The sequence below is a fragment of the Alloalcanivorax dieselolei B5 genome (assembly GCF_000300005.1).
In the GTDB taxonomy this organism is placed as follows: Bacteria; Pseudomonadota; Gammaproteobacteria; order Pseudomonadales; family Alcanivoracaceae; genus Alloalcanivorax; species Alloalcanivorax dieselolei.
This window is the reverse complement of sequence record NC_018691.1, coordinates 4,464,163-4,521,833: the sequence shown is the minus strand read 5'-3', so window position 1 is coordinate 4,521,833 and position 57,671 is coordinate 4,464,163. Positions and strand designations below refer to the sequence as shown.

48 protein-coding genes (2 of these 48 only partly in view) are annotated in these 57,671 nt (G+C 62.8%); 22 read left to right on the top strand and 26 right to left on the bottom strand.

The window, feature by feature from the left end; all coding sequences use genetic code 11:
- The 5 genes from B5T_RS20230 to cfa form a co-directional block, all read right to left on the bottom strand.
- Window positions 1–725, bottom strand: partial view of a lipid A deacylase LpxR family protein gene (locus B5T_RS20230; RefSeq protein ID WP_014996386.1) — the 5' portion only. Its footprint begins 427 nt before the window's first position; the window shows 725 of its 1,152 coding nt (coding positions 1–725); its start codon is at window positions 723–725; its stop codon lies off the left edge, out of view.
- 271 nt (window positions 726–996) lie between these two features.
- Window positions 997–3,324 (bottom strand): TonB-dependent siderophore receptor, encoded by a 2,328-nt coding sequence (locus B5T_RS20225; protein ID WP_014996385.1) that lies wholly within the window; start codon window positions 3,322–3,324, stop codon window positions 997–999.
- Window positions 3,325–3,663: 339 nt separating this feature from the next.
- Window positions 3,664–4,596: a FecR family protein gene (locus B5T_RS20220; RefSeq protein ID WP_014996384.1), complete on the bottom strand. Its 933-nt coding sequence runs from the start codon at window positions 4,594–4,596 to the stop codon at window positions 3,664–3,666.
- Window positions 4,597–4,601: 5 nt separating this feature from the next.
- Complete coding sequence (locus B5T_RS20215; RefSeq protein ID WP_014996383.1) at window positions 4,602–5,111, bottom strand: RNA polymerase sigma factor; 510 nt, start codon at window positions 5,109–5,111, stop codon at window positions 4,602–4,604.
- Between the two features lie 119 nt (window positions 5,112–5,230).
- Complete coding sequence (gene cfa / locus B5T_RS20210; protein ID WP_014996382.1) at window positions 5,231–6,391, bottom strand: cyclopropane fatty acyl phospholipid synthase; 1,161 nt, start codon at window positions 6,389–6,391, stop codon at window positions 5,231–5,233.
- 423 nt (window positions 6,392–6,814) lie between these two features.
- On the opposite strand from cfa, the gene B5T_RS20205 reads away from it, so the two are divergent.
- The gene (locus B5T_RS20205) at window positions 6,815–7,858 is read left to right on the top strand and encodes a metal-dependent hydrolase (RefSeq protein WP_014996381.1); all 1,044 of its coding nucleotides are present in this window, start codon (window positions 6,815–6,817) and stop codon (window positions 7,856–7,858) included.
- Here B5T_RS20205 and B5T_RS20200 read toward each other — a convergent pair.
- Complete coding sequence (locus tag B5T_RS20200) at window positions 7,853–8,920, bottom strand: AraC family transcriptional regulator (protein ID WP_014996380.1); 1,068 nt, start codon at window positions 8,918–8,920, stop codon at window positions 7,853–7,855. The genes B5T_RS20205 and B5T_RS20200 overlap by 6 nt on opposite strands.
- A 2-nt stretch (window positions 8,921–8,922) precedes the next feature.
- Window positions 8,923–9,825, bottom strand: a complete 903-nt coding sequence (locus tag B5T_RS20195; RefSeq protein WP_014996379.1) for a GGDEF domain-containing protein — start codon at window positions 9,823–9,825, stop codon at window positions 8,923–8,925.
- A gap of 330 nt (window positions 9,826–10,155) precedes the next feature.
- Here B5T_RS20195 and B5T_RS20190 point away from each other — a divergent pair, with 330 nt between their 5' ends.
- The 3 genes from B5T_RS20190 to B5T_RS20180 are packed head-to-tail and all read left to right on the top strand — an operon-like array spanning window position 10,156 to window position 16,459.
- A complete protein-coding gene (locus B5T_RS20190; RefSeq protein ID WP_014996378.1) occupies window positions 10,156–12,645 on the top strand; it encodes a TonB-dependent receptor in 2,490 nt (829 codons plus the stop codon).
- 11 nt (window positions 12,646–12,656) lie between these two features.
- A complete protein-coding gene (locus B5T_RS20185; RefSeq protein WP_014996377.1) occupies window positions 12,657–14,519 on the top strand; it encodes a phytase in 1,863 nt (620 codons plus the stop codon).
- Window positions 14,516–16,459, top strand: coding sequence for a PhoX family protein (locus tag B5T_RS20180; RefSeq protein WP_014996376.1), 1,944 nt, complete (start codon window positions 14,516–14,518; stop codon window positions 16,457–16,459). Before B5T_RS20185 ends, B5T_RS20180 begins: the two co-directional genes overlap by 4 nt.
- A gap of 7 nt (window positions 16,460–16,466) precedes the next feature.
- On the opposite strand, the gene B5T_RS20175 is transcribed toward B5T_RS20180, so the two are convergent.
- Window positions 16,467–17,201, bottom strand: a complete 735-nt coding sequence (locus B5T_RS20175) for a PaaX-like family protein (RefSeq protein ID WP_014996375.1) — start codon at window positions 17,199–17,201, stop codon at window positions 16,467–16,469.
- Between the two features lie 287 nt (window positions 17,202–17,488).
- Between B5T_RS20175 and B5T_RS20170 the strand changes: the two genes are divergently transcribed.
- Window positions 17,489–19,288, top strand: a complete 1,800-nt coding sequence (locus B5T_RS20170) for an AMP-binding protein (RefSeq protein WP_014996374.1) — start codon at window positions 17,489–17,491, stop codon at window positions 19,286–19,288.
- Here B5T_RS20170 and B5T_RS20165 read toward each other — a convergent pair.
- Window positions 19,285–20,301, bottom strand: coding sequence for a zinc-binding alcohol dehydrogenase family protein (locus tag B5T_RS20165; RefSeq protein WP_237740374.1), 1,017 nt, complete (start codon window positions 20,299–20,301; stop codon window positions 19,285–19,287). The two genes, B5T_RS20170 and B5T_RS20165, sit on opposite strands and share 4 nt — an antisense overlap.
- A gap of 138 nt (window positions 20,302–20,439) precedes the next feature.
- Here B5T_RS20165 and B5T_RS20160 point away from each other — a divergent pair, with 138 nt between their 5' ends.
- Complete coding sequence (locus tag B5T_RS20160; RefSeq protein WP_014996372.1) at window positions 20,440–21,927, top strand: amidase; 1,488 nt, start codon at window positions 20,440–20,442, stop codon at window positions 21,925–21,927.
- A 400-nt stretch (window positions 21,928–22,327) separates the two neighbouring features.
- Here B5T_RS20160 and B5T_RS20155 read toward each other — a convergent pair whose 3' ends face one another.
- Entirely contained in the window at window positions 22,328–23,938 is a 1,611-nt protein-coding gene (locus tag B5T_RS20155) for an amidohydrolase family protein (RefSeq protein WP_014996371.1), read from the bottom strand.
- Window positions 23,939–24,196: 258 nt separating this feature from the next.
- Between B5T_RS20155 and B5T_RS20150 the strand changes: the two genes are divergently transcribed.
- The 4 genes from B5T_RS20150 to B5T_RS20135 are packed head-to-tail and all read left to right on the top strand — an operon-like array spanning window position 24,197 to window position 27,963.
- Complete coding sequence (locus B5T_RS20150) at window positions 24,197–25,201, top strand: TRAP transporter substrate-binding protein (RefSeq protein WP_014996370.1); 1,005 nt, start codon at window positions 24,197–24,199, stop codon at window positions 25,199–25,201.
- 58 nt (window positions 25,202–25,259) lie between these two features.
- Window positions 25,260–25,760: a TRAP transporter small permease gene (locus B5T_RS20145; RefSeq protein ID WP_014996369.1), complete on the top strand. Its 501-nt coding sequence runs from the start codon at window positions 25,260–25,262 to the stop codon at window positions 25,758–25,760.
- Window positions 25,753–27,033, top strand: coding sequence for a TRAP transporter large permease (locus B5T_RS20140; protein ID WP_014996368.1), 1,281 nt, complete (start codon window positions 25,753–25,755; stop codon window positions 27,031–27,033). The genes B5T_RS20145 and B5T_RS20140 overlap by 8 nt, the downstream gene beginning before the upstream one ends.
- Before the next feature lie 15 nt (window positions 27,034–27,048).
- Window positions 27,049–27,963 carry an amidohydrolase family protein gene (locus B5T_RS20135; protein ID WP_051015555.1) on the top strand — a complete coding sequence of 305 codons (915 nt, stop codon included), beginning with the start codon at window positions 27,049–27,051 and terminating at the stop codon, window positions 27,961–27,963.
- Window positions 27,964–28,020: 57 nt separating this feature from the next.
- On the opposite strand, the gene B5T_RS20130 is transcribed toward B5T_RS20135, so the two are convergent.
- Window positions 28,021–29,196, bottom strand: a complete 1,176-nt coding sequence (locus B5T_RS20130; RefSeq protein ID WP_014996366.1) for a saccharopine dehydrogenase family protein — start codon at window positions 29,194–29,196, stop codon at window positions 28,021–28,023.
- Between the two features lie 126 nt (window positions 29,197–29,322).
- Between B5T_RS20130 and creB the strand changes: the two genes are divergently transcribed.
- The 4 genes from creB to B5T_RS23315 all read left to right on the top strand — a co-directional run bounded on the left by creB (window position 29,323) and on the right by B5T_RS23315 (window position 33,280).
- Window positions 29,323–29,997, top strand: a complete 675-nt coding sequence (gene creB, locus B5T_RS20125) for a two-component system response regulator CreB (RefSeq protein ID WP_041717156.1) — start codon at window positions 29,323–29,325, stop codon at window positions 29,995–29,997.
- The gene (creC, locus tag B5T_RS20120) at window positions 29,994–31,409 is read left to right on the top strand and encodes a two-component system sensor histidine kinase CreC (protein ID WP_014996364.1); all 1,416 of its coding nucleotides are present in this window, start codon (window positions 29,994–29,996) and stop codon (window positions 31,407–31,409) included. Before creB ends, creC begins: the two co-directional genes overlap by 4 nt.
- Before the next feature lie 78 nt (window positions 31,410–31,487).
- Window positions 31,488–32,837: a cell envelope integrity protein CreD gene (gene creD, locus B5T_RS20115; RefSeq protein WP_014996363.1), complete on the top strand. Its 1,350-nt coding sequence runs from the start codon at window positions 31,488–31,490 to the stop codon at window positions 32,835–32,837.
- The gene (locus tag B5T_RS23315) at window positions 32,834–33,280 is read left to right on the top strand and encodes a tetratricopeptide repeat protein (protein ID WP_148279309.1); all 447 of its coding nucleotides are present in this window, start codon (window positions 32,834–32,836) and stop codon (window positions 33,278–33,280) included. Before creD ends, B5T_RS23315 begins: the two co-directional genes overlap by 4 nt.
- Here the strand turns inward: B5T_RS23315 and B5T_RS20105 are convergent.
- From B5T_RS20105 to ubiD, 4 genes are all read right to left on the bottom strand, one after another.
- A complete protein-coding gene (locus B5T_RS20105; RefSeq protein ID WP_014996362.1) occupies window positions 33,180–34,493 on the bottom strand; it encodes an alanine racemase in 1,314 nt (437 codons plus the stop codon). The two genes, B5T_RS23315 and B5T_RS20105, sit on opposite strands and share 101 nt — an antisense overlap.
- Window positions 34,490–35,863 carry a D-arabinono-1,4-lactone oxidase gene (locus B5T_RS20100; protein WP_014996361.1) on the bottom strand — a complete coding sequence of 458 codons (1,374 nt, stop codon included), beginning with the start codon at window positions 35,861–35,863 and terminating at the stop codon, window positions 34,490–34,492. Before B5T_RS20100 ends, B5T_RS20105 begins: the two co-directional genes overlap by 4 nt.
- 86 nt (window positions 35,864–35,949) lie before the next feature.
- Window positions 35,950–36,876 carry an oxidoreductase gene (locus B5T_RS20095; RefSeq protein ID WP_014996360.1) on the bottom strand — a complete coding sequence of 309 codons (927 nt, stop codon included), beginning with the start codon at window positions 36,874–36,876 and terminating at the stop codon, window positions 35,950–35,952.
- Between the two features lie 44 nt (window positions 36,877–36,920).
- Window positions 36,921–38,387: a 4-hydroxy-3-polyprenylbenzoate decarboxylase gene (gene ubiD / locus B5T_RS20090; RefSeq protein WP_014996359.1), complete on the bottom strand. Its 1,467-nt coding sequence runs from the start codon at window positions 38,385–38,387 to the stop codon at window positions 36,921–36,923.
- A 108-nt stretch (window positions 38,388–38,495) separates the two neighbouring features.
- Between ubiD and B5T_RS20085 the strand changes: the two genes are divergently transcribed.
- The gene (locus B5T_RS20085; protein ID WP_148279308.1) at window positions 38,496–39,413 is read left to right on the top strand and encodes an aspartyl/asparaginyl beta-hydroxylase domain-containing protein; all 918 of its coding nucleotides are present in this window, start codon (window positions 38,496–38,498) and stop codon (window positions 39,411–39,413) included.
- Between the two features lie 50 nt (window positions 39,414–39,463).
- On the opposite strand, the gene B5T_RS20080 is transcribed toward B5T_RS20085, so the two are convergent.
- Window positions 39,464–40,369 (bottom strand): LysR family transcriptional regulator, encoded by a 906-nt coding sequence (locus B5T_RS20080; protein ID WP_014996357.1) that lies wholly within the window; start codon window positions 40,367–40,369, stop codon window positions 39,464–39,466.
- A gap of 183 nt (window positions 40,370–40,552) precedes the next feature.
- On the opposite strand from B5T_RS20080, the gene ycaC reads away from it, so the two are divergent.
- On the top strand, window positions 40,553–41,179 hold the full coding sequence (gene ycaC / locus B5T_RS20075) for an isochorismate family cysteine hydrolase YcaC (RefSeq protein WP_014996356.1): 627 nt from the start codon (window positions 40,553–40,555) through the stop codon (window positions 41,177–41,179).
- 78 nt (window positions 41,180–41,257) lie between these two features.
- Here ycaC and rho read toward each other — a convergent pair whose 3' ends face one another.
- Both rho and trxA read right to left on the bottom strand, forming a co-directional pair.
- Window positions 41,258–42,517, bottom strand: coding sequence for a transcription termination factor Rho (rho, locus tag B5T_RS20070; RefSeq protein ID WP_014996355.1), 1,260 nt, complete (start codon window positions 42,515–42,517; stop codon window positions 41,258–41,260).
- 450 nt (window positions 42,518–42,967) lie between these two features.
- On the bottom strand, window positions 42,968–43,294 hold the full coding sequence (gene trxA, locus B5T_RS20065; protein ID WP_014996354.1) for a thioredoxin TrxA: 327 nt from the start codon (window positions 43,292–43,294) through the stop codon (window positions 42,968–42,970).
- A 208-nt stretch (window positions 43,295–43,502) separates the two neighbouring features.
- On the opposite strand from trxA, the gene ppx reads away from it, so the two are divergent.
- The gene (ppx, locus tag B5T_RS20060; RefSeq protein WP_014996353.1) at window positions 43,503–44,993 is read left to right on the top strand and encodes an exopolyphosphatase; all 1,491 of its coding nucleotides are present in this window, start codon (window positions 43,503–43,505) and stop codon (window positions 44,991–44,993) included.
- A 205-nt stretch (window positions 44,994–45,198) separates the two neighbouring features.
- Here ppx and ppk1 read toward each other — a convergent pair whose 3' ends face one another.
- Window positions 45,199–47,283 (bottom strand): polyphosphate kinase 1, encoded by a 2,085-nt coding sequence (gene ppk1, locus B5T_RS20055; RefSeq protein ID WP_014996352.1) that lies wholly within the window; start codon window positions 47,281–47,283, stop codon window positions 45,199–45,201.
- Between the two features lie 430 nt (window positions 47,284–47,713).
- Window positions 47,714–48,727: a porphobilinogen synthase gene (hemB, locus tag B5T_RS20050; protein WP_014996351.1), complete on the bottom strand. Its 1,014-nt coding sequence runs from the start codon at window positions 48,725–48,727 to the stop codon at window positions 47,714–47,716.
- A 208-nt stretch (window positions 48,728–48,935) separates the two neighbouring features.
- On the opposite strand from hemB, the gene greB reads away from it, so the two are divergent.
- From greB to elbB, 3 genes are read left to right on the top strand one after another with little or no spacing between them, the layout of a single operon-like run.
- On the top strand, window positions 48,936–49,451 hold the full coding sequence (greB, locus tag B5T_RS20045) for a transcription elongation factor GreB (protein WP_041717154.1): 516 nt from the start codon (window positions 48,936–48,938) through the stop codon (window positions 49,449–49,451).
- Window positions 49,448–50,101 (top strand): DUF502 domain-containing protein, encoded by a 654-nt coding sequence (locus B5T_RS20040; protein WP_014996349.1) that lies wholly within the window; start codon window positions 49,448–49,450, stop codon window positions 50,099–50,101. Before greB ends, B5T_RS20040 begins: the two co-directional genes overlap by 4 nt.
- Entirely contained in the window at window positions 50,098–50,748 is a 651-nt protein-coding gene (elbB, locus tag B5T_RS20035) for an isoprenoid biosynthesis glyoxalase ElbB (RefSeq protein ID WP_014996348.1), read from the top strand. The genes B5T_RS20040 and elbB overlap by 4 nt, the downstream gene beginning before the upstream one ends.
- 186 nt (window positions 50,749–50,934) lie before the next feature.
- Here elbB and B5T_RS20030 read toward each other — a convergent pair whose 3' ends face one another.
- The 6 genes from B5T_RS20030 to B5T_RS20005 all read right to left on the bottom strand — a co-directional run bounded on the left by B5T_RS20030 (window position 50,935) and on the right by B5T_RS20005 (window position 55,234).
- On the bottom strand, window positions 50,935–51,258 hold the full coding sequence (locus B5T_RS20030; RefSeq protein WP_014996347.1) for a YqcC family protein: 324 nt from the start codon (window positions 51,256–51,258) through the stop codon (window positions 50,935–50,937).
- Window positions 51,251–51,958, bottom strand: coding sequence for an HAD family hydrolase (locus B5T_RS20025; RefSeq protein ID WP_014996346.1), 708 nt, complete (start codon window positions 51,956–51,958; stop codon window positions 51,251–51,253). Before B5T_RS20025 ends, B5T_RS20030 begins: the two co-directional genes overlap by 8 nt.
- A 69-nt stretch (window positions 51,959–52,027) precedes the next feature.
- Window positions 52,028–52,936, bottom strand: a complete 909-nt coding sequence (gene xerC / locus B5T_RS20020) for a tyrosine recombinase XerC (RefSeq protein ID WP_014996345.1) — start codon at window positions 52,934–52,936, stop codon at window positions 52,028–52,030.
- Window positions 52,937–52,940: 4 nt separating this feature from the next.
- Window positions 52,941–53,654, bottom strand: a complete 714-nt coding sequence (locus B5T_RS20015) for a DUF484 family protein (RefSeq protein ID WP_014996344.1) — start codon at window positions 53,652–53,654, stop codon at window positions 52,941–52,943.
- Between the two features lie 22 nt (window positions 53,655–53,676).
- The gene (gene dapF, locus B5T_RS20010) at window positions 53,677–54,555 is read right to left on the bottom strand and encodes a diaminopimelate epimerase (protein WP_014996343.1); all 879 of its coding nucleotides are present in this window, start codon (window positions 54,553–54,555) and stop codon (window positions 53,677–53,679) included.
- Between the two features lie 70 nt (window positions 54,556–54,625).
- On the bottom strand, window positions 54,626–55,234 hold the full coding sequence (locus B5T_RS20005; protein ID WP_041717153.1) for a TetR/AcrR family transcriptional regulator: 609 nt from the start codon (window positions 55,232–55,234) through the stop codon (window positions 54,626–54,628).
- Window positions 55,235–55,370: 136 nt separating this feature from the next.
- On the opposite strand from B5T_RS20005, the gene B5T_RS20000 reads away from it, so the two are divergent.
- Window positions 55,371–56,690, top strand: a complete 1,320-nt coding sequence (locus B5T_RS20000; RefSeq protein ID WP_014996341.1) for a flavin-containing monooxygenase — start codon at window positions 55,371–55,373, stop codon at window positions 56,688–56,690.
- 47 nt (window positions 56,691–56,737) lie between these two features.
- Window positions 56,738–57,671 carry the 5' portion of an alpha/beta fold hydrolase gene (locus B5T_RS19995; RefSeq protein ID WP_014996340.1) on the top strand. Its footprint extends 26 nt past the window's final position, so 934 of the gene's 960 nt are visible here — the first part of the coding sequence; the start codon lies at window positions 56,738–56,740; its stop codon lies off the right edge, out of view.

Below are 57,671 nucleotides of genomic sequence, written 5' to 3'. Positions count from 1 at the left end.
TCCAGATTGGGGTGGCCGGGTGTCAGGTACTTTTGCCGGGCCACGGTGTAGCGGGCGGTGGGTTCGCCGCCGTCGCTGATCTGATGGTTCCAGCCCCGGGCCCGGTTGCTGCCGGTGATCCGGTGCACGGTGTTCTGCGCCTCGCCCACCAGCGGCAGGCCGAGGGCGCCGACGGTGAAACTGGTGTGCCAGGCCAGGTCGCGGGTACGGTCGATCTGCTCCCGGTGGGAAGACAAATACACCAGGCTGGCGTAGGGGCGATCACCGGGCAGCAAATCCTTTATCTCGACCTCTTCCGGAGTGAACGCCTGCATGCCGAACTCAATACTGTGGCCGTCGATGCCTTCCGGTGATTGGTCGTCCACGCCCACCAGCCGGTCCAGCCACCCCAGTGGCCGGTCCAGGGAGAACCAGGCATCGGCGGCCCGGGCACCGGTGTAGGAAAAGCTGAGCCCATAGGTGTAGTCCTGATCCCGGGAGCCGGGCACCAGAATGTCGTTGTCCAGTGCCACCGACCAGGAAGCGGCCGGGCGCTCCTGTTCGGGTTGCGGGCGCGGGCGGCGTGGACGTTGTTCTTCGCCAGGCAGCATGGCCAGGCGAAGTTCGCTATCAAGACCGGGCACGGACACGGCGGGTTGGGCGTGGGCGGCGGCGGTCAGCAGGGCAAGACTGGACGCGGCGATAAGCAATAGAGGACCTCGCCGCGTTGAGGGCAACACGGTCATGGCGTCGTTTCTCCAGGGTTCATGGCCGGACGATGCCGGCGCTGCGCACTATAGGCGCTGGCCTGATGCGGGCGGTAGAACGGATCCGGAAGATCATTGCCCGATTCTGCGCGCGCTACTTGTCCTGGCAACAAGGGCTGCCGGGATGGCTATACGATGGGGGCGGACAAGGATAAGAAAAATAGAAAAAACCCGACCGGTATGATCGGGTTTCTTAATCGATGCGCGCCCTCTTGAGGAGAAACTGGAAGAAGGGTGCGTCGAACAGAGGTTAACGCAGGCGATAAGTGAGTGTGGCCATGACGCTGCGCTCGGCGCCCATGTAGCAGTAATCGAGGGAATAGCAGGACGCCACGTATTCCTTGTCCGTCAGATTGTTGACGTTGACGCGCAGATCCATGCCGTGCAGGCCGATACGGCTCAGATCGTAGCCCAGGGAAGCGTCGAACAAAGTGTAGGAAGGCACCGTTCGAGTATTGGCGCGATCCGCCACGATATCGGTGACGACCCGGGCGCCCAGCCCCACATCAAGACTGTCCAGAGCGCCGTCGTTGAACCGGTATTGTCCCCACAGGGCGGCCTGGTGACGCGGCGCCTGATTGACCCGGTTGCCCTCGATGTCCTGTTCCGCGTCCTGGTAGCGGATATCCGTATAGGTGTAGCTGGCCTGCAGCGCCAACTGGTCGGTGACCATGGTCTGCGCTTCCAGCTCCACGCCACGGGAACGGATCTGGCCGATGGGCAGATAGATCGCCGCCTGCGGCTCGCGAATGGCGACGTTTTCCTGGTCGATGTGGAACAGCGATAAGGTGTAGATCCCGCGACCGTCACGCGGTTGGTATTTCACCCCGGTTTCGTACTGGGTGCCCTCGGTGGGTTTGAGCGGATTGCCGTCTTCGTCGGTGTAGACGCTGGGATTGAACGACTCCGAATAACTGACGTAGGGGGCCAGACCGTTATCGAACAGGTAGAGCACGCCGGCACGGCCACTGAAGCGGCTGCGGTTCTGGCTGGAGCGGGCACCGCTGGCGACATCCACATTGGCGGTCCGCACCCAGTCCTGACGGCCACCCAGTGAGAAGCGCCAGTTGTCGAGACTCATGGTGTCCTGCAAGTAAATACCGGTCTGGATCAGCTTGCGGTCGTTGTCGGATGGGACGAAGTCCGCCATCGGCCCCGCGCCATAGACCGGATCGAAGGCGTCGATGGGCGGGAAAGCGCCGCTCAGCCAGAGCGCGTCCACGTCACGGTGCTGGTAGTCGAAACCCAGCAGCACGGTATGGCGCAGCCCCAATTTATCGAAGTCCGCCTGCAACTGTGTATCCACGGCATGGGCACTGAGGTGCTCGTCGGCGCCGGAGAAATAGCGGTTCAACTCATTGCTGTCGCCGACCCAGCCATAGGCGTAGACCTGCTGCAATTGCACGTCGCTTTCCAGATAGCGGTAGTTCTGCCGGAACCGGAAGGTATCGTTGAGCACGTGTTCCAGGCGGTAGCCGATCATTTTCTGGGTGCGTTCATACTGTTCATAGCCCGGCTCACCTTCGAAGAAATGCCGGGAAACATAGCGCCCGTTATGGCGATATAACGTGCCTTCCGCCGGCAGGCCGCTGTGACTGCCGCCTTCCGGGTCATCCTGGTAATAGGCCATCAGATCCAGAGTGGTGCGGTCGCTCAGATCAATGGTGAACGATGGCGCGATGGCGTGGCGCTTCTGTTCCACGTGATCAAACTGGGTGTCGCCGCCTTCGGTGAGGCCGATGATGCGGTAAGCGGCACGGTCGCCGAGCGGTCCGGCGAAGTCGAAGGCGGCGCCCAGATAATCATTATTGCCGGCACGGAACTGGATTTCCTGACGCGTCTCGAACAGCGGCTGCTTGCTGGTCAGGTTCACCAGGCCGCCGGGCGAGGCGCGGCCGTACAGCACCGAGGATGGGCCTTTGACCACTTCCACCCGCTCCAGGAAGTACGGGTCGACCTGGATCGAATTGAAGGTCCCCGGATCGCCCATGGTCTTGAGACCATCCAGGTAGATGTTGTCGATGCTGTCGTCGGAAAAGCCGCGCATCACCACATAGTCGTAGCGTTTGGAGGCGCCGATCTGATCAGTGAACACGCCGGGGGTATAGCGCAGGGCCTGCTGCACGGTTTCCGAACCCTGGGACTCGATTTGCTCGCGGCGGACCACGGAGATGGACTGCGGTGTTTCCAAAGTGGGCTGGTCGATCTTGGTGGCGGCCTGGGCGGTCACCGCCACCGTAGCCAGTACGTTGGGCCGGGCCGGGGAGTGGGCCCGGGAGCTTTGGACCGGGGCCGTTTCCAGGGTGTAGCTGCCGTCGTCGTTGCGCCGGTAGCGCAGGCCGCTGCCGGCCAGCAACTGGTCCAGCGCCGCCGTGGTGGAATAATCGCCGCGCAGGGCCGGGCTTTGTTTGCCCCGGGTCAGGGCGGTGTCGTAGATCAGCGTGACGCCGGTGGCGTCGGCCAGATCCAGCAGGGCCTGATCCAGGGACTGGGCGGGCAGGTTCAGCGGCGCCGCCTGGGCGGCGGAAGTCAGAATAACCGCGCCGAACAGGGCGGCACGCAAGGGGTTCAGACTCATGGGCGGTTCGGTTTCCTGTGCTGTGACAATTCTGCGAATGAAAATGATTTAGATTGCACTGCCGGAGAAGACGAAGCCGGTCCGGATTTCTGAACCAAGGGAGAGGAAATTTTTATCGGAGGCTGAAAATTACGATTGATGGGCCACCAACCCACATACGCGTACCACGAAAGCCGCTTTTCTCAGACCAGACTACAAGGCCGCTGTAGGAGCTTGCCCTGCAAGCGAATTCTTACAACGCAGAGAGCCATTCGCTTGCAGGGCAAGCTCCTACAGTAGCCTTGTAGTGATCTCTGAGCTCATATCTCCAGGGCCAGCTAGCGTGCCAAGGATCTGGCGTCAGCGCAGAATGATCAGACCTGGCAGCCGGTACTGATGGATCGACAGGCTGGCGGCGAGCGCGGTGAGCATGGCCTCCGGGTCAGCGGTGTCGAAGACACCGCTGACCCGCCGATGGCGGGCGTCGCCGAGTACCCAGATCGGGGTGTCCTGGTAGCGCTCCAGACGGCGGGCCACCTCCTCCAGGGGCAGATCGCGCACGATCAGACGCCCGCGTGTCCAGGCCTCGGCCCGCGCCGCGTCGACGTTGACCGGATCCTGCAGCCCGCCGTCTTTCCAGCGTACCGCCTGACCGGGGTTGAGGGTTTCCCGGTGCCGCCGATCGCTGGCCAGTACCTGTCCCTCGATGACGGTGAGCAGGACGTCGTCACCTTCGCGGGCGACATTGAAGCGGGTCCCGGTGACGCGAATGCGGGCATCACCGGCCTGCACGGTGAACGGCCGCTGGCGATCCGGGGCCACCTGGAACAGGGCCTCGCCGCGCAGCAGCTCTATGTGGCGGCTGACGGCGTCCAGGTGCCAGTTGGCGGCGCTGTTGCCATTCAGAACCAGGTGGCTGCCGTCGGCCAGTTCGCGGGAAAGCTGCTCGCCGGCGGCGGTGCGCAGGTCCGCCTGCCACAGCCGCCATGGGGACTGCCCGAGGAGCACCAGGGCCAGTACCACGGCGGCAGCCAGCGCCAGCGGCAGGAGCCGGCGCTGACGCCTTGGCGCGGCCATTTCTGCCCCGTTATCAAGGGACGCGCCGTCGAGGGAGAGGGAGCCCAGGTGTCCCCACAAGGTCTGGGCGCGCTGGTAGGCCGCCTCGTGGGCCGGGCTGCGCCGGCGCCAGCAGTCCAGGTCCTGGTGGTCCTGTTCCCGGGCCCGGCCGGAATGCAGGTGTGCGAGCCAGCGGTTGGCTTCCTGATCTAGCGGTGGAGGGCGGTGTTCCGGCATCGGGTTCATCCTTGCGCTTCCCGGGCCAGGCGCGCCTGGCAATGGTTTAGGGCGCGCAGAATATACTTGCCGACCATCCGTTCGGATACCCCGAGCCGGCCGGCGATCTCCTTTTGCGTGAGCCCTTCCAGGCGATTCCACAGCAGGGCCTGGCGCACATGATGGGGCAGTTCGCCGAGCGCTTCACGCAGGCTGTCGAGCACCTGGGCGTCGCTGGCGGCGGTTTCCGGGTCCGGGGCGGGGCTTTCCAGGTCCTCGGCTGCCTCCTGCAGGGTGATGGAGGCGGGTTGGCCGTTTTGCTGGCGCAGGTGATCGATGAGCAGGTTACGGGCGATGCGGAACAGGAAGGCGCGGGGGTTGTCCAGTGCTTGATGGCGCGGCACCCGGCGCAGGCGCAGATACACTTCCTGGCATAACTCGGCGGCCAGTTCCGGTGATTGCAGACGCCGGTTCAGATAGCCGGTGAGTTCCGCCGCATGCTGCTGGAACAGATGGTCGCGGGGATCCGCTTGCATGGAGGTCCGCCCGGATTACGTTAAATGATAATGATTCCGAATTCAGGGCGCAATTATGCCGATATCCCCGCCCGGGCGCCAGCGGCACCCGAGCAGAGAAGAGCGCAGAGCGGAGAACATCAACGAGGGGCGTGATAGGTGCGGGAGCGCTGGCCGGGCTTGCTGAACACCCATTGCCACAGCTGAATGTGGCGGGCGCGGAAGCCGCCGGCGCAGACATTCAGGTAATAGTGCCACATGCGGAAGAAGCGATCGTCGTAGCGGTCCTTGAGCTGATCCCAGTTGGCCTGGAAGTTGGCGTCCCAGGCTTTCAGGGTCTTGGCGTAGTCGGGGCCGAAGTTCTGTATATCCTCCACCACATAGAAGGGCTCGGCGGCGCGGGCGATCTGTTTGATCGAGGGCAGCTCACCGTTGGGGAAAATATACTTGTCGATCCAGGCATCATGGGCGGCGCTGCTGAGGTTGTTGCCAATGGTATGCAGCAGCATCAGGCCGCGCTCCTTGAGCAGGTTGGCGGCGGTTTTCATGAAGGTGTGATAGTTGCGGCGCCCGACGTGCTCGAACATGCCCACCGACACCACCCGGTCGTAGTGTCCGGTGACGGTGCGGTAATCCTTGAGCATGATCTCAACCGGCAGTGTCTTGCAGCGCTCGCGGGCCAGAGCCGCCTGTTCGCCGGAGACGGTGACGCCATGGGCGCGCACGCCGTAATGGCGGGTGGCGTGCTCCACCAGCGACCCCCAGCCGCAACCGATGTCGAGCAGGGTCATGCCCGGCTCCAGCTCCAGTTTTCGGCAGATCAGATCAAGCTTGGCCTGCTGGGCTTCGTGCAGGGTGGCTGCGTCCTTCCAGTAGCCGCAGCTGTAGGCCATGGTCGGATCCAGCATCAGTTGAAACAGATGGTTGTCCAGATCGTAGTGTTTCTCCGCCACTTGCCGGGAGCGGCGCAGGCTTTGCCGGTTGCGTAGCGCATAGCCGGCCAGTTGTACCGCCACCATCCAGCGCGGCTGACTGATGCCGTCGGCGCCGGCGCGCAGGATGCGGGTAATGAATTCATCGATGGCGTCACAGTCCCACCAGCCGTCCATGTACGATTCGCCAAGCCCGAGGGAACGTTGCGCGGCGAATCGGGACAAAGTATCGGGATGGTGAAGGTGCAGATCCCAGGGACGCCGGCCATTGATCTGAATGTCGGCGTTGGCGAGGATCTCGGAAATCATCGCGTCGATGGAGCGGGAACCGGTGTGGGTGGTGTCGTCCCGGCTGCGTGAACCTAACATACAGTGCCTCCCTTCGGGTGATGAACTGCATGGGTCACGGGCTGCAGCTTGGCTGCCCATTGCCCTGATTATTGTGCGACGATGAAGCGTGTTTCCCTGCCGGATGTCACCGTCATCCGGGAACGGCGGATGCAGTACTACACGGCTCCGGCCGCCCCGGGGTCGTGCCAATCGTCGATTGGCGGTGGCCTCTCCCTGTGCCATGGCGCAATAATCCGATTCTTCGCACGGGCGGATTAAACGCGCGTTCCCCATTCTTTGACGGTCTGATCACGGGTGCAAGCCCTTCGTTATCGCTTCGCTGTTTGAGTGCCTGATTTTTTTCAAATTAATTCATGGGGTTATCGCCGTTATGTATCAAAACTATGGGATTCATAGGCGTGGCCGTCCGAGCCGGAAAAGGCAAGAGAGGAAGGAAAAGCAATGGATTCTCTGACTCAGGCGGTCCTGGGGGGAGCCTTGGGCGGCGCCGTTTTGGGGCGCCGTTTCCCGCGTGGCGCGATCCTCGGCGGGGCGCTGCTGGCGACCTTGCCGGATCTGGATGTGTTGATCGATTACGGCAGCGCGGTGGCGAATTTTTCCGAGCACCGCGGTTTCAGCCACTCCTTGCTGGTGCTGACGCCTTGTGCGCTGCTGCTGGCGATCCTGTTGTCTCGCCGTTGGCGTGATGTGTCGCTGGCGCGCTGGTGGGCGTTCACCGCTCTGGTATTGCTTACCCATCCCCTGCTGGATGCTTTTACCACCTATGGCACCCAATTGTGGTGGCCCCTTGGGGAACCAGTGGCGTTGAGCAGTGTGTTCATTATCGATCCGTTGTACACCCTGCCATTGCTATTGGCGGTGTTGGTGGCGCTGTGGCGGCCGCCGTCGCGGCGGGCGTTGGCGTTGGGGCTGACGCTGTCCAGCGCCTATCTGATCTGGAGTCTGGCCGCCCAGCATTGGATGACACAGCGGGTGCGCGCCGAACTGGCCGGTATCGGCATCACGCCACAGCGGCTGCTGGTGCAGCCCATGCCGTTCTCGACTCTGCTTTGGCGGGCCACCGCACTGACCGATGATCAGCGCCTGGAAATGGTCACCGGTGTATTGGATCACCCAGGCAGCATGACGTTGGAACGGTTTCCGCGTCATCGGGAGCTTGAGGCGGTCGCCGCCGGGCTGCCGGAAGCGCGACGGCTGGTCTGGTTTACCGGTGGTCTGCTGGATTATCAGCGCGAGCAGGAACAACTGGTGGTGACGGACGTCCGCCTTGGGGTTCCGGGCGCCCATCCGTTCCGTTTTGTGCTGGCGGCATTTGATGGTGATGACTGGCGGCCTTTGCCAAGCACTCGTCTGAGCGACGTCAGAATCCATGATGGAATGTGGTCGACATTGTGGCGGCGCACGTTCGCCATCAAACCCGTGCTTTGTCTGCGTACCCTGCAACTGGGAGAGGCGCCGACGGATTGCCTGGACACGGCACTATAGCGGTTTCAGCGTGGTCATGGCGCGATCCACCAACTGTTGGCAGGCGCGCGGGGTGAGGCCGGTCCAGCGTTTGAACGAGCGGCGGAAATTGGTGTTGTCGTTGAAGCGTAAATAGCGCGCCACCTGCTCACTGTTGTAGCCGTAAAACTGCAAGAGATGCAGAGCGGTATGCTTGCGCGCCCGATCCAGCAGATCCTGAAAGTGAGTGCCGTGGTGTTTGAGTTTGCGTTTTAACGTGGCTGGACTCAGGCCCAACTCCCGCGCGGTGGTATCCAGGGACGGTGGCTCGCGGATACGCTCGATCAGCGTCAGATAGAGTTGGTGAACCAGACTGGTGTCGCATCCCAGGGCCAGCTGTTGTTCGCGGCATTGTTGCTCGGAAACCGCCCGCGCGGTGTGCGAGCCCCTGGGCCAGGGCTGATTCAGATAGTGGGCGGGAATCAGCATGGCATCCATCTGCGCCTCGAAGTACAGCTGGGCGCCGAGGTAAACCTGATAGTGCTCCGGATAGTCCGGTTGTGGGTAACTGAATTGGAAGGTCCACGGCAACGGGCCGCCGCTGAGCCAGCGGGTCACCGAGGCCAGGGCCGACATCATGCTCTCCACCAGAAACCGGTACTCATTCCCCGCGCCACAGCTGTCCAGCCACTGCACGCAACAATATTCGCCAGTACGGATGATGCGGGGCGCCAGTAGTGGTGTGATCAGAGGCTGATAATCCTCCAGCGTGATGAGCGCTTGATCCAGATGGGCGGCGTTGCCGAGCAGCGTGCTGATCGCGCCATAGTGGCCGGGAAGCAGTGTCTGCCCATAGCGGAAGCCGAGCTCGGGATCCGGGTGCAGGCGGCGAATGTTATGCACCAGTTGCAGGTATTGGCGCGGCGACAAACGCGCGCTGGTATCCAGAAGATCGTCGGGAAACAGGCCGGTATGTCTGAGCGCCTTGTGATCGTCCAGCCCCTGTTCGCGCACCATTTCCAGCAACAGCGCCGGGTGATGGTGACAGGGGATGAAGCGGCTGTCCCGCTGATAACCCATGTAATGCTGAAGGTCGCCGTGCATGATCAGGCCGCGATGTTCGCCGCCCGCCGCCGGCGGACTTCATCCAGATCCCGGTTGGCGCGTTCCAGCCAGGCCTCGGGGGTGTCCGCGCCGGCTTCGGTGACGGCCGTCACCAGCCGTGAATAATGGGTGCCGCCCTGGCCGCTCTTGAAGGCGAAAGCCGCCACCGCCTGCTCCAGTTCCCGCGCCAGATCCAGCGCCCGCCTGGCATCGATATCGGTCAGTAACGCCGCGAAACGGTGGCCGGCGTAGCGGCACAGCAGGTCGTTGCGGCGCAGGTTCAGCAACAGTAATTCGGCCACTTCCTGCAGCAGCCGTTGGCCGTCCCGCTCGCCGAGATGACGGCGAGCGGCATCGAAGTCCGGCAATTCCATCATCAACAGAACAGGAGGGGCGGCACAACGGGACGCGAGGGCCAGATGCTCGCGCAGATAACCGGCCCGGGTGAGCGGGGTCAGACGATCAAAATCCCGATGCTCCCGGAACAGCTTTTCCCGCTTGCGCAGTTGATCGCAGATCGCCTGTTGCTCCTTGTGCCAGTGATACAGACCCAGCGTCAGCAGCAACATGCCCACCGGCATGGCTCCGGATTCCAGCCAGTGATCCCAGACTATGGTGGCCGGCAGTTGAATGACCTCGTCCATGACATCCTGCCAGTAGGCCACGAAAATGCCGCTGAGCCCCAGTGCCAAAAGGTTGGTGACACGGCCGGCGGGCCGGCTGTTGAGCATCAGGGCCAGCCAGATCAGAACCAGCAGGGCGGCGCCGCCTTCGCCGGCGATATCCAGCCAGACCACCTCTGCCATCGGTTTCAGGGTGCCGGTCAATGCATTGAGCGCCAGTATCGCCGAGGCGATGGTCAGCAGAGCAAACCACTTCCATCGATGCAGTGCGAATCCCCACATCCGTTTTTACTCCTTTTTGAACTCCTGTCCTTCCTACGCCGCGGGCATTGCACCGGCGTGACAGGATCGGTGCGGTCGCCGCAGGGGGTCGGATCAGCTCATGGTATCGGTGATTTTGCCGTGTTGAATCGGGCAAGCGCCTCGCAGGCAGTGGCTCCAGTGCCGGTAAATCGCCCGGACGAGAGGGTGCGATCAGCTCAACGGGGGCCGGAAATGGCGCCGGAAGCCCTGATAACAAAGGGTTTGGCGGTTGGGTGTAACGGAAGTGACATGGCCTCTGCCTAGGTTCCGTGCAACGCGGATGACGTTGCTGACTGCCTTGGGGGACACATGACCCGCTATCAATTGAATACACCTGTTTTGAAACGTACGTTACTGGCCTCGGTGATCGGCGCCCTGGCGCAGGGTGCCGGCGCCGAAGAGAGCGCGGAGAGCCACCGTCTGCGGGCGGTGGAAGTGGTCGGTCAAAGCGCCAGTGTGGAAGAGGCGCTGGCCAGCCAGCGGGCGGCCGACAACATCCAGACCACGGTGAGCGCCGATGCCATCGGTCAGTTGCCGGACACCAACGTGTCGGAATCACTGCAACGCCTGCCCGGTGTGTCCATCGAACGGGATCAGGGCGAGGGCCGCTTCGTGCGGGTGCGTGGTCTGGCGCCGGATTACAACGCGGTGGCTGTGGACGGGATACAGATTCCGGCGCCGGAGGCGGGGCGTCGGGCGGTGGCTCTGGATGTGGTGCCGGCGGATCTGCTGGAATCGCTCACCGTGGTCAAGACCCTGACCCCGGACATGGACGCCAATTCCCTCGGCGGGACGGTACAGGTGCGCAGCCTGTCCGCCTTCGACCGCCCGGGCCTTTACTATTCGGTGACCGGAAAGGGCAGTTACAACGAGCTGATGGATGAAACCAGCCCGGAATTGTCCGCCGCTTTCAGTAATCGTTTCAGTATCGGTTCCGGAGAAGACAACTTTGGCGTAGCGGCGGCATTCAGCTGGTCCGAGCGTGACTTCGGCTCCGACAACGTGGAAACCGGTGGCGGCTGGGACTTCGATGACGGTGATGCGCGGCTGGAGGAATTCGAACAGCGGGATTACACCATCACTCGGGAACGGCTCGGTCTGGCGTTGAACTTCGATTACCTGCCCAACGACAACAGCCGCTATTACTTGCGTACCCTGCACAGCCGTTTCCGGGATGAGGAAATCCGTCAGGCCAACGTGTTCGGCTTCGAGGAAGCCATGGCGCCCAACGAAACCGGCGCCGTGGAAGTACAGAAAGAGCTGAAGAACCGCGAGGAAACCCAGAAGATCACCTCGGTGGTGTTCGGCGGTGAGCAACGCTGGAATGACTGGGCCATGGAGTACCGTATCGGTCACAGTCGGGCCAGCGAGGACGAGCCCCGCCATACCGGTGGCGCCGTGTTTGCCGCCGAGTTCGACGATGGCGGCTATTACGGCGGTCATAAACCCCGCCCGGTTTTTCCGTCTGGTTTTTTCGACGATGCCCTGTATGAACTGGACGAAGTGGAGGTCGCCCAGAGTAACACCAAGGACCGGCAAACCGATCTGAAGCTGGATTTCACCCGTGATCTGATGTGGAACCAGCACTTCGCCACCCTCAAGTTCGGCGGCAAGGTGGCCCGCCGGGACAAGGAGTCCGACGCCGAAACCTGGATCTACGAGCCCGAGGGCAATCTGTCGGACTTCGCCAAGGACGTGGACTACGGGCTGGGTGAGATGGGATCGGGCGTCGACACCGGCGTAGACGGTCTGCTCAGCGGTCTCGGCGAACGGGATGATGAGGAATCCACCATCGAGGATTACGACATCTCCGAGGACAGCCGGGCGGCCTATGTGATGGGCACCGTGGACGTGGGGGATCTGCGTGTCCTGGGCGGGGTGCGCTATCAGAGCACGGACTTCTCCGCCAGAGGGTACGGCGTGGAGGATGGCGATATCGTCGCCAACCGCTTCGACGAGGACGAACAGCACTGGCTGCCGGCGCTACATCTGCGTTACCGGTTGGGAGCGGATACTCAGCTCCGGGCGGCGTTCACCCAGAGTGTGGTGCGGCCCACCTTCGAGCAATTATCGCCGGGTTATGAAATCGACGGTGACGAGGCCAGTTTCGGCAATCCGGCGCTCAAGTCCCTGCAAGCGGACAACTACGATCTGGGCATTGAGCATTACCTGGGACGCGCCGGCGTGGTGTCCGCGTTCCTGTTCTATAAGGATCTGAAGAATTTCGTTTATCGCACCGATGTGGGCGGTGCCGCCGGCTATGAGATGTACGACGAGGCGGAGACATTTGAAAATGGCGACAGCGCATCCTTGTACGGTCTGGAGCTGGCCTACTCGAAAACCTTCAGTGGTCTGCCCGCGCCGTTTAACGGTCTGCTGATCGGCGCCAACGCCACCCTGGTCGATTCCGAGGCACGTATTCGCGCCTACGACGAGGACGCTGGAGGGTACCGGGATCGCACCATCGCTCTGCCGAGCCAGTCGGATCTGACCGCCAATCTGATGGTGGGTTACGAGACCCGCAAGCTCAGCCTGCGGCTGGCCGCCAACTACACCGGGAACTATCTTCAGGAAGTGCAGGATCCTCTGGACAAACGCTATGACATTCACGTGGACGATCACGTGCAACTGGATTTCACCGGTCATTATTTCCTGACGGAACGGCTGCAACTGACCTTCGAGGCGATCAACCTCACCGACGAACCCTTCTATGCCTACACCGGCAGGGAACGCTACAACGCGCAGTATGAAGAGTACGGCGCCACCTACAAACTGGGCCTGTCGCTGAAGCACTACTAAGGAGCCATTGAATGAGACTGATGGAAAAAACACGGTGGCTGGCGGTGGTGCTCTGCGGTGGTCTGGGATTGGCGGGCTGCGCTATGGATCGTGTGGCGGAATCCGAGTGGCGGAGCTGGGAACCGGAGCGGCAATTCCAGGATCTTTGGCTGGCGCCGGGCACCCGCCAGTGGGCGGCGCTGGATCAACGGGGCGGGCTCTGGATCAACGGCGAACGGCAGTCGACCACCTACCGGGGCTATCAGCATCTGGATGGCCGTGTGATGGCTCCGGGAGACTGGCGCCTGGCATTGGCGGAGCAGAGCAGCAATGAAGTGCGTGTCCTGACCATCCGTGATGGCCGGGTCACGGCAGGCAGTACCCTCCCCGCTCCGGACTATGAAGTGGCCGGTCTCTGTCTGTATCAGGACCGGGACGGTCTGTTGTCGGTATTTCTGCTGGATGAGCGGGGCGGTGCCGACCAGTGGTTGATCGGTGAGGGAGCGGTGGCGGCGCTGCGCCATCTGGTATTGCCGCCGGAGGTTCAGGCCTGCCGGGTAGACGACCGTGACGGTGACCTCTACGTCAGCGAGGAGCAGGTTGGTGTCTGGCGTTATGCCGCCGATGCCGAGCGGGACGCCGAGCGCCGGGTGGTGGATATGGTGGCGCCCCGAGGCGGGTTACAGCAGGGCGCCGCCGGTCTGGCGGTGATTCCGGATGGGCTGGCGGTGCTGGACAAGGATACCGGGACCTTGCACCTGTATCGCGACGGCGAACCGGTGGGAGAGGCGATAAAGGTGCCGGCTCAGAAGGAACCGGAAAAACTGGCGGCGACCTGGCGGGACGGAAAGCTGACCCTGGTGGTACTGGACGACGAAGGAAGTGCCGCCCAGACCATGACGCTGCCCTGGCGGGGGACGAACCAGGCTTCCGGCGACACGGATATGGCGGTGGTGCACGCGGTGGCACAAACCGATCCGGTGGCCCGTTTCGGTGACGCCGCGGATGATCCGGCGATCTGGCTGCACCCTGAAAAACCGGAGCTCGGCCGGGTGCTCGGCACCGATAAAAAGGCGGGTTTGTACGTTTACGATCTGCTCGGCCAAACCCGGCAGTTCCTGCCCGTGGGGCGGCTCAACAATGTGGACGTGCGCGGTGACTGGGCGGTGGCCAGCAACCGGGATCATGACAGCCTCCAGGTGTTTCGCATCGACACCGAAGGCAACGTCTCCAACGCCGGTGAAATCGAAACCACGCTCAAGGACATTTACGGTTTATGTCTTTATCAAGCCGGTGTCGATGAGTTGCATGCCATCGCCAACGGCAAAAATGGCGAGTTTGAGCAGTATCGCCTGGACCTCACCGGCGAGGCGCCCTCGGCGATTCTGGCACGGCGTTTCCGGGTGGACAGCCAGCCGGAGGGATGCGTGGCCGATGAGATGACCGGCCAACTGTTTGTCGGCGAGGAGGATCGAGCGGTGTGGACACTGCCGGCCGATCCCGGCTCGCCGGGCACGCTGACCAAAGTCATGGCCGTGGGTGAGAAACTGGTGGCCGATATTGAAGGGCTGGCGATTTACGCCGGCGAGCACCACCGTTATCTGGTGATTTCCAGTCAGGGCAACGACAGTTATGTGGTGCTGGACGCCCTGCCACCTTATGCCTACCGGGGACGGTTCCGCATTGCTTTGGATTCACGGCGCGGCGTGGACGGCGTGTCGGAGACCGATGGTCTGGAAGTGACCTCCGCCAATCTGGGTGGTGCTTACGGAGAAGGGCTGCTGGTGGTTCAGGATGGGCGCAACCGGTTGCCGCAGGCGCCGCAAAACTTCAAGTACGTGCCCTGGTCGGCGGTACGTGAGGCGTTGAACCTGACCAGGGAGGCGCGGCCATGAGCGGGGAATGGCGAACCGATGCCGAGGACTGGGAAACACAGGACGATCACCCGGTGCTCCGGAGCACCGGGGGACATTGGCTCAGTCTGACCCGGCGCGGTGTGCTCAAGGGTGGCCTGGGGGTGGCGGCGGTCTTTGTCGGAGGCTGCGCGATGACCGGTGGCGCGCGGCCACGCATCGGATTCACGCCGCTGCCGGCGCAAACCAATCCCGACTTTGATGCTGTACAGGTGCCGGCGGGATATCGCGCGGTGCCTTTCTACAGCTGGGGGGATCCGATTGATGCCGAGGCACCACGGTGGCGCGCGGATGCCGGTAACGATTGGCGCGATCAGCTGCGGCAGGCCGGCGATAACCATGACGGGATGCACTATTTTCCGTTTCCGGATAATCCCAACGGGCACGGGTTGCTGGTGATCAATCATGAAAAAGTGGCGACGGATTTCCTGCATCCACGGGGCGCCACGGTACTTCAGGACGAACAGGGCAGGCCGCGCCGGCCCGGCGAAGAAGTGAACAAAGAACTGGCCGCCCACGGTGTCAGCGTCATCGAGATCGCCAAGGACCGCGCCGGTCAGTGGCGGCGAATCATGACGTCGTCCTATAACCGTCGCATCAGCGGTTTGACGCCGATGATACTGAGCGGTCCGGCGGCGGGGGCCGAAGCCATGTGCACCGCCTCGGATCCCACCGGGCGCCGGGTGATTGGCACGTTCGCCAATTGCGCGCTGGGCTACACCCCCTGGGGCACTTATCTGGCCTGTGAGGAAAACTGGCCGAACTACTTCGTCAATCGGGACGCGGAGGATTATCAGCGGCGTCCGCAACAGGCCCGCTACCGGCTCAGTCAGGGCGAGCGCAGTAACTATTATTTGTGGGAAACCGCGCAATCCCGCTTCGACGCCACGCCGGACCGCTCCCTGCCTCACCAGGGTGAGGTCAATGAACCGAACCGGTTCGGCTGGGTGGTGGAAATCGATCCCTTCGACCCGAACAGCACACCGGTGAAGCGTACCGCCATGGGACGGCTGGTGCGTGAATGCGCCACGCCTTCGCTGGCCGATGACGGGCGCATGGCGTTTTACTTCGGGGATGACACTCGCGGTGAGTACATCTACAAATTCGTGCCCCGTGATCGTTACCGCGCGGATGATCCCGGCGCCAACCGGGAGCTGCTGGATCACGGCACTTTGTATGTGGCGGTATTCCATGATGACGGCCGAGGTGAATGGCGGCCCTTGCGGCACGGTCAGGGGCCGCTCAACGCCGCCAATGGCTTCCCGGATCAGGCGGCCGTGCTGATCAACGCGCGCGGCGCCGCGGATCTGCTCGGCGCTACCCGCATGGACCGGCCCGAATGGGTGGCGGTGCGGCCCGGCAGCCGCGAGGTTTACGTTACGCTGACCAATAACGATGAGCGCGGTGTCGATGACGGGCAACCGGTGAACGCCGCCAATCCCAGGCCCAGGAACCTGCACGGACAGATTCTGCGCTGGCGGGAGCGGGACAATGATCCCGCCGCCACGGTTTTTGATTGGGCGCTGTTTTTATTGGCGGGTTACCCCGCCGGCAGTGACGCGCCGGCCCACCAGTGGGGCACGATCCAGGGGGACGTGTTCTCCTCGCCGGACGGATTGTGGTTCGATCCGGCGGGGCGTCTCTGGATCGAAACCGATTACGACGACGAAAGCCCGGATCACCAGGCCATGGGAACCAATCAGCTGTTGTGCGCGGACCCGGACAGCGGCGAGGTGCGTCGTTTTCTGGTCGGGCCACGGGGATGCGAAATCACCGGCATCACCGGCACGCCGGATGGGCGGACCTTGTGGATCAATGTGCAGCATCCGGGGATCAGCTATCCGGCCAGCGATGGCCGCACCCGCCCCCGTTCCACCACGGTGTTGATCACACGCGACGACGGCGGCGAGATCGGCACCTAGCCAGCGCCTAGTCGATGCCCATGTAACGAAACCACAGCGTGCGACCGGTACTGATGAAGTGGGGCAGCAACTGGATCACCTCGCCACGCGGTGATGGACCGGTCCATTCTTCCGGCAATAACGGGTCGGTGTTGAGGATCTTGGTGGCGGCCCGGCCCACGCGCAAAAAACGCGCGCACAGGACTTTGTCGGGGGCGGTGCCGGCGGGGGCCTGGTCAAGCAGCCGACACATTTCATCACGGACCTTCTCGAGCAGGGTGTGACGGCGCCGAAAATCCCACAAACCGGGCCTGGGGGTGACCGACAACTGATCGGCATGCAGCAGCACGGTTTGCGGAGCCATGCCCAATGCCTGCAACTGCTGTTTCAGGTCGGAGAAGCTCAGTGACAGGTTGGCGGGGCGGACGAAAAGATCCCGTTGCACCTCGGCGAACCCCCTTTGCCAAAGGGCTCTCTCATGTTCCCGCCAGCCGCTGCGGTTGGAACGCGACACCTGGTGGGTGACCGCCACCCACCAATCCTCCCTCCAAGGGCACAGCAACTCACTCAGAGCCCGCCAACGGCCCTGTTCCCGGGCCCAGGGGGCGTTTTCCGCCAATCGCCAGCTGCCGCGTCGGGGACTGGTGATGGCGCCCTGCGTGGACAAACGGCTCACCGCCACACGAACGGCGCCGGCCTTGAACCCCATGATGTCACCGCCCTGGGCCAGCGCCACGGAGGTCAGCGCGGTGTCTCCGGCCACGGCGAGCATATCCAGGACCAGCGTTCTGGGGGTCAATTCCGCTAGTTTGGTGAGCGAGGGGATTGACGGTCGTCCCCGGGGAGTTACATCATCTTTCATTGATTCCACTTTTGAGTAACAAGTGTTGTGTGGCCGGGGAGTAGTATCCCATGAAATCCAATCGTCTTACTTACTCGCTTGAAGGCCGGGTTGCCACCTGGAATTGAAGGAAGACGCGGATGCTCGCGTTCCGGTTTGATGGGAATGCGGCATGCGCCAAGGGAGCGTGAAAATAACAGGATGTGATGATGGAACCAGCTATCGCGAACACCAGTAGTGCGGTTCGGGCCTGTCTGGAGCGGGCGCCAACGCCGCTGCGCTTGCTGCGTCAGGCCGCGGCGCGCTATCCGGATCATCCGGCCTTGGTGTATCTGTGCGATGCCGATAGCGGCCAGCCGGTGACGGTCAGCTATGCTCAATTGCTGGCCGAGACCGAAGCAGTGGCCCGTGCCCTGCGTGCCAGCGGGGTTACCCCGGAAGATGGCGTGGCGATGTTTTTGCCTCTGGTGCCGGAAGCGGTATCGGCCTTGATCGCCGCGTGTTCGGTGGGGGTGGCGTTTCCGGTGAATCTGCTGATGTCGGAACAGGCGATCGCCTCCCAACTGGCGCTGGCCCGCTGCAAAGTGGTGATCACCGTGGGATCCCATGCGGAGTCGGATTTGAGCGAACGGGTCAGCGCCGCCGCCGCGAGCCTGCCGCGACCGCCCCATGTGGTGGTCGTGCCGTTGGGGGAAGCAGGGGACGCGACGTTCGACGGGGAGCCCTGGTCGACGTTCGTGGCGAAGGCAGGGAATGCCGTTCTGGCCGCGGACGATGATCCGGAGCGGGTGGCCGCTCTGCTGCACACCGGAGGGACCACTTACGCGCCGAAGCTGGCGGAGCTGACCCTGGGCAATCTGGCCGCCGGCGGCGTGATGACCTGCGCCGGGTGCGGCTACAGTCAGGGCGACCGCCTCCTGAACGGCTTGCCCCTGTTCCATGTGGGCAGTTCGGTGGACGCCGTGCTGGCGATTATCGCCGCCGGTGCCACGCTGGTGCTGCCCACTGCCCTGGGGTTAAAGAATCCGGCGGTGATCCGGCGTTTCTGGTCGATGCTGGACGCGTTGGAGGTGACGCTGGTGGGCGGCGTGCCGGCCACGCTTTCAACCCTGGCCGACGCCCCCCGCCAACAGCAACGATGCGCTTCCCTGAGAGCCTTTCTCACCGGTGGTTCGGCGCTCAATCCGCAACTGGCCCGGCGCCTGGAAACGATCAGCGGCGCCCCGGTGTATCAGCTTTACGGCATGACCGAGTCCGCCGGTATCGTTACCGCCCAGTTCATCGACGGGATGTTCCGGCCGCCGCTGGCCGGACACCCGGTGCCGTTGGTGGAGGTGGCCATCGAGGAGCCGGGCCGGCCGTTCAGGGCGGGCCAGCGTGGCGAGCTGTGGGTGCGGGGCCCCAATGTCTTCGTCGGCTATCGTACCGCCACCGGCACGCAGGATCGGCCGCGCAACGGCTGGATACCGTCCGGGGATTTGGTGGCCGTCACTGATGACGGGCAACTGCGGATTGTCGGCCGCACCAAGGAAGTGATTATCCGCAGTGGCCATAACATTGATCCGCAAATGCTGGAGCAGGTGGCGGAAGAACACCCGGCGGTGCTGGAGGCGGCCGTGGTGGCGATGCCGGATCAGTATGCCGGAGAGCTGCCGGTGCTGTACGTGACACTGCGCGCCGGGACGGATGCGCGCAGTGTCGAAAGCATCGATGCCTTCGTGTGTGATCGTATCGCCGTGCCACAGGCCCGCCCCCGCCATGTGTTCGTATTGCCCTCGATGCCGATGACACCGCTGGGCAAGGTGGCGCGTTATCAATTGCGGCAAAAAGCGGTGAGCTACCGGGCCGGACAACTGATCGCCGAACTGGATACCGGCGCCCGGGTGAGTTGCCCGCAGCCGGACGCCAAATCAATCGTTATCGACTGGTCCTCGTCGGCGGCCGCGGCCATGCATGATCGGGCGCGGGAGCGGCTGGCGGAACTGGGACTGGTGCTGATGTCCGCTTAGTCCTCCCAGCCGGCCAGAACCAGTTTGCCGATGGTCCGGCCATCCTCGATACGGCGGTGCGCCTGCTTCAGGTTGGCGGCGTTGATCGGGCCCAGGGACTCGCCCAGGGTGGTTTGCAGTACACCTTCATCCACCAGTTTGGCGGCCTGGGACAGAATCTCCCCCTGGCGCTCCATGTCCACGCCGAACATGGCCCGGGTAAACATGAATTCCCAGGCGAAGCGGGCGCTTTTGGGTTTCAGCGCGTTCAGATCCAGAGGGCCGCGGGCGTCGACAATGGTAACGATGCCGCCCAGCGGTTTGACCAGTTCGCAGGCTTCGGCCCAATACGGATCCGGCTCCTGGGCCAGCAGAACAGCGTCCACGCCGTCGATACCGAGGGCTTTTACCGGTTCTACCAGCCCCTGGCGGTAATCGATGGTGTGGGCGGCCCCCATGGACTGACACCAGCGGGCGGATTCGTCGCGGCCGGCGGTGGCGATCACCGTCATACCAAAATGGCGGGCGGCCAGTTGAATGCCGATGGAACCGACCCCTCCGGCGCCTCCCACCACCAGCAAGGTCTTGCCCTTGGCGGTGTCCGGGGTCAGACCGAGCTGGTCTTCCAGGGCTTCCCAGACCGTCAGCGTGGTCAGCGGCAACGCGGCGGCTTCCTGCATGCCGAGACTGTCGGGTTTGTGCGCCACCAGTCTTTCATCAACGCATTGGAACTGGGCGTTGCTGCCCTGGCGTTGCATGGCGCCGGCATACCAGACCCGGTCGCCGGGCTTGAAACCCTGAACCTGGTCACCCACCGCCTGCACCCGGCCGGCGGCGTCATAACCGAGCACCCGGAAGCCGGGTTCGGCCAGTGGCCGCTGGCGCACCTTGGTGTCCACGGGGTTCACCGATACCGCTTCCACCGCGATCAGCAGATCGCGGGGACCGGGAACCGGGGTGTCCATCTCGATATCCTGTAACGCGTGCAAGTCTTCAATGGTTCGGGGGCGGTCAAAACCCACTGCTTTCATCATTACCTCCTGAGGACGTATTTGGCGCAAAGGGAGCCCATACCCATCGCCGGATGCCATGTAGGATAAGAGCCCAAACAAGTTCAAGGGCGGTGTGGAGATTGGGGTCGGACTCCATACGATAACCATAAGGATACCATCATGAATTTTGACGAATACCGTAAGTTGGATGGCGTTGCGCTGGCCGGACTGGTGGCTTCGGGGGAAGTCAGCGCGGCGGAATTGCTGGAACTGGCCATCGCCCGGGCGGAACAGGTCAACCCGAAGCTCAACGGCCTGGTCATTCCGCTTTACCAGGAAGGCCGGCGCACGGCGGAGAGACCGCTCTCCGGACCGTTGGCGGGGGTGCCCATGCTGGCCAAGGACCTGTTCCAGGAGATGGCCGGAGCGCCCTGTTATATGGGTAACAAGGCGCTCAAGAGCATGGGCTTCCGCGCTCCCCATGATTCGGAGCTGGTGAAGCGCTGGCGCCAGGCCGGTCTGGTACTGTTCGGGCGCACCAATACGCCGGAGTTTGGCGCCAAGGGGATCACCGAGCCGGATTCGTTCGGTCCCTGCCGCAATCCCTGGAATCCCGATCACACCCCCGGCGGTTCTTCCGGTGGTTCGGCGTCCCTGGTGGCCGCCGGGGTGGTGCCCTTCGCCGGCGCCAATGATGGCGGTGGCAGTATCCGTATTCCGGCGGCCTGTTGTGGCCTGTTCGGGCTCAAGCCCGGCCGTGGCCGCACACCCTGGGGGCCGGATTTCGGTGAAGCCCTGCACGGACTGTCGGTGAATCACGCGGTGACCCGTTCGGTGCGCGATTGCGCGGTACTGCTGGATGCGGTGGCCGGAGACGAACTGGCCAGCCTCTATCCGCTGGCGCCCCCCGCGCGGCCTTACCGGGAGGAGACGGAACGTGACCCGGGGACTTTGCGCATCGCCTTCACCAACCGCTCGCCCATCGGTACAGAAGTGGACCCCGAGGCGGTGAAGGCGGTGGAGAAGACAGCCCTTTTGCTGGAATTCCTCGGCCACCGGGTGGAAGAAGCGGAGCCGGACATCGATGTCATGGCCATGAGCATGGACTGGCTGATGGTCTGGTTCGCCAAGTGCGCCGACAGCGTCAACGAGATGCGCCGGCTCACCGGCGCCGGCGACGACGGCTTCGAATTGGATACCCTGGCGATGGCGGCGTTCGGGCGCAGCCTGAGCGCGCCGGATTATCTGCAGTGCTACCAGCGCTGGCAAACCTACACGCGTCAGTTGATGGCGTTCCTTCAAGGGTATGACTTCTTGATGACGCCGACCCTGGCCATGCCGCCGGCGCGTATCGGGGCCATGGCGACACCGCCCTTGCAGCAGGCGGCGCTGAAACTGGTACTGAAAACCGGTGCGCAAAAACTGCTGATGAAAACCGGACTGGTGGAGCAGATGGCACGGGAAAACCTGAAGTACACGCCGTTCACGCAGTTGGCCAACGTCACCGGCGTGCCGGCCATGTCGGTGCCGCTGCACTGGTGTGACAACGGCCTGCCGCTGGGCGTGCAGTTTGTCGGTGGCCATGGCGACGAAGGCAAGCTGTTGTCCCTGGCGGCACAATTGGAACGGGCCGAACCGTGGTTTGACCGGATACCGCCGGAGTTATAAGCGCTCCTCGGGGTTTGGCGATCTCTCCATCGAGGGCGGCGAAGCCGCGTTAGACCTTTGCGGGAACGCCGTGAATACGTCCATGTAAGCTCCCGGTCGAACGTCCCTGTTCGACAGGGTCCCGCAAAGGCCTAACACAGCTCCGCTTCGAGGTAGCCGGCAAGCGCAGGTGTTCTTCTGGCCGCTGGTATCCCACAATCGCTGTGACGTTAAGTCTCAAGCCTGTTTGGAGACATAAATCCGGAGGTCGCTACGAAGCCGCTGTAGGAGCTTGCCTGCAAGCGAATGGGCCTCCGGGTCTCAAGATTCGCTTGCAGGCAAGCTCCTACAGCGGCTTCGTAGTCCCTTATGTGCCAGCGGTTGATGTCGCTGGCGCCCGGAAGGCCGCCGAGGAGCCCGTTTAAAAACCGTAAAGGCGGGCGGGATTGTCGACCAGAATCTTGCGGATTATGGTCTCGTCGTGTCCGGTCCACTGGAAGAATTCTTCCAGCAGGGTGGTGTCGTCCGGCATCGGCACGGAAATACACACGTGGGGCCAGTCACTGGCCCACAGGATCTGATCGGGATTGGCTTTGATCAGCGCCTTGGCATAGGGCGTGACATCGGAGTAGGGCGTGTCCGGCTGGTTGGTGAAGCGGTAAGCGCCGGATAACTTTACCCACGCCTTGCCGTCCCGGGCCAGACGCAGCAGGTCGCGGAATCCCGGATGCTTCACACCGATGCTGGCCGGCATGTGTCCCATGTGATCGATCACCACCTCCACCGGCAGGTTGGCCACGGTGTCGTAGAGATCGGCGAATTCCGAGATGTCGATCAGCAATTGCAGATGCCAGCCCAACGGCGCCACCTTGCGCGCCAGACTGGCCACATCCGAGACCTCGACACCGCTTTTGTAGATCAGGTTGACGCGCACCCCGCGTACCCCGAGGGCGTCCATTTCCTGCAATTCCTGTTCACTGGTCTGATCACTGATCACCACCACGCCGCGATAGTGGCCGCCGCCTTGACGCAAGGCTTCCAGTGCCACCCGGTTGTCATAACCGTAGACGCTGGGTTGCACGATAACCCCCCGGCTCAGACCCAGCGTGCCCTGCATTTTCCGGTAGTCGTCCAGTGACGCGGGCGGCGGCGTATAGGAGCGATGCGGGGTGAAAGGGTGGTCCGCGGCGTCACCGATGATGTGGAAGTGGCAATCGCAGGCACCGTCGGGAAGCGGTAACGATGGGGCGCTGCAGCTCGATACCGGTGGCGCGCAGGGTGGGGCGTAGGTCTCGCCAAGCGAGGTCATGCGCGTGACCTCCCAGCCTTGCAGACCACGCAGCCCGTTGCGCTCGGCGGAATTGATGATCTGGGTCCAGGCGGCGCGGCGGGCGAGGTCCGGGTCGCCCACGGTGATCGCCTCGAGGATCGACTCGTATTCGGTCAGCACGGTTTCGCGCAGCGCTCCGGAAGTGGCGATGCGCCGTTCGAAAGAAGCGGCCTCAAAGATGTGGGCGGTCAGAAACAGCACGAAGTTCTTGAAGTATTCGTTACCGGTGGCGTCGGCAATGGCGCGTTTGAAAGCCAGGCTGCTCTCGACCATGCCCTGACCGTTGGCAAGGGCGTCGCGTAACGTGGACAGGGCGGCCTGGATCGCCGCAAGCTGGCTGCGGGAACGGCGGCGGGCAGCCATGCCGGCGGCGGAGACTTCGAGATCGAGACGCAACTCATAGAGTTGGCGGAGTTTGGGCAGATGGCTCAGTTCATCGTGGTCGATGCGAAAACTGTTGCGATGGGCCTTGCTGGATACGAAGGCACCCAGGCCCTGATGACTCTCCACCAGACCTTCCGATTTGAGCCGCGCTATCGCCTCCCGGACCACGTTGCGGCCGACACCGAACCGCGCCGTCAGTTGGGACTCACTGGGGATGCGGTCACCGGGCTTGAGGCGGCCGGCGGAAATCTCCGCTTCCAGATGGCGGGAAATCTTCACGGAAAGCTGGCTGCGTCCTGCAGCGGCAGCTTGTTTCATAGGGCTCATCCTGTTCGGTGCAAACGGCGTTGGCTAAACGGCATCGGGGCCGCTGGCGGTAATAGTACCTCTCCGGGGGCTCGCTGCTCCACGTACGGACCGGTTATGACTCGGACCGGGGAGGATTGGCCGGGGGGTGATGACTGACTTTACAGCACTGGTAAAATTATGATCAACTTGTAGGACAAGTTTGGTGGAGCGCTTTTCGCCCCGCCTGTCCCATGCCACAACCCCATCAAAACAAACAGGAAAGCCGTGATGACGCCCTTACTCCGATCCGTCAAAACGTTGATGCCCGCTGCCATTTTGGCGGCGGCCCTGGCCGCGGTGAGCGTGGCTCAGGCCGCCACCGTGATCCGCCTGGGATGGACCACCGCCGACAGCGAAGTGGATCCCTATGCCATCGCCGCCCACTACTTCCAGGAAGAGCTGGAAGCCGCGGCGCCGGGACAGTTCGAGATCAAGTTCTTCCCCAACAACCAGTTGGGTAACGACACGGACATGCTGCAAGGGATGCAATTCGGCACGCTGGATGCCGGCGTTATCACCGGCACCCAGTTAGGCACTCTGGACAAGAGCTTCCAGCTCCTTGACCTGCCGTTTCTGTTCAAGGATCGGGCCCAGGCCCACGAGGTACTGGATGGCGAGGTGGGGCAGGAACTGTTCGCCCGACTGGAGAAACAGGGTCTGATCGGCCTGGGCTTTGCCGAAGCCGGCTTCCGCCATGTCATCAACAATAAGCGGCCGGTGCAGGCACCGGACGATTTGCAGGGCGTGAAGCTGCGCGTGCAGCCGAGCGATCTGTTTATCGCCAGCTTCCGGGCCCTGGGCGCCAATCCGGTTCCCATGGCCTGGAGCGACGCCTACATGGCGGTGCAGCAAGGCACGGTGGACGGCCTCGAGATCCCGCTGGCGGTGATTTACGCCAACAAGTACGCCGACGTGGTGAAGTATCTTTCGCTGACCAACCACACCTATAACGCCTTGCCGCTGCTGATGTCCAAACAGGCGTTCTCCCGTCTGTCGTCCGAGCAGCAGGAGGCGGTGCGTAGCGCCGCGCGGAAAGCCATCGAGCGGCAACGCGCCGAGGTGGCGAAGAACGAGCAGGCGTTGATCGAGAAGATCAAGGCGAAGGGCATGGCGGTTACCGGGATTGCCGATACCGGCGCTTTCCGCGACGAGGTGCGGCCGGTCTATGAAGAATATCGGCCACGCATCGGCGAAGACCTGGTTGATCGCGCCATGGAACTGGTCACGGAATAACGGTGTGGCATAGGGCTCCAACCCGCTCTCGGAGCCTCGTTCCTTAACGGATACCAGCATGTATAGATATCTCGAAGCAGGCAGCAAATACCTTGCCGCCGTGACGGCCGCGCTTGGCGCGGCCAGCGCGTTGATCATGACCCTGGCCCTGCTGGCCGGGGTGTTCTGCCGCTATGTGCTGAACTCTTCCTTGTCCTGGAGTGATGAGATCGCGCTGCTGGCGTTCAGTTGGACAGTGTTTTTGTTCGCCAGCGTACTGACGCGGGAGTTCGGACACGTGCGCGTCTCCATTGTGGTGGACGCCTTACCCGGCCTGCCCAGGCACTTGCTTGAGCGGGGCAGCGTGATACTGATTCTGCTGTTCGGCGGGTTGATGTTGTGGGCCGGCTGGCAATTCACCGCCTTTACCGCGCACCAGGTGTCACCGGCGCTGCGTTATCCCTTGTGGTTGCAAGGTGCGGCGGTGCCGGCGAGTGGCGCCTTGATCGTCTTCCATGCCTTGGTGTTGCTGTTCCGCCCCGGGTCGCTTGGTGAGCACGGAGGCGCCGTCGATGAGTGAGATTGGCGTTGTTCTGATCGTCGGGCTGTTCGTCCTGCTGCTGCTGGGGGTTCCCATCGCCTTTACCCTGGGCCTGCTCACCGCCGTGGGTATCTGGATGGCCGACTACAATCCGATGATCCTGGCCCAGCGCCTGATCGCGGGGAGCACCATCACCAGCCTGCTGGCGATTCCCGGTTTCATTCTGGTGGGGGACCTGATGAGCGCGGGTGGGCTGTCCAAGCGTCTGGTCAGGGTGGCTTCGGTCTGTTTTGGCCACTTAACTGGCGGACTTTCCATGTCCACCGTGGCGGCCGGTACGTTTTTCGGCGCCATTACCGGATCCGCGCCGGCCACCACCGCCGCGGTGGGGTCGGTGATGATCGATGAGCTGGAAAAACGCGGCTATTCACGGGGCTACGGCGCGGCGTTGTCCACTTCCATCGGGCCGCTGGGGCAAATGATCCCGCCCTCCATTCCCATGATCATCTGGGGGGTGCTGGCGGAAGAGTCGATCTCCAAATTGTTCCTGGCGGGTGTCCTGCCCGGTCTGATCGCGGCGGCGGGGTTCTGCGTTGTCAGTTATCTCTATGCCCGGCGCCTGGGTATCACCAGGGAGAAGCGCCCCGGTGTCCGGGAGATCCTGGCGGCGATACGTGAAGGGATATGGGCGTTGTTGGCGCCGGTGGTGATCCTCGGAGGTATTTACGGGAGCGTGTTTACCCCCACCGAGGCGGCCATGGTGGGCGCCTTGTACAGCCTCGTCATTGGCCTGTTCATTTATAAGGATCTGCAATGGAAATCGCTGATCCCGTTGTTCATAAAGTCGATGCGTACCACCACGGTGATCATGTTCATTATCGTGGTGGCCTACGGCTTTGCCTGGATCATCGCCAGTGAGCAGATTCCCTCGCAGGTCACGCAAGTACTGCTGAGCATTACATCGAACCCGTTCCTGATCCTGCTGTTGCTGAACATCATGTTGCTGGTGCTCGGCGCGGTCATGGACACCGTGTCCGCGATGGTCATCCTCAGCGGGGTTCTGACCGCCGTGGGCACCCAGGTGGGGCTGGATCCGGTGCAACTGGGCGCCATGGTGGTGATCAATTTCGCCGTGGGAATGATCACCCCGCCGCTGGGGTACTCCCTGTTCGTCGCCTCCACCATCAGTGGTTTGAGTATCGAGAAAGTGGCCCGCAATCTCTGGCCGTTCTTCCTGGTTCTCATTGGCGTAGTGGCACTGACCGCCTATGTTCCGGCGGTGACGCTTTGGCTTCCGGGCCTGTTGGGCTAGCAAAATAGAGATGGTATGACCGTGAATCAGAAACCGACGTCCGGAATCAGTGAGCCGACGATCCCGGGACCGCACCCGGCGCCAAGCAAGCCCGCAAGCGCCTTGCCCCGGGGAGCGTGTGATACCCACGCCCATCTGTTTGGCCCGCAAAGCCGGTACCCGTATCAGCCCAACCGCAGTTACACACCGCCGGACGCTTCCGAGGAAGCCTATCGGGACTTGTTGCACACCCTGGGTTTTCAGCGCGCGGTGCTGGTGCAGCCCAGTGTGTACGGCACCGATAACCGGCGCATGCTGGACGCCCTGGCCCGCCGGCGCGCTGACGATGATATCCAATGGCGTGGCATCGCCGTGGTGGATAACCGCATCAGCGACGCCGAGCTTGAGCGTATGCATGAGGCCGGGGTGCGCGGCGTGCGCGTCAATCTGGTGTTTCCCGGCGGCCTGACGTTCGCGGACGTTGAACTGCTGTCCCGACGAATCGCCGGGCTGGGATGGCATGTTCAGTTCCTGGTGGACGTGTCGCGGTTCGAACGGCTGGTCGAGCGCCTGGACCGGCTGCCCACCGACAGCGTGGTCGACCACATGGGCCATATTCCCACCCACCGGGGAATCGAGCATCCCGGCTTCCGGGCTCTCCTGGAGTTGCTGCAAGGCGGACGCACCTGGGTGAAGCTCACCGGACCGAACCGCATTACCGCCCTGGAGCGCGCGCCGTTTCACGATGTGGACCCGTTCTTCTCCACGCTGTTGGAGGTGCGGGCGGATCGTTGCCTGTTCGGGACCGACTGGCCTCACGTGCAACTGCCAGGGCCAATCCCGGACGATGGGGATCTGGTCAATGAGTTTCTGCGCCTGGTGCCGGACCTGTCGACAAGAAAACAGGTGCTGACCGACAACCCCGCCCGTCTTTACCAGTTCGACGACTGAGCCGGGAAGTACGGGGCTTTCCTTGATTCCCGTGCTCCCTGGCCGTGCTGTGGGCGGTCAGTCTTCCAGGGCGAAACGCAGTCCGGCGTTCTGTTCCAGGCGGCGGATCAGTTTGTCGCCCATGGCCGGCGCCGTGGTCCAGATGCCGCCGGGGGTGTCGGTGGCGTCCCGCAGCAGACACAGGGCGCTCTCGGTGATCATGCGCGAGGTGGAACCGTAACCGGGATCCTTGTCACCGGAGACACTGGCGGCGAGAGTCTGGCCGTCGGCGGTTTCACCCAGGAACAGCACATCGTAGAAGCCGTTTTCCCGCTCCTCCTTGCCCGGCCCCTCGCCGGGCTTGGGCGCCTTGTCACCGGTCAGGGAACGATCGTTGGCCACCGCCTGGGCGGTGGCCTCGCCTTTGTCGCCGGGGCCGGTGAGGATCATCTCATCGTAGACGAAGTCCTCGCCGTAGGGGTGACCGAGCAGGAAGTTGGAGCGGTGCACGTTGCGGGTATTAATGGCCGCCATGATGAAAGGCGCCACCCAACTGCCGAGGGTTTGGTCATACTCGATCTCGGCGGCTGGTGGCTGCTTCGGGCCTTCGAAACCCGGGGTCAGGGCGAATGGATTCACCAGCAGCTTACGGACTTCCGCGTCCCGCGCCGAGGCCAGGGTGGCTTGCAGGCTGGCGGCGGTGCCGCCGGAGAACGTGCCCTTCATCCGCCGTACCCGTCCCTTGATGCGGGGCAGCGGCGCGCCCAGTCTGGCCCGCGCCTGTTCTTGCAGGAACCAGACGCCAAGGTCGAAAGGGATGGAGTCGAAGCCGCAGGAGAAAACGATGCGGGCGCCGCTGCTTTGCGCCTGTTCCTGGTATTTGTCGACCATGTGACGCATCCACGCCACTTCGCCGCACAGATCCACATAGTCGGTGCCGGCGCCGGCACAGGCGGCCACCAGAGGCTCGCCGTAGAGCTGATAAGGGCCGACGGTGGTCAATACCAGCCGGGTCCGCCGCGCCAGGGCGCGCAGACTGTCGGCGTCGGTGACGTCGGCCTTGAGGATCGCCACGCCGGGATCAATGCCGAGTTCGTCGCGTACCTGTTCCAGCTTGCTTTCGTTGCGACCGGCCAGGGCCCAGCGCAGCCCGCCGTCGGTGCCATAGCGCTGCTGTACATACTCCGCCACCAGGCGGCCAGTGAAGCCGCTGGCGCCGAATACAATCAGATCAAACTCCCGTGCCTCGCTCATGATTCTTCCCTTCCTGTTGTTTGTTGGCAGGCGCTCGGCCCTCGCGAGCCCCAACGGTAAGCCGTCAGCGGCGCTCAGGGCAACCGGTAGGGTATGATGGGCGCGATCCAGAGAAGGGGGTGCCCGGTGACGGAACACATTTTGATTGTCGATGATGAGCCTCGGGTGGCGGAGCCACTGATCTTCGCTTTGCAGCGGGAGCACTTTCAGGTCACCCATGTGGAACGTGGTGAACAGGCCTTGGCGCGGTTGGACGGCGACAGCCCGGCGCTGGTGGTGCTGGATGTGGGGCTGCCGGATCTCAATGGCTTCGAGGTTCTCAAACAATTACGCCGTTCCAGCGAAGTGCCGGTGTTGTTCCTCACCGCCCGCCAGGATGAGGTGGATCGCATTCTCGGTCTGGAACTGGGTGGTGACGACTACGTCACCAAGCCTTTCAGTCCGCGCGAAGTGGTGGCGCGCATCCGTGCCATTCTCAAACGCCTGGATAAAGGCGCGCCGGCGCCCGTGGCGCAGGGAAGGGAATGGCGGGTGGACGAGCAGGCGGCGAAAGCCTGGTTTCGGGATCAGGCGCTGTCTCTGACCCGCTCCGAGTATTTGATTCTCGAGGCGCTGGTGAAACATCCGGGCCAGGTGTACAGCCGGGCCCGGCTGCTGGATATCTGTGGCAGTGACGAGGACAGTTTCGAGCGGGCCGTGGATACTCATATCAAAACGCTGCGCGCCAAGCTGCGGCCGCTGGGCGGGGACGCCTGGATCGTCACCCGGCGCGGTCTCGGCTACGTGCTGGAGCGGCCATGAAACTCAGCGGTCAGTTCCTGCTGATCTTCTTCCTGATCATGGGGCTGGTGAGCTGGTTCACCATGGACCTGGTGCTGGATGAGGCCCAGCCGCTGGTGCGCCAGTCGGCGGAGGAAACCCTGGTGGATGCCGCCAATCTGCTGGCGGAGGTGATCGCCATGGACACCCGGGGAGACGAGTTGGTGGTCACCCCGGCACTGCGCTCGGCACTGAGGCGTTACGCCCAGCGGCTGCCGGGCGCCAACATCTGGGGATTGAGCAAGAATCGCATCGATACCCACATCTACATCACCAGTGCCGATGGCATCGTTTTGTTCGATTCGCGCGGCGAGAACGAAGGCAAGGATTTTTCCCGCTGGAACGATGTGCACCTGACCTTGCAGGGCAAATACGGCGCCCGCACCACCCGCACCGACCCCAATGACCCGGCGTCCTCGGTGTTGTACGTGGCGGCGCCGGTGCGCCACCAGGGCACGCTGATTGGCGTGGTGACCCTGGGCAAGCCGGGGGCCGCCATCGAACCGTTCATCGAACAGGCGGAACAGCGCCTGATCCGCTACGGCTGGCAGGCGCTGGTCGCCTGTCTGTTGCTGGGCATCGGTCTGGCCTGGTGGATCAGCCACCGGGTCGGACGGCTGCGCGGCTATGCCCTGGCGGTGGCCGATGGGCGCAGGCCGTCGCCGCCGCGCTTCCGCGTTCATGATGAGATCCGCGAACTGGCCGATGCCGTCACCGCCATGCGCCGCCGTCTGGAGGAACGGGCGCGGCTGGAAAATCACATCACCATGCTGACCCACGAAATGAAGAGTCCGCTGGCGGCCATCCGGGGGGCCGGGGAGATTCTGGCCGAGGAGGTGAGCGAGCCCGCCCTGAGCCGACTGACCGGTAATGTGGTGCACGAGAGCCAGCGGCTCAGCGATCTGCTGGATCGCATGCTGGCGCTGGCGCGGCTGGAAAAACTGGAGAGTCTGCCGCCCCGGGAACCGCAGCGGTTGGCGGCGTTGCTGGCGGAGTGGCAGCTCAGCCGCCAGGTGCTGCTGGATGAGAAACGGCTGAGTGTGGCGTTGAGTGGCGAACCGGTATTGCGGGTGGAACCGGATACTACCCGTCTGGCCCTGTTCAATCTGCTGGACAATGCCCTGCGGTTCGCCGAACCGGGTTCCACCATCGACGTCGACGGTTGGCGGGAAGGGGGCCAGCAGGGCATCGACGTCAGCAACCGGGGGCCATGTATTCCGGACTACGCGCTGGCCCGGGTCACCGAGCGATTTTACTCTCTGCCGGCGCCGGGAGAGGAAAAAAGCTCCGGGCTCGGACTGGCCATGGTGGAGGAAATCGGTGAGCTGCATGGCGGCTGGTTGCGGGTGGAAAACCTGGATCTGGGCGTACGGGTGCGGTTGTGCCTGGGGTAGCGTCCCATCCTCACAAAACCCCCACACTCCTCTCAAACAGCGCGGGCAAGCTGGGCACTCCAAAGAGGGGAGTGACCCATGGCTTCTTACAGTCCACTGAAGAAAATCCTGATGATTTGCGGCCTGATGCTGGTGTTGGTCGGTCCGCTGTTGATGATTCAGATAAAGATCGATGAGCGCCAGAACCGCGCACTGCTGGTGAGCCACGAAATCAGCAACCAATTCGCCAAGGAACAGACGTTGTCCGGGCCGCTGCTGATGGTGCCGCGCGTGCGCGAGTACTGGGCGACGGAGAGCACCCGCGATGCCACCGAGGAAGAAGCGGCGAGCCCGCGCCGCAAGCTGCGCCGTGACCTGGATCGTTATCTGCCGAATACCCTGGACATCGAAGGTAATCTGCAAAGCCGCATGCTGTACCGTGGCATTTACGGTACACCGGTGTATCAAAGCGTGATTGAACTGGAGGCGCATTTCCCGGCGGAATGGCTGCAGGCCGCCAAAGCGGATGCGTCCATAGTGTCGTCCGGCACGCCGCTGCTGGTGTTCCGGGTTGGCGACCTGCGCGGCCTGGTGGAGCGGCCGGTGTTGCGTATCGGCGAGCGTACGTTGCCGTTGGTGGAGCCAGCGTCGATGCCCTCCGTTCTGCAGGGCGGCGGTGTGGTGGCGGCGCCTTTGCCGGAGGATCTGTCCGGCCCCTTCACGGTCCGTTTGCGTTTGAACCTGAACGGCAGCACCAGCCTGGCGGCGTTGCCGATGGCCAAGGAAACCCGCATGACCCTGCGTGGTGACTGGCCGCATCCGAGCTTCTCCGGACTGATGCTGCCGGCGGAACGGGAGGTCAGCGAGGACGGTTTCATCGGTCGCTGGCAGACCAACAGCCTGGCGGCTTCCAGCGCCATCGACTGCCTGCAAAGCGACGGGCGTTGTAGGAATGACAGCCAGTTCTTGCGCGTCGATCTGGTGCAGCCGGTCACCGGTCTGCTTTCCAGTGAGCGGGCCTTGAAGTACAGCTTTCTGATCGTCGGGCTGACGTTCGCCGCCTTCTTCCTGTTCGAGGTGATGCGCCGGGTGGCCATGCACCCGATGCAGTATTTGCTGGTGGGACTGGCGCTGGCGATGTTTTACCTGCTGCTGGTGGCACTGGGCGAGCACGTGGACTTTGTCTGGGCCTATGTATCGGGCGCGGTGGCCTGCGTTGGGTTGATCGGGGTGTACCTGAGCGCGGTGTTGAAGTCGAAACTGGCGGGTTGGGGATTCGCTTCGGCGCAGTTGATCGTGCTGGGGTTGTTGTTCGCCATCCTGCTGGCCGAGGACTACGCGTTGCTGATGGGCTCGTTGTTGCTGTTCGCGGCGCTGGCGGCGGTGATGATTCTGACTCGCCGGGTCGATTGGCATGGGCTGGCTCAACGGGGAGGGGCGTCCTCATGAGCGTGCGCTGCGAACACGCGCTGCGCCTGCGCGGCCTGATCGATGGCGGGGTCTGGCAACAGGCCGAGGAAGAGCTGCAAGGGTTGCGGCAGCGTTACCCGGAAAACGCGGCCCTGTGCAGTATCGAGGGCATCTATTGGGCACGGTGCGGGGACTGGCCCCGCGCTCTGTGCCGCTTCCAACGCGCGTTGGTATGGAACCGGGATGATGCCAACACCGTGTTCAATCTGGGCGTGACCTGGTGCCAATTGGGGGCGCCGCTCAGAGGACGGTTGCTGATGGACTATGCGGACCAGATGAAGGCCAATCAAATGCCGGCCGATCAGCTGCTGCCCGCCGCGCTTACGTGGCGTCTGCCGCGCCCGTCCTTGCCGCAACCGGGGCGGTTTCCGGCTGTTGCGGGAAGGGCGGCCACCAGGCGTGTACCCGGCCTTGTTCGATAACCGCCAGGTCACCGAATTGCAGCAATACGAACTCGCTCTGGGTAGGACGGAAAAAGATCTGGTCGTCCTCGCGCAGGGCGGTGGCGGGCGCGCCGTTGAACATCATCTGATTGGTGCTGATGCCATACACCGGATTGGCGCGGATGCCTGGCGGGGAGGCGGGCTCGGCTTTCCAGGCGCCGCCGTAGATGAAATAGGTTTGGCGACGGTTCGGGTCCCACCAGGACCAGATTTCGCCGAGGGGCAGCGGTCCCGGCAGATGCAGCCCTGGTAGCCGTTTCAGAACCGGAGCGGCGATGAAGGCGGCGGGCTGGAAATCCGTCAGGGTATCCAGGTCGAAGTCGGTGGGCTTGAGCAGACAGGAGCCGGCGGCCAGTTCATTGAGGGGCGTGTCGTCACCATGCAGACGCAGCGTCGGGCTGCCGGCGCCGTTGAAGGTCAGCGCTTGTTCCCGGTAGGCCGGTTCCAACTGATACAGACGCTCGATGAAAGCACGATAGCGGTCCTGGGATTTGCGCAAACTGGTGTCGCGGTCCTCGATCCAGCCGGGCAGTTTGCCCACCTGAGCGTCGTAACCCATGAAGCCGCTGAAGGCCAGGTGTTCGGGATGGGCGTGGATCAACGCCAGCAACTCGTCCAGTTGTTCGGCTCCGGTGAGGCCGCCACGATGCAGCCCCACGTCGATTTCCACATTGATCAGCAGCCGCCGGTTCAGGCGCCGGGCCAGGGCGAGGTACTGTTGGAGGCGCTCGCTACCGTCGATCAGCCATTGCAGTTGCCGGTCCGGATCAAAGCCGTTTGCGGGCAACGCCTGGTAAAACAGCGCGGCGGCGCTCACGGGCATTGGCTTGCCCAGCAGCAGATCGCAGTCCGGCTCCGCCGTCGCCATGGCATTGATGAAGGGCTGGTGAAAGACCATGACCCGCCGGGTGTGGGTCAGAGCCATCACCTGGCGCACCAGCGGCACGCTGGGCAGGGACTTGGCGACGATGCGGTAGTGACGGCCCGCCGGTAGTCCGGCCACCAGCTGCGCGCAGTTGGCGGCCAGCCGTTCCTGGTCAATCAACAGCAGCGGCCGCCCCGGGCCTTCGCGCAGGGTATCGTTGAGCGTCTGAAAGTAGGGCGCATGGGGGTGGCCCTGATCACCGGGCTTGAGCCACCAGGCCAGCGCCGCGCCGCCGGCCAGGGCCAGCAGAAAATGACGTCGTTTCATCGGCGGCCCCCGGTTTCAATGCCCAATACCCGGCGCAGATAAGGATTGAGCATCCTGCCTTCGGGGTCGAACTCACGACGCAACGCCAGGAAATCGTCGAAGCGCGGATAAAGGGGGCGCAGGCGGGTCGCGTCGAGGCTGTGCAACTTGCCCCAGTGGGGCCGTCCTGCGAAGCGCTGAAAGATCGGCTCCACCGCGTCGAACAGCGGCCGGTAGTCCTGTTTGTAGTATTGGTGCACGGAAATACTGGCGCCGGCGCGTTCGCTGAACATGGACAGCAGGGTGTCGTCGGCGGCGGTGTAGCGGTATTCGATCGGAAAGAACACGTTGATGTCCTGATCGCGGATCCGCTCACAGACCTCGCGCAGGCAGTCCAGGCCATCATCGGCGGGCACCGTGTATTCCATTTCGTTGAAGCGGACGGTGCGACGGTTGGCGTAGATTTGATGGGCCGGTCCTTGACGGACTTCGTCGCTGACGAACAGCGTCACCAGCTTCTGCAGGGTGCTGGTAAGCCAGGGGGCGCGCAGGCTCAGTTCACAGACCATTTCCAGCAAGTCATTGCTGTCGTCCTGGATCAGCGGCTGGTCTTCCTGATCGGTCAGCTCCATGGTTTTGACGATGGCGGTGCGACCGAGCGGAAAGGCGAAAAACTCAATATTGCGATAGCGGTCCCGGTTGGCGCCGACGAAGTCGATGGCGTCGTCCAGTGGCAGGGTCCAGGTGTGTTCTCGCAGACGGTAGGCCGGGTCGCCGCGCAACGTCACCTGGGTCATCACCCCGAGGGCGCCGAGACCGCAGCAGGCGGCCTGAAAAGCGTCGCCGTCACCGGTGGTCAGGGACACCGCTTCGCCATCCGGGCGCACGACCCTCAGTGCTCCTACCTGGGCGCTGAGGCAGGGCAGAGTGATGCCGGTGCCGTGGGTGCCGGTGGCGATGGCGCCAGCCAGGGACTGCAGGTTGATATCCGGCTCGTTGCGGAGGCTGTGGCCGACCTGCCAGGCCTGGGCGGACGCCGCGCCCAGCCGGGTGCCGGCGCCGAAGGTCAGATTGCCGCTGTCGTCCTGACCGCGCAGGCCGTTAAGGGCTTCCAGGGACAGCAGGGTGTCATCGGTGGGAACAATGGGGCTGAAGGAGTGGCTGCCGCCGAACGCTCGCACGGTGCCGCTGCTTTGGCGCAACAGATCGGCCAGCTGATTTTCGGCGGCGGGATAGAGAAGTTGCTTTGGCGTGACGCTCTGGTTGCCGGACCAGTTGTTCCAGGATGGGGGCTGTCCGGCGCGGCCGCGGGCGGATAACGGCAGGATGGCGGCGCCGGTGGTGACGAGCAAGGCCTTCAGCAGGGCGCGCCGCGGCAGTGTTGGCAACATGTTGGATCCTTGATTTTCTTTTTATGGCACCAACGTACCACAAAAAGAAAAAAGGAAGCCAGTAACAGGAGATCGTGGCGGGGTGATCAGGGATAGTGGACGCCGGTAAGCGCTTCGGATTGCTCCCACAGGCGCGCCGCGTCGTCGGCGTCACGGGCGCGGCGGCTGGGGTGCACCAGCGTCGGCGGGCCCACCGCTTCCTTAAGGTAGGCGGGGCCGTAATAACCGCCGCCCTGCACCTGCGGGCTAGTGGCGGCATAGAGGGTGGGCGCGGCGCCGCGGGCGGCGTTCTGGGTGAAGAAGGGCCACAGCCAGCGGGCGATATAGCCCACCCCGAACGGGCTTTCCCGGGCAACACCGGATTCCGCCAGATTGGTATTGGCGAAGCCCGGGTGGCAGGCCAGGGAGAGCGTCGAGGCCTCCGCCGCGCGCAGTCGTCTTTCCAGTTCCAGGGAGAACAACAGATTGGCCAGCTTGGCTTGAGCATAAGCTCGCTGCCGGCCATAGCGGCCCTCCAGTTGCAGGTTATCCAGATGCAGCCGGCCGGCTTTGTGGGCCAGGCTGCTGACAGTGACGATGCGGGAATCCGGCACGTCGCGCAGCGCCGGCAACAGCAGACCGGTCAAGGCGAAGTGGCCGAGGTGATTGACGCCGAACTGGCGCTCGAAGCCATCCTCGGTACGGCCTTGGCGCAGCCACATGACACCGGCATTGTTGATCAGCAAATCCAGCCGTGGATAGCGCTCGCGCAGCGTATCTGCGGCGCGTCGCACGCTGTTCAGGCTGGCCAGATCCAGTTCCACGATCTGTATTTCGCCGCGCCCGCCGGTCTTTTCATGGATGCGTTCCCGGGCGGCCTCCGCCTTGGCCAGGTCGCGGCACGCCAGAACCACCCGGGCGCCCTTGTCGGCCAGTGCCAGGGCGGTCTCGAAGCCGATACCGCTGTTGGCGCCGGTCACCACGGCGGTGCGGGATTGTTGGTCCGGAATGTCTTGCGGGCTCCAGCTCATCATCGCGTCCTCGTCGGTACCGGGCGGTTTGTGGCACAGCCCGCCGGCTAGTCGATGCCGAGGCTGTCCCAGATCTCATCCACCCGCATCTTCACGGTTTCGCTCATGGTAATGGCACGGCCCCATTCCCTGTCGGTCTCGCCGGGCCATTTGCTGGTGGCGTCCAACCCCATCTTCGAGCCCAGCCCCGCCACTGGGGAGGCGAAATCCAGATAATCGATGGGGGTATTGTCCACCAGCACGGTGTCGCGCCGGGGGTCCATGCGGGTGGTAATGGCCCAGATCACGTCCTTCCAGTCGCGGGCGTTGACGTCGTCGTCGCAGACAATGACGAATTTGGTGTACATGAACTGCCGCAGGAACGACCACACCCCCATCATTACCCTTTTGGCATGGCCGGGGTATTGCTTCTTCATGGTCACCACCGCCATGCGGTAGGAGCAGCCCTCCGGCGGCAGGTAGAAATCCTCGATTTCCGGGAACTGCTTTTTCAGGATCGGCACGAAGATCTCGTTCATCGCCAGACCCAGCACCGCAGGCTCATCCGGGGGACGGCCGGTGTAGGTGCTGTGGTAGATCGGGTCGCGGCGGTGGGTGATGCGCTCCACCGTGAAGACCGGGAAACGCTCCACTTCATTGTAATAGCCGGTATGGTCGCCGAAGGGGCCCTCGTCGGCGTACTCGTTGGGATAAATATGCCCTTCCAGCACGAACTCGGCGCTGGCGGGAACCTGCAGGTCAGAGCCGATGGCCTTGATCAGTTCGGTTTTGCCGCCACGCAACAACCCGGCGAAAGCGTATTCGCTGAGGGTATCCGGTACCGGCGTCACCGCGCCGAGAATGGTGGCCGGATCGGCGCCCAACGCCACTGCCACCGGGAACGGCTCACCGGGATGGGCCTGACGCCATTCCTGGAAATCCAGGGCGCCGCCGCGGTGGCTCAGCCAGCGCATGATCAGTTTATTGCGGCCGATCAGTTGCTGGCGGTAAATCCCCAGATTCTGACGCTCCTTGTTGGGGCCACGGGTAATCACCAGCGGCCAGGTCACCAGGGGGCCGGCGTCTTCCGGCCAGCAGGTCTGGATCGGCAGTTGGAACAGGTCCACGTCGCCGCCTTCGAGTACCTGTTCCTGGCAGGGCGCGCTGCTCAGCAGCTTCGGTCCCATGCTCAGGACCTTGCGGAAAATCGGCAGTTTGCTCCAGGCGTCACGGAATCCCTTGGGCGGCTCCGGCTCCTTGAGAAACGCCAGCAACTCTCCCAATTCTCTCAGTTCATCGATGGAATCCCGGCCCATACCCAGTGCCACCCGGCGCTCGGTGCCAAACAGATTGCCCAAAACCGGAATGGAAAAGCCTTTGGGGTTTTCGAACAACAACGCCGGGCCGCCGGCCTTGAGGGTACGGTCGCAGATTTCCGTCATTTCCAGGCGCGGATCCACGGCGGCTTGGATCCGTTTCAATTCGCCTTGCTGTTCCAGTTGCTGAATGAAGTCGCGCAGATCGCGGTATTTCATGGGCGATTTACTTTCCCGGTCAAGATGAAAAAATGTTAACACTATGTTGCCACAGTCCGGGTGTACAATACCGCTTTGTACACCGCTCAGCCCAGGGGAGGATGACTCGTGGCATGGTTATGGTCAGGAAAGATGCTGGTGTTGTACACCTTCATCGTGTGCGGGACCTATGTGCATTTTCGCGGTCGGATCCGGCATTCCTTCAGCCGCCAGTTGTTGGATCATTCCACCATCATGGGGCCCTATAACTGCTTCGTGTACGCCACCAGCGAAGTGGAAAACACGCCGTTACTGGACTGTTCCGCCTTCCCCGACCTGGATTTGCTGCGCGACAACTGGCAAGTCTTCCGCGACGAGGCCATGAAGCTGTTCGACGAAGGCTATATTCGCCAGGCCGCCAGCGATAATGATCTGGCGTTTCATTCGTTTTTCCGTACCGGCTGGAAGCGCTTCTATCTGAAATGGTACGACGATTCCCAGCCTTCCGCGGAAGCGCTGTGTCCCCGTTCGGTGGCGCTGGTCAATCAGGTGCCCAGCGTCAACGCGGCCATGTTCGCCATGTTGCCCGCCGGCGCCAAGCTGGGCAGGCACCGTGATCCGTTCGCGGGCTCCCTGCGTTATCACCTGGGCCTGGTGACCCCCAACGACGACCGCTGCGCCATCTACGTCGACGGTGAGCAGCACGTCTGGCACGACGGTAAAGACGTGGTGTTCGATGAAACCTTCATCCATTGGGCGGAAAACAACACCGATCAGGATCGGCTGATCCTGTTCTGCGATGTGGAACGGCCGTTGCGTTACCGTTTTGCCACGGCCATCAACCGGGTCTTCAAGACCGTGGTGGTGCGCGCCACCAGTACGGAGAATATGGCGGGGGATCGCGTCGGCCTGCTGAATAAAGTGTTCGATGTGGTCTACAAGGCCCGGGCCAAAGCCAAGGATCTGAAGAAGCGTAACCGCGGCCTGTACTACATTCTCAAGTGGGTGATGATCGGTGCGCTGTTCTACTGGCTGTTTATCCACTGATCCCGCCCGCGAGTTGTGGTGGTGCGGCAAAAGCGGGGGAGGCTGTCCGTTCAGCGTTCCTCGAAGGACTGGTAAAACAGAGCCAGTTCGTCGATCAGGGTCCGCACCGCCGGTAACAGGCCCCGTCGTGATGGAAACACCGCGTGGATGATATCCCGGCGTGGTGCCCAGTCCGGCAGCAGATGAATCAGGCTGCCGTCGTCCAACTGCCGACGCACGGCCAGCAACGGCAACTGCACCACGCCTACTCCCGCCACCGCCGCCCGGCGCAGGGCAATCATGTCGGTGGTGACGAAGCGGGGATGGTGAGGCACGGTGGCCTGGTGCTCATCGGGGCCGTACAGAACCCAGACATAGCTGGATTGCGGGTTGCTCAGTGCCAGGCTCGGCCATTCACTCAGCGCTTCAGGCGTTGCCGGTAGCCCGTGACGCGCCACCATTGCCGGGCTGGCCACCATTGCCGGATGGCGGTCCGAGAGCACCTTCAGCACCAGATCACTGTCTTCCAGCGGCGGAGGCCGCACCCGAATCGCCACATCAATGCCCTCGTTGATCACATCCACGCGCCGATTGGTGGCTTCCAGATGCACGGTGACTTCCGGGTAGCGGGTCATGAAGTCCGCCAGGAAGGCGCCAATATGCACATGCAGCAGGGTCACCGGGCAGGTCAGCCGGATGACCCCTTTGGGGCTGGCGCGTACGCTGTCTATGGCGTCCTGGGCGGCCTCGGCTTCCACCAGCATCGCCTTGCAGTGGTCGTAGTAGGTGCGCCCGATCTCCGTGACGGAGAAATGCCGGGTGGAGCGGTGTAACAGACGCACGCCCAGGCGTTCCTCCAGCGCCGCCACGCGCCGGCTGAGTTTCGATTTCGGCTGGCCCAGGGCGCGGCCGGCGGGGGCAAAACCGCCGTGTTCCACGGTCTTCACGTAGTAATAGAGGTCGTTGAGGTTTTCCAAGATCAGGCCTGTTATCGTTCCATTAATAGAACACTGAGTGACAAATTTACTATCTACACGACTCAGAGTTCCATTAATAACATGATCATCAAGATGTTCGCACCCGCGATATCTTGATCCTTCGACGAGGTTGTCGGCAGCGATAACCCAACGGGCAAGGCAAACCAATTGAGGAGATTGATCATGGGTAAGCAATACAACCGTTTGAACAAAGATGATGCCGCCGTGTTATTGGTTGATCATCAGGCAGGCTTGTTGTCGCTGGTTCGGGACATCGAGCCGGACAAGTTCAACAACAACGTGCTGGCGCTGGCGGATCTGGCCAAGTACTTCAATCTGCCCACCATCCTGACCACCAGCTTCGAGGACGGCCCCAACGGTCCGCTGATCCCGGAACTGAAAGCGCTGTTCCCCGATGCGCCGTACATCGCCCGGCCGGGTCAGATCAACGCCTGGGATAACGAGGATTTCGTCAAGGCGGTGAAAGCCACCGGCAAGAAGCAACTGATCATCGCGGGTGTGGTGACGGAAGTGTGTGTGGCCTTTCCGGCTCTGTCGGCACTGGAGGAGGATTTCGAGGTGTTCGTGGTTACCGATGCCTCCGGTACCTTCGATCCGCTTACCCGGGATGCCGCCTGGGATCGGATGTCCGCCGCCGGCGCGCAACTGATGACCTGGTTCGGTACCGCCTGCGAACTGCACCGTGACTGGCGTAACGACGTTGAAGGGCTGGCTGCGCTGTTCTCGAAACATATTCCGGATTACCGGAATCTGATGACCAGCTACAACACGCTCACCGCCGGTAAATAATCCGGTGTGAGAACGCGAAAGGCCCGTCTCGGGTATCCGGGACGGGCCTTTCGCTGTCTTTCTCGAGGTCAGCGCGGATTATTTGCGCTTCATTGACTCGAAGAATTCCAGATTGGTCTTGGTCTGTTTCATGCGGTCCAACAGGAACTCCATGGCGCCGATCTCATCCATCGGATGCAGCACTTTGCGTAGGATCCACATCTTCTGCAGTTCGTCTTCGCTGACCAGCCGCTCTTCGCGACGGGTGCCGGACTTCCTGATGTTGATGGCCGGGAACACACGCTTTTCGGATACCTTGCGGTCCAGGTGCAGTTCCATGTTGCCGGTGCCCTTGAACTCCTCGTAGATTACCTCGTCCATCTTGGAGCCGGTTTCCACCAGCGCGGTGGCGAGAATGGTCAGGCTGCCCCCTTCCTCGATGTTCCGGGCGGCACCGAAGAAACGTTTCGGTTTCTCCAGGGCGTGGGCATCCACACCACCGGTCAGAACCTTGCCGGAGCTGGGCTGCACGGTGTTGTAGGCGCGCGCCAGACGAGTGATGGAATCCAGCAGGATGATCACGTCCTGCTTGTGCTCGACCAGACGCTTGGCCTTTTCGATCACCATTTCCGCTACTTGCACGTGGCGAGCGGGCGGTTCGTCGAAGGTGGAGGCCACGACCTCACCGCGTACCGTGCGCGACATCTCCGTCACCTCTTCGGGACGTTCGTCGATCAGCAGCACGATCATGTGGGATTCGGGGTTGTTGCGGGCGATGGAGTGGGCGATGTTCTGCAGGAGCATGGTTTTACCGGCTTTCGGCGGGGCCACGATCAGGCCGCGTTGCCCTTTGCCGATCGGCGCCACCAGATCGATCACCCGGGCGGTGATGTCCTCGGTGGAGCCGTTGCCCACTTCCATGACCAGCCGCTCGGTGGGAAACAGCGGCGTCAGGTTTTCAAACAGAATCTTGTTCTTGGCGTTTTCCGGCTTGTCGAAATTGATCTCGTTGACCTTGAGCATGGCGAAATAGCGTTCGCCATCCTTGGGAGGCCGGATCTTGCCGGAAATGGTATCGCCGGTGCGCAGATTGAAGCGACGAATCTGGCTCGGTGACACATAGATGTCATCCGGTCCCGCCAGATAGGAGCCTTCGGCGGAACGTAAAAAGCCAAAGCCATCCTGAAGAATCTCCAAGACGCCGTCGCCGTAAATGTCCGAGCCGTTTTTGGCGGCTCTCTTCAGAATCGAGAAGATGACGTCTTGTTTGCGGGTACGGGCCAGGTTTTCCAGGCCCAGTTCCTTGGCGATGTCCAGGAGTTCGCCAATAGGCTTCTGCTTCAGTTCGGTCAGATTCATTGGTGTGTTGGGTGTCTAGAGAATGAATGATTGGAAAACACCTGGGGACGGTGTTGTTTTATGAAAGTCCGATTATCGGATTCGTTGTCCCTACGATGAGGGCACGTCGTTCTGGAGCGCTTAGCCGGCAAAGCCGTGGAAATCTCTAATTGATTGGTTCGTGAGGTTTCGGTGGGAAATATCAGGACATCCGGCCGGTGTGCTCAGGCCCGTTGTCGAATCATGGATAATGAAGGGATGTCCCCCTGCCGAAAATCACCCACCGATGCCGCCCCTGACGCGAGGCCATGGGTGAATCTTAACTCAAGAACAAACGAATTAGAGATCCCCTGCTTGAGGGTGCGAAAACGCTGGTTTTGGAATGTACCACCGTGAGTCGGCGCCTGTCCAGCCCATAATCAAACTGATCGGGGACGAATTGATTACGGGCTGGCCGGGACTGACAGCGTACTACAGGGTGCTGTCCAGGAAAGCGGAGAGCTGGGACTTGGACAGCGCCCCCACTTTGGTGGCTTCGACGTCGCCGTTCTTGAACACGGTGAGAGTCGGGATGCCCCGTACGCCGTACTTGCGCGGGGTATCCGGGTTCTCGTCGATGTTCAGCTTGGCGATGGTCAGCTTGTCGGCGTATTCCTTGGACAGGTCTTCCAGGATCGGCGCCACCATCTTGCACGGGCCGCACCACGGTGCCCAGTAGTCCACCAGAACCGGACCGTCCGCCTTGAGGACCTTGTCCTCGAAGTCGGCGTCGGTGACGTTGATAATCTCGCCGCTCATGAATATCTCCTGCTTAAGGGTTTCGCGGGATTGATACTATCGGGCCGGCAACGCGGGATTTCAAGCGTGAGGGTCGATTACGCTGACAGTCGGACCCTATGGCAAGGTCGATTGCTGGTTGCGGCGCGCCGTTGCGGCGCCGAAAATCAACTCACAGGGCGCGCCGGTGACGGTCGCCACTTCCGCAGCTTGGCAGAGAGGGAACAATTTGCGACAAGGCGAGCAACTGGCGGCCATCGATCTGGGCTCCAATAGTTTTCATATGGTGGTGGCGCGTCAGGATCAGGGAGAAGTACGCCTGCTGGAAGGTCTCTCGGAAAAAGTGCAGCTGGGCAGCGGTCTGGACAGCGATAACCGGCTGGATGAGGAAACCCAGCAGCGGGCACTGGAATGCCTGGCGCGGTTTGCTCAGCGGATCACCGGAGTGCGCCGGGGCAATGTCCGGGTGGTGGGTACCAACACCCTGCGCATGGCCCGTAACGCCAAGGCGTTTATCGCCCGCGCCGAGCAGGTTCTGGGCCATGACATCGAGGTGGTGGCCGGCCGCGAAGAAGCGCGCCTGATCTATCTCGGTGTGGCGCACAGTCTCGCCGCCAACGGCGGCAGCCGGCTGGTGGTGGATATTGGCGGCGGGTCCAGTGAGCTGATCATCGGCGAGGGGTTCGAGGCAGTGGAAACCGAGTCCCTGCATATGGGCTGTGTCAGTTTCCGCCAGCGCTTCTTCGCCGATGGCCGTATCACCGAATCGGGCATGGCCAGAGCGGTCACCGCCGCCCGCCAGGAAGTGCTGTCGATCGAGGCCAATTACCGGCGGATGGGGTGGACCCAGGCGGTGGGTGCTTCCGGCACTATCAAGGCCATTGCCCAGGTGTGCGAGGAAGGCGGCCTGACCGATCAGGGCATTACTGTGGAGGCGCTGGAGAAAATTGCCCGCAAGGCGGTGAAAGCCGGTTCCGTGGACGCCTTGTCCCTGAAAGGCCTGCGCGAGGACCGCAAGCCGATTTTTGCCTCCGGACTGGCCATCTTGCTGGGGATCTTCCGGCAGCTGGGCATTACCCATATGACGGTATCCGCCGGTGCCCTGCGCGAAGGGTTGCTCTATGACCTGTTGGGGCGTTTTACCCACGAGGATGTTCGTGAGCGCAGCGTGCAGGCGGTAATGGATCGTTATCGGGTGGAGCCGGCCCAGGCGCGCCGCGTACACGACACCGTGATGACGTTGCACCGGTCGGTGGCGGACCAGTGGTCGCTGAATGATGAGGCCCTGCTGGACACCCTGCGCTGGGCGGCGTTATTGCATGAAGTGGGCCTGACCGTCTCTCACAGCCAATTCCACAAGCACGGCGCCTACATGCTTTCCAACGCCGACCTGCCCGGCTTCTCGCGCCAGGAACAGGCGGCGGTGGCGCTACTGGTGCGTGGTCACCGCCGCAAACTGCCGCTGTCGGCGCTATCGGAGTGGGACGATGAAGAACGGGAGCCGCTGCTGCGGTTGTGTCTGCTGCTGCGTCTGGCTTGTCGCCTGCACCATGCGCGCAGCGACGAGCCGCTGCCGCCGCTGACCCTGGCCGTCGACGGCGAGGTGGTGACCCTGAGCTTCCCGCCAGGCTGGCTGGCCGAGCACCCGCTGACCCAGGCGGATCTGGAACAGGAGCAGGAGTTCTTCCAGAGCAGCGGCTATCGCCTTGTCGTGACCTGAATCGCGATCCGTGGACCCTCCGCTACCCCAAATTCTGGCGGGTTTCGGGGACCCGGATTCAGCGATTGCTGCAAGGCCACTGTAGGAGCTTGCCTTGCAAGCGAATTGAGCTCTGGGCATCCCGAGAGATTCGCCAGCAGGGCTGGCTCCTACAGTGGCTTCGTAGCCCCCTCAATGGGAAGCTGCGGGCTCACGAGGAGGCCGGTCAGCCGTTGCTCAGTGCTTCCAGCAAAGCCTGTTGAGCCAGGAACGGCTCCTCGCCGGCGGCCGGTTCGGCGCGTTGATAGCTGCCATCCGCGCTCAACAGCCAGGCCTGGGTATTGTCTCGCAGATAGAAGTGCAGTCCTTCTTCCAGTATTTGCTTCTTGAGTTTGGGGTCATTGACCGGGAAGCAGGTTTCCACCCGATTGAACAGATTGCGGTCCATCCAGTCGGCACTGGCGCAGTACACCAGATCCTCGCCGGCGTGGTGGAAATGGTAGATGCGGGTGTGCTCCAGGAAGCGGCCGATGATGGAGCGTACCCGGATATTTTCCGACAGACCGGGGATGCCCGGTCGCAAACAGCAGATCCCGCGCACGATCAAATCGATCTCCACCCCCGCCTGGCTGGCCCGGTACAGCGCCTGCATGATGCGTTCTTCGGTCAGGGAGTTGAACTTGGCGATGATCCGCGCCGGTTTGCCGGCACGGGCCTGCTCGGTCTCGAACTCGATCCATTCCATCAGGCTTGGATGCAGGGTGAACGGCGCATGCTTGAGTTGCTTGAGCCGTGCCGCCTTACCCATGCCGGTGAGTTCCTGGAAGATCTTGTGCACGTCCTGGCAGATTCCCGGCTCGGCGGTGAGCAGCCCGTAGTCGGTGTAGAACTTGGTGGTTTTGGTGTGGTAATTGCCAGTGCCCAGATGGGCGTAGCGCTTCATGCCGTCGCCGTCCCGGCGCAGCACCAGCAGCATCTTCGAGTGGGTTTTATAACCCACCACGCCGTACACCACGATGGCGCCGGCTTCCTGCAGGCGGCGGGCGCCCTCGATGTTGGACTCCTCGTCGAAGCGGGCGCGCAGTTCCACCACGGCGATAACTTCCTTGCCATTACGGGCGGCGGTTTCCAGATGATCCAGAATTTCCGAGTTGGTGCCGGTGCGATACAGGGTTTGTTTGATCGCCAGAACCTTGGGATCCCGGGCCGCTTCGGCCAGCAGATTGACCACTGGGCTGAAACTCTCGAACGGGTGGTGCAGCAGGATATCGCCCTGATCGATGGCATCGAAAATGCTTTCGTACTTGCGCACCGGTGCCGGCACCCGCGGGGTGAAAGGCGGATAGTGCAGGCGCGGCCGGTTGACGCTGGTGAACATGCGCGCCAGGTTCACCGGCCCGTTGGCCTTATAGGCGTCTACCTGACCCAGTTCAAACTGTTCCAGCAGATAATCGATCAGATGCTGCGGGCAGTTATCCGCCACTTCCAGCCGCACCTCATCGCCGTAGCGCCGGGACAGCAGCTCCCCTTTGAGCGCGCTGGCCAGATCCTCCACGTCCTCGTCCACCTCCAGATCCGCGTTGCGGGTGACGCGGAACTGGTAGCAGCCGGTGGCTTTCATGCCTGGAAACAGATCGCTGACGTGGGCATGGATCATGGAGGAGAGAAAGATGAAATTGTCGTCGCCGTTTTCGCACACTTCGTCGGGCAGTCGGATCAGGCGCGGCAGTGAGCGCGGTGCGGGCACGATGGCCAGCCCCGTGGAGCGGCCGAACGCGTCCTTTCCGTCCAGCGGCACGATGAAGTTGAGACTCTTGTTGACCAGTCGCGGGAACGGGTGGGCCGGGTCCAGGGCGATGGGCGTGAGCACCGGGTAGACCTGGTCACGGAAGTATTTCTTGACCCATTCGGCCTGGGCGGCGTTCCAGTCTTCACGACGCAGGAAATGCACGCCCTCTTCCGCCAACGCCGGCAAAATGATGCCCTGGAGAATATGATACTGGCGCTGCACTGCTTCGTGGGTAATGCGCGAGATGTCCGCCAGCACTTCCTGGGGCAGCATGCCGTCCGGTCCCGGCGTGCCGGTGCCGGTCTCCATCTGATTGCGCAGCCCCGCCACCCGGATCTCGAAGAACTCATCCATGTTGGAGGAGAAGATCAGCAGGAAGTTGAGACGCTCCATCAGAGGGTGACGCTCATCCATGGCCTGCTCCAGCACCCGCAGGTTGAACTGCAGCAGGCTCAGTTCGCGGTTGATGTAGTGCTCGGGGCTGTTCAAGTCCATGGACGGCTGATTGGTGTTGGCGTTCATGATGTCATCCTGGCCCGGGGGAGGCGCTCATTAGATGACATTAACGTGACAAGAGAATGACAGGAAGAGGGGATGGAGCAGTTAACAGTTGATAGTTAACAGTGAACAGCGGAAAACGTCGCGCTCCGTGGACCAGTGCTGTCCCACACAGTTGAGTCTGTGCCAAATTTGGCCGCTGTTTCACCCTCTCCCTGTCCCTCTCCCCTCAAGGGAGAGGGGACCGAATAGACAGGTTTGGTTTGCTCCCCTCTCCCTTGAGGGGAGAGGGGCCGGGGGAGAGGGTGAGACGTCCTTAGCGGCGCTGTCCCTGATTCATGACGTCAAGACCACGTTGCATCGGAAAGTACGGCAAAGCCAGATCTTCCCAATTTGATGAATAAAACTGCGGGACAGTAGTGGTCCATGGACCGCGATCAGGGCGGCGGCCTGCTCAGGAGGGCTGGTTCTGCAGCCGTTGCGCCGCGCGTTTGGCGAAATAGGTGAGGATGCCGCTGGCGCCGGCCCGCTTGAACGCCAGCAGGGACTCCATCATGACCTTGTCTTCATCCAGCCAGCCGTTCTGGAACGCGGCCATGTGCATGGCGTATTCGCCGCTGACTTGGTAGGCGAACACCGGCACTTTGAACTCGTCCTTGACTCGCCGGATCACATCCAGATAGGGCATGCCCGGCTTCACCATCACCACGTCGGCGCCCTCGGCCAGATCCAGGGCGATTTCGTGCAACGCCTCGTCGGAGTTGCCCGGGTCCATCTGATAAGTGTTCTTGTCCGCCTTGCCCAGATTGCCGGCGGAGCCCACCGCGTCGCGGAATGGGCCGTAGTAGGCGGAAGCGTACTTGGCGGAGTAAGCCATGATGCGAGTGAGGATGTGGTGGTTGTCTTCCAGGGCCTGGCGGATCTCGCCGATACGGCCGTCCATCATGTCCGACGGCGCGACGAAATCGGCGCCGGCCTCGGCATGGGACAGAGCCTGGCGCACCAGCGCCTGCACCGTTTCCTCGTTGAGCACGTAGCCGTCTTCGTCGAGGATGCCGTCCTGGCCGTGAATGGTGAACGGGTCCAGGGCCACGTCGGTGATCACCGCCATTGCCGGCACCGCCGCCTTGATCGCCCGGGTACAGCGCTGCACCAGACCGTCCGGGTTCCAGGCTTCCGCCGCGTCCAGGCTTTTGGCCTCCGCCGGAGTGGACGGGAACAGGGCCATGGCCGGGACGCCCAGGGCGGCCAGTTCCTCCGCCTCACGGCACAACAGATCGATGCTCATGCGTTCCACGCCGGGCATGGAAGCCACCGTTTCGGTACGGTTCTCGCCTTCGATGATGAACACCGGGTAGATCAGGTCGCTGGGCGTGAGCACGGACTCGCGCATCATGCGGCGGGAAAAATCGTCTTTGCGCATGCGACGCATGCGGGTATGCGGCCAGGGGGCACGGGGAAAGGACATAGAGCACTACCTCGATCAAAGAGCCTCGATAAAGGGACTCGGTAAGCGGTCTCGGTAACGGATCAACGCCGGGCCCCGGGGTCGCCGCTGGCCGTGGCGTGACAATCGAGAGATGATAGCGCGGTGCGCGCGTGGGCAGTGTAGCAGCGCCGGCAAAAGGGCACCAATGCCGGCGGACTGGATCGGTAAACAGGTTCTGAGGAAAGTTATGGGACGTTGGCGACCCCAAGGCAAACCGGGTTCAAAATACATCACGCCCGAGGGCTATCAAGCCATGAACCGGGAATTGCAGACCCTGTGGAAAGAGACCCGCCCCCAGGTGACGCAGGCGGTACAGGAGGCCGCCGCCCAGGGGGATCGTTCGGAGAATGCCGAGTATATCTACGGCAAGAAGCAGCTGCGCGAAATCGATCGCCGGATTCGCTTTCTCAGCAAACGCCTGGACGGCATGGTGGTGGTGGACCGTCCGCCGGAGGATACCGGCAAGGTCTTCTTTGGCGCCTGGGTGGAAGTGGAAGACGAGGACGGCGCGACTCACCGGTACCGCCTGGTCGGGCCGGATGAGGCCGACGGCGGACGCGGTTACATCAGCGTCGATGCGCCCCTGGCCCGCGCCTTGCTTGGCAAACGGGAGGACGACGAAGCCTGGGTGAGAACCCCCGCCGGGGAACGTTGTCTCTACGTCAACAAAATCTGGTATCAGTTTCCGGAAGCAGCCCCATGAAAGCGGACCGAGGTTTTTGGTTTTTCGTGCGCAAATCGCTGATCGGCGGTGTCATCATTCTGCTGCCGATCTCGATCATCGCGTTCTTCTTCAAGTGGCTTTACGATGCGGTCACCAGCCTGATCGCGCCGTTCACCCGATTCGTGGTGCATACCTTCGGGTTGCCGAAGTTCGCCGCCGACTGGGTGGTGGTGGCGGTGCTGGTGGTGTTCTGTTTTCTGGTGGGCACCCTGGTGGCGACCCGCCTGGGAAGCTGGTTGTGGCAGCGCTTCGAGGCGCGCACCATGACCCGGTTGCCGGGCTACCGGCTGGTCAAGGAAATCATTCTTCAGGTTTTCGGCAAGGATGAGGACAGTCCTTTTCATCGGGGTGAAGTGGCCCAGATATGGCTGTACGGACGTCAGGCGGACGTCTCGGTGATGGGTTTGATAACCTCGCACCATGATAATGGCCGGGTGACCGTGTTCGTGCCCACCGGGCCCAATCCCACCACCGGTTTCATATACCATGTGCACGAAGATCTGGTGACCCGGCACCCGCAAGTGGGTGTCGAGCAGATGATGAAATCCGTGGTGGCCTGCGGCGCTGGCAGTGGTCAGTTGTTGCGGGGTGACAGTGACGGATCCGAAATACGAGGAGAGCATTCATGAAAGTAGCCGTATTACTGGCAGGCTGTGGCGTCTATGACGGCAGCGAAATCTATGAGACCACCATTACCTTGCTGGCCCTGGACCGGGCCGGTGTGACCTATCAGTGCATCGCGCCGGACATCGAGCAGGCGCATGTGATCAATCACCTCACCGGCGAGGTGGACGAGGGCGAGACCCGCAATGTGCTCAAGGAAGCGGCGCGGCTGGCGCGCGGTGAAGTGATCGAGCTGGGTCAGGCGAAAGCGGAAGACTATGACGCCCTGATCGTGCCCGGTGGGTTCGGTGTCGCCAAGAACCTGTGTGACTTCGCCTTCAAAGGGGCGGAGATGAGCATCCATCCGCCGGTGAAGGACTTCATCCAGGCCGTGCACAAGGCCGGCAAGCCCGTGGGCCTGATCTGCATTTCCCCGACCATGACCGGTCTGCTGTTCGGCGACGCCACCTGTACCATCGGCTCCAACACCGAAGTGGCCGCCGCCATCGAACAGATGGGCGGGCGCCATCAACCGTGTCCGGTGGACGACTTTGTCGTCGACGAGGAAAACCGTCTGGTGACCACGCCGGCCTACATGGAAGCCGGCAGCATCAAGGAAGCCGCCGCGGGTATCGAGAAGCTGGTGGACAAGATTCTGTCCATGGCGGGCTGATCGGAGGCGGACCGGTCGCGGCTCTTGAGCGGAGGGCCGCCCGGCCGTTTCCCACAGACCGGACTACGAAGCCGCTGTAGGAGCTTGCCCTGCAAGCGAAGGGTTTGACCCTAGAAGATTCGCTTGCAGGGCAAGCTCCTACAGCGGCCTTGTAGAAACCTTGGAATTCTTGTTCGCGAGGCCGGGTTACCCCGGAAAGTGGTCGTCGAATTCCTTCAGCACCGTCACCAGCGCCTCGGTGTCCTGAGGCAGATCCTTCAGTGCTTCCTCCGCCATCGGTGCCACGTCGCACTGCGCCGGCAGCGGGTACTCCCCTTCCAGCAGGGCCCGGAATCGGGCGATGAACACCCATTGCAGCCACTGGCTGAACACCATGGTATCGGCGAAAAACGGGGTAAGGCTCTCGAAGGCCTCGGGCGCGGGCGGCCGTGTTTCCCACAGATCCAGCCGTTGCAGTTCCCGTTGCAGTTGGTCGAGCAGGGTGGTGAGACGTTGCGTTTGATCAGTCATCGAACAGGGGCAGCAGGTCGGTGAGTTCGTGAAGGTTGTGGATGTAATGGCTCGGCTGATCCAGATCCGAAGGCCAGGACAGATCGATCAGATTGGCCCACACCGCATGGAAACCATGCTGACGTGCCGCGTCCACATCCTCCAGTGGATGGTCGCCCACATGCACCGCCTGGGTGGCGGTGACGCCGGCGCTGTGCAGGGCGGCGCGGAACATGTCCGCTTCCGGTTTGCGTTTGCCGATGCTTTCCGCTGAATGGTGGAAAGCAAACAGATCGCGAATGCCGATTCGCTCCAGGTCGGCGTTGCCGTTGCTGAGCGCGCCCAGGGTGTAGCTGTCCGCCAGGGTTTCCAGCACTTCCAGCGCGCCGGGGAAAAAACTGACTTTATTGCGCGCTTCGTGGAACACCAGAAAGGCATCCTGGGCGATGTGGCGGGCCTCGCGCTCAGCGAAGCCGGCCTCGATAAAGGCCTGGGCCATGGCGTCCCGGCGCAGCCGGGTCAGATTGTTGAGATAGTCCGGTTGCTCGCCGATCAGCCGGTCACGTACCGAGCGGATGCGCTCGGCGGTCAGCGCCGCGGACGCCTCCGGATGATGCTCGGTGATCCAGGCACCGCAGGTGCGTTCCGCCTGACGAATCACCTCGTCCACCGGCCAGAGGGTATTGTCCAGGTCGAAGGTGATCAGTTTCAGTCCAGTCATAGGAAATCGGCGAACAGCGGGTTGATCGGGGCAGCAGGCTATCCACTATCCCCGATCAATCCGCCGCGATCAATCGTCTTTCTTGCGCTGGGCACGCGGGTGGGCGCCGTCGTAGATCCGTGCCAGATGCTGGAAATCCAGGTGGGTATAGACCTGGGTGGTGCTGAGATTGGCGTGGCCGAGCAGCTCCTGCACCGCGCGCAGATCGCCGGAGGACTCCAGCAGATGGGTGGCGTAGGAATGGCGCAGCTTATGCGGGTGCAGATGCTCGCCAAGGCCCCGCTTAACCGCGGCCTGACGCAGCCGCTGCTGCACCGTGGCCGGTGACACCCGCCGCCCGCGCTGGCTGACGAACAGGGCTCGCTGGTCCGGGGATGTGAACTGGCCCCGCACCGACAGCCAGCGGCGCAGGGCGGCCAGGGCCGGCTTGCCCACGGGCAGCAGGCGGGTTTTGTTGCCCTTGCCGGTGACCCGCACCTGGCCGGCGTTGATATCGACGCTGTCCAGATCCAGGCTGATCAATTCCGCCAGCCGCAGGCCGCCGCCATAGAGCAGTTCCATCATGGCCTGGTCGCGCCGGTCCAGAGGCGTGCCGCTGGCCCCTTCGCTATCGAGCAAATGGCGGGTCTGGTCGGCGTCCAGGGCCTTGGGCAGCCGTTTACCGCTTTTCGGAGCACGGATATCCAGGGCTGGATTGTCGCTGACCCGGCCTTCCCGGATCAGGAAGTGAAAAAAGGTGCGCAACGTGGACAGCAGGCGTTGCAGGCTTCGTCCGCCGAGACCCTGCCGGTGCAGCCGTGCCACCAGGGCACGCAGATCGTGCACCGTGACGCGGCGCCAGTGGAGGCTGTCCAGGGCCTGTCGGGCGCGCTCAAGGTCACGGCGGTAATGTTTGACGGTGTTGGCGGAAAGCCGCCGCTCGCTGTCCAGATGACGGATAAAATCCGCCACCCAATCAGCGTCGCTGGCGGCGGTCACCGGGTCAGGCCCGTTGCGCCTGGCGGGCGGTACTGGAACGGCCCACTTCGCTGAGACGGCGTGCCAGAATGTCGCCCAGGTGGTTGATGAACAGGGTGTCCATGCCGCTGCGGAAGTGCATGGCGTCGCGGCTGCCGATGGCCAGCAGACCGACCGGGCCATGGAAATCCAGCGGGATCAGGGCGGCGGATTGCACCTGCTCGCCCTGGTCCTGGAACAGTGCTTTCAGCTCTTCCTGGCGGAACACGCCGCACACCGACTTGCCCGGACGTAGCATCGGCGCCAGGCCGGAGGGCAGCGCTTCATCGTCGATCAGCCGTACCTGCTTGCGCAATTCGCCGAGAATCGGGATCTCGCGGTCGTGCAGCAGCAAAGCCACGGCGTCGCAATGGAAGTCGTCTTCCAGGGTACGCACCAGGCCCCGGAACAGCTTGTCGGGGGTGCGTGCTTCCAGCAGGGCCAGGGTCAGGCTTCGCGTCAGTTCGAACAGACGGTCATTTTCCCGTGCCACATCAAGCAGGCCGTTCAGGCGTTCGCGTAACTCCTGATTGCGTTCGCGCAGGATCGCCGCCTGGCGTTCCAGCAAAGAAACCGCCTGGCCGCGGGCGTCCGGCAGCCGCAGCAGCTCCAGCAGCTCCGGCCGTTGCTGGAAATAGTCCGGGTGCTGGCGCAGGAAAGCGGCGACCTGGTCGGCGCTGGTGGGCTTTTGCTCGCTCATGAAATCATCCCCGTGGGTTGGCTCAACGGGCTTTGCTCGGCTGCGGAATGTCGATGGCGCCATCATAGACACGGCTTGCCGGCCCTGTCATCAATACGCCGCTGTGGCCGTCCTGGCTGCTGTAAGGATAGTGGACCTGCAGGGTGCCGCCGAGCAGGTGCACGGTGACGGTATCGTCGAGCAGGCCGAGGCGCTGGCCGCACAAAACCGCGGCGCAGGCACCGGAGCCGCAGGCCAGGGTTTCACCGGCGCCGCGCTCATAGACCCGCAGCCGGATCTCGTTACGGCCGATCACCTGCATGAACCCCACGTTGACCCGCTCGGGAAACTGTTCGTGGCTTTCCAGTAACGGCCCGACGGTGTCCACCGGGGCGTTGTCCACGTTTTCCACCAACAGCACACAATGGGGATTGCCCAGTCCCACGGCGGAGACTTCATAGCCGTTGTTGCCGGCCACCAGAAAATAGCGGTCCGCTTCCGCCTTGGCGGTGAAGGGAATGGCTTCGGGAGCCCAGCGTGGCGCGCCCATATCCACGGTCACCAGGCCGTCGTCGGTGACCCGTAACGTCATTTCACCGGCGGCGGTCTCCACGCGGATCTCGTGTTTGTCGGTGAGTTCCTCGTCACGGACGAAGCGGGCGAAGCAGCGGGCGCCGTTGCCGCACTGGTTCACTTCGGAACCATCGCTGTTGAAAATGCGGTAGCGAAAATCCACGCCTTCTTTGCGGGCCGGTTGCACCACCAGCATCTGATCGAAGCCGATGCCGAAATGCCGGTCGCCCAGGCGCCGTAATTCTTCCGCCGGTAATGGCGGGCCGTTTTCAGGCAACGGCTGGCGCACGCCGTCCACGACCACGAAATCGTTGCCCAGCCCGTGCATTTTGGTGAATTTCAGTCGCATGCGACGCATCCGCACAGATAACGAAAACCACCATTGTACGGGGATTTGCCGGGGAGCAGTAGGGCGGGGATTATTCCAGCAGGGCGGCGCAAATCTTCAGCGCGGTTTCCGTCACCGCGTCCACCGGCTGGGCGTAACCGGTGGCCATCCAATACAGCGCGATATGGATGAAGCCGCCCTGGATGCCGGCCTGGAGCATGGGGTCGAACTGCTGACCGGGCCGGGCCAGGGCCTGGGTCATGTTCTGGATGCCGGCCCGCAGGGCATCGTTGATGGCCCGGTCCACCGCCGGGCTGATGCCGCGAATATCGATCAGCAACAGCCGGGCCACATTTGGTTTGTCCTTCAGCTCCTGGAAATAGGAGTGCAGCATGGCGCGGCTGCGAGCCTGCGGATCGTCCCCCGCGGCCTCGGCGGCGGCCATGTTGTGCTCACGCAGGCGTCGGGTGGCCTGCTCATAACAGGCGATCAGAAGTTCATCACTGTGGCCGAAGGACTCATAGAAATAGCGCTGGGTCAGGCCGGCGGCGTCGCACACCTGTTTGACACTGGAATGCCGGTAGCCGTTGTGGCCGTAGACCTCGGTCGCGGCATCGATCAACTGCTGGCGGCGCTGCGCGCGCCGTTCCCGCGCGGCGGTGCCCCGGTACGGTCGCTTGCCTGTGGTTTCTGTAGCCATGAGGATTCTGAAAAGCGGCGTTGTCAAGTTATAAGTGACAATATAAATTGTCATCTATGCTCACCAGCGAAGGCCCGAGGCCGTTTCATCGCAAGTGCGGAAGTCCGTATTGGTGCGAGGCACAGAGGATATCAGCATGAATAAACAACAAGAACAATTTCAACCCGCCCCCCTGGATGTCCTGATCATCGGCGCGGGCCTGTCCGGCATTGGCGCGGCCCGGGCCCTGACCGACAAGTGTCCGGACAAGCGCTATATCGAGGAAATCGCCGAAGAGTCCGGAGCCATTCACAACATTCGCTTCTGCCATCAGGTGATGTCGGCCAGCTGGTCCAGTGACGAAGGGTTGTGGACGGTGCGGGTCAAGGCCACCGACCGGACCGGCCAGACGCGGGAGGAGCGCATCCGGACCCGCTTCATCGCCTCCTGCTCGGGCTACTACAGCTACGACGAGGGCTACCGGCCGGAATTTCCCGGCGAATCGGACTTTACCGGACAAATCATTCATCCGCAGTTCTGGCCGGAACAACTGGACTACCAGGGCAAGCGGATTGTCGTTATCGGCAGCGGCGCCACCGCCGTCACCCTGGTGCCGGCGCTGGCCGAACAGGGCGCGCGGGTCACCATGCTGCAGCGCTCCCACAGCTATATCTTCGCGCGCCCCCTGGTGGACCGGCTTGCCCACGCCATGCAGCGCTGGTTGCCCCTGCCGCTGGCCTATCGCCTGACCCGCTGGAAGAACGTGCTGCTCGGCCAGCGCTTCTTTCGCAATGCCCGCACCCGGCCCGGTCCCACCCGGGAATACCTGCTGCATCTGGCACAGCGTCAGGTCGGCTCGGAGGTGGACATGAAACACTTCACACCCGACTACCGCCCCTGGGATCAGCGTGTTTGCGCGGTGCCGGACGGCGACCTGTTCCATATGCTGCGCTCCCGGCGGGTGGATATCGTCACCGATACCATCGACCGCTTCACGCCGGGCGGCATCCGCCTTGCTTCCGGCCAGGAGCTGGAGGCGGACATCATCGTCACCGCCACCGGGCTGAAGTTGAACGCCCTGGGCGATGTGCGACTGGAAGTGGACGGCAAGACGATGGCGGTGGCCGACTGCATGGCTTACAAAGGCATGATGCTCAGCGATGTGCCGAACCTGATGCTCACCTTTGGTTATACCAACGCGTCCTGGACGTTGAAGGCCGAACTGACCTGCAACTACATGACCCGCCTGTTGCGTTACATGGACAGGAAGGGCGCACGGATAGCGGTGGCGCGGCGCGATCCGGCCGTCAAGGCGCTGCCGTTCCTCGATTTCAGTTCCGGCTATGTCCAGCGTGGCGTGGATGTCATGCCGCAACAAGGCGATCGCGAATGCTGGCGCGTGCATCAGAATTACCTGAAAGACAAATACATGATCCAGTACGGCAGACTGGATGACGGCGTGCTGCAGTTCCAATAACCGCACTGTTTCAATAACTTTATGGAAGAAAAGCGAAGGAAACGGCTATGGGGTATGTGCTGAGCGGCCTGTTGATCGTGGTGATCCTGATCGCGGCGGGACTTTTCGTTTTCACCTGGATGACGGTGCGCAAAGTGCAGTTCGGCTTGCCGCCGGAGGGCCGTTTCGTCACGGTCATGGGCAACCGTATCCACTACATCGAGCAAGGCAGCGGGCCGGAAACCCTGTTGCTGATTCATGGGCTGAGCGGGGTTTCCCAGCACTTCTCCTACAAAGTGCTCGGCGAACTGGCCAAGGATTACCGGGTGGTGGCCATTGATCGCCCCGGCAGCGGCTATTCGGAACGCGCGGCGCGTTCCTCCGCCTCCCTGGCGGTCCAGGCCGATGTGGTGGCCGGCGTCATCGACGCCTTGCAACTGGGTAAGCCGATGTTGGTGGGGCACTCGCTGGGCGGGGCGCTGTCGCTGGCCACCGCGTTGCGGTATCCGGATAAAGTGCGGGGGTTGACGCTGATCGCGCCGCTGACTCACATGCCTTCCGCCGGTCCCTCCAAGGCGTTCGCGGCGCTGGGCATACGCCAGTCCTGGTTGCGCCTGTTGGTGGCCTGGACGCTGATGGTGCCGATGACCATGCGCTACCGGGAAAAGGTGCTGGATATCGTGTTCGGACCGGAGCCAGTGCCGGCGGACTATGCGATCCGGGGTGGCGGCGCGCTCGGGCTGAGACCCAGTCATTTCATTGCGGCGTCACGGGATCTGTTGGCGCTGGATGGGGTGGTGCCGGAAATGCAGCAGCGCTACACCGATCTGCAAGTGCCGATCCGGATTCTCTATGGCCGCGACGACCGCATTCTCGACCCCCGGGAACAGGGGCAGGGGATGGTGGACCTGTTCCCGGACAAAGTGGAACTGGAACTCATCGAAGGGGGCCATATGTTGCCGCTGACCCAGCCGGAGGTGACCACGGATTTCATCCGGCGCA

Excerpts from the sequence above, each read along its gene's own strand:
- B5T_RS20225 (WP_014996385.1), bottom strand. The coding sequence starts at position 3,324 with ATGAGTCTGAACCCCTTGCGTGCCGCCCTGTTCGGCGCGGTTATTCTG.
- B5T_RS20220 (WP_014996384.1), bottom strand. The coding sequence starts at position 4,596 with ATGCCGGAACACCGCCCTCCACCGCTAGATCAGGAAGCCAACCGCTGG.
- B5T_RS20215 (WP_014996383.1), bottom strand. The coding sequence starts at position 5,111 with ATGCAAGCGGATCCCCGCGACCATCTGTTCCAGCAGCATGCGGCGGAA.
- cfa (WP_014996382.1), bottom strand. The coding sequence starts at position 6,391 with ATGTTAGGTTCACGCAGCCGGGACGACACCACCCACACCGGTTCCCGC.
- B5T_RS20205 (WP_014996381.1), top strand. The coding sequence starts at position 6,815 with ATGGATTCTCTGACTCAGGCGGTCCTGGGGGGAGCCTTGGGCGGCGCC.
- B5T_RS20200 (WP_014996380.1), bottom strand. The coding sequence starts at position 8,920 with ATGCACGGCGACCTTCAGCATTACATGGGTTATCAGCGGGACAGCCGC.
- B5T_RS20195 (WP_014996379.1), bottom strand. The coding sequence starts at position 9,825 with ATGTGGGGATTCGCACTGCATCGATGGAAGTGGTTTGCTCTGCTGACC.
- B5T_RS20190 (WP_014996378.1), top strand. The coding sequence starts at position 10,156 with ATGACCCGCTATCAATTGAATACACCTGTTTTGAAACGTACGTTACTG.
- B5T_RS20185 (WP_014996377.1), top strand. The coding sequence starts at position 12,657 with ATGAGACTGATGGAAAAAACACGGTGGCTGGCGGTGGTGCTCTGCGGT.
- B5T_RS20180 (WP_014996376.1), top strand. The coding sequence starts at position 14,516 with ATGAGCGGGGAATGGCGAACCGATGCCGAGGACTGGGAAACACAGGAC.
- B5T_RS20170 (WP_014996374.1), top strand. The coding sequence starts at position 17,489 with ATGGAACCAGCTATCGCGAACACCAGTAGTGCGGTTCGGGCCTGTCTG.
- B5T_RS20165 (WP_237740374.1), bottom strand. The coding sequence starts at position 20,301 with ATGATGAAAGCAGTGGGTTTTGACCGCCCCCGAACCATTGAAGACTTG.
- B5T_RS20160 (WP_014996372.1), top strand. The coding sequence starts at position 20,440 with ATGAATTTTGACGAATACCGTAAGTTGGATGGCGTTGCGCTGGCCGGA.
- B5T_RS20155 (WP_014996371.1), bottom strand. The coding sequence starts at position 23,938 with ATGAAACAAGCTGCCGCTGCAGGACGCAGCCAGCTTTCCGTGAAGATT.
- B5T_RS20150 (WP_014996370.1), top strand. The coding sequence starts at position 24,197 with ATGACGCCCTTACTCCGATCCGTCAAAACGTTGATGCCCGCTGCCATT.
- B5T_RS20145 (WP_014996369.1), top strand. The coding sequence starts at position 25,260 with ATGTATAGATATCTCGAAGCAGGCAGCAAATACCTTGCCGCCGTGACG.
- B5T_RS20140 (WP_014996368.1), top strand. The coding sequence starts at position 25,753 with ATGAGTGAGATTGGCGTTGTTCTGATCGTCGGGCTGTTCGTCCTGCTG.
- B5T_RS20135 (WP_051015555.1), top strand. The coding sequence starts at position 27,049 with ATGACCGTGAATCAGAAACCGACGTCCGGAATCAGTGAGCCGACGATC.
- B5T_RS20130 (WP_014996366.1), bottom strand. The coding sequence starts at position 29,196 with ATGAGCGAGGCACGGGAGTTTGATCTGATTGTATTCGGCGCCAGCGGC.
- creC (WP_014996364.1), top strand. The coding sequence starts at position 29,994 with ATGAAACTCAGCGGTCAGTTCCTGCTGATCTTCTTCCTGATCATGGGG.
- creD (WP_014996363.1), top strand. The coding sequence starts at position 31,488 with ATGGCTTCTTACAGTCCACTGAAGAAAATCCTGATGATTTGCGGCCTG.
- B5T_RS23315 (WP_148279309.1), top strand. The coding sequence starts at position 32,834 with ATGAGCGTGCGCTGCGAACACGCGCTGCGCCTGCGCGGCCTGATCGAT.
- B5T_RS20105 (WP_014996362.1), bottom strand. The coding sequence starts at position 34,493 with ATGAAACGACGTCATTTTCTGCTGGCCCTGGCCGGCGGCGCGGCGCTG.
- B5T_RS20100 (WP_014996361.1), bottom strand. The coding sequence starts at position 35,863 with ATGTTGCCAACACTGCCGCGGCGCGCCCTGCTGAAGGCCTTGCTCGTC.
- B5T_RS20095 (WP_014996360.1), bottom strand. The coding sequence starts at position 36,876 with ATGATGAGCTGGAGCCCGCAAGACATTCCGGACCAACAATCCCGCACC.
- ubiD (WP_014996359.1), bottom strand. The coding sequence starts at position 38,387 with ATGAAATACCGCGATCTGCGCGACTTCATTCAGCAACTGGAACAGCAA.
- ycaC (WP_014996356.1), top strand. The coding sequence starts at position 40,553 with ATGGGTAAGCAATACAACCGTTTGAACAAAGATGATGCCGCCGTGTTA.
- rho (WP_014996355.1), bottom strand. The coding sequence starts at position 42,517 with ATGAATCTGACCGAACTGAAGCAGAAGCCTATTGGCGAACTCCTGGAC.
- trxA (WP_014996354.1), bottom strand. The coding sequence starts at position 43,294 with ATGAGCGGCGAGATTATCAACGTCACCGACGCCGACTTCGAGGACAAG.
- ppk1 (WP_014996352.1), bottom strand. The coding sequence starts at position 47,283 with ATGAACGCCAACACCAATCAGCCGTCCATGGACTTGAACAGCCCCGAG.
- hemB (WP_014996351.1), bottom strand. The coding sequence starts at position 48,727 with ATGTCCTTTCCCCGTGCCCCCTGGCCGCATACCCGCATGCGTCGCATG.
- greB (WP_041717154.1), top strand. The coding sequence starts at position 48,936 with ATGGGACGTTGGCGACCCCAAGGCAAACCGGGTTCAAAATACATCACG.
- B5T_RS20040 (WP_014996349.1), top strand. The coding sequence starts at position 49,448 with ATGAAAGCGGACCGAGGTTTTTGGTTTTTCGTGCGCAAATCGCTGATC.
- elbB (WP_014996348.1), top strand. The coding sequence starts at position 50,098 with ATGAAAGTAGCCGTATTACTGGCAGGCTGTGGCGTCTATGACGGCAGC.
- B5T_RS20030 (WP_014996347.1), bottom strand. The coding sequence starts at position 51,258 with ATGACTGATCAAACGCAACGTCTCACCACCCTGCTCGACCAACTGCAA.
- B5T_RS20025 (WP_014996346.1), bottom strand. The coding sequence starts at position 51,958 with ATGACTGGACTGAAACTGATCACCTTCGACCTGGACAATACCCTCTGG.
- B5T_RS20015 (WP_014996344.1), bottom strand. The coding sequence starts at position 53,654 with ATGAGCGAGCAAAAGCCCACCAGCGCCGACCAGGTCGCCGCTTTCCTG.
- dapF (WP_014996343.1), bottom strand. The coding sequence starts at position 54,555 with ATGCGACTGAAATTCACCAAAATGCACGGGCTGGGCAACGATTTCGTG.
- B5T_RS20005 (WP_041717153.1), bottom strand. The coding sequence starts at position 55,234 with ATGGCTACAGAAACCACAGGCAAGCGACCGTACCGGGGCACCGCCGCG.
- B5T_RS20000 (WP_014996341.1), top strand. The coding sequence starts at position 55,371 with ATGAATAAACAACAAGAACAATTTCAACCCGCCCCCCTGGATGTCCTG.